The 57,671-nt window shown below is 57.0% G+C and carries 30 protein-coding genes and 1 pseudogene (2 of these 31 only partly in view); 9 read left to right on the top strand and 22 right to left on the bottom strand.

Translation table 11 applies throughout. The features are described 5' to 3' along the window. The 6 genes from ROSMUCSMR3_RS14370 to ROSMUCSMR3_RS14345 all read right to left on the bottom strand — a co-directional run. On the bottom strand, positions 1-4,466 hold the 5' portion of the coding sequence (locus ROSMUCSMR3_RS14370; protein ID WP_081507752.1) for a beta strand repeat-containing protein. The gene continues 484 nt to the left of window position 1, outside the view; 4,466 of the gene's 4,950 nt are visible here — the first part of the coding sequence; the start codon lies at positions 4,464-4,466; its stop codon lies beyond the left edge, outside the window. Positions 4,467-4,901: 435 nt separating this feature from the next. Then, positions 4,902-5,507, bottom strand: coding sequence for a peptidoglycan-binding domain-containing protein (locus ROSMUCSMR3_RS14365; RefSeq protein WP_081507751.1), 606 nt, complete (start codon positions 5,505-5,507; stop codon positions 4,902-4,904). 114 nt (positions 5,508-5,621) lie between these two features. Further along, positions 5,622-10,415 carry a beta strand repeat-containing protein gene (locus tag ROSMUCSMR3_RS14360; RefSeq protein WP_157667316.1) on the bottom strand — a complete coding sequence of 1,598 codons (4,794 nt, stop codon included), beginning with the start codon at positions 10,413-10,415 and terminating at the stop codon, positions 5,622-5,624. Positions 10,416-10,772: 357 nt separating this feature from the next. Continuing rightward, positions 10,773-15,869, bottom strand: coding sequence for a beta strand repeat-containing protein (locus ROSMUCSMR3_RS14355; RefSeq protein WP_081507749.1), 5,097 nt, complete (start codon positions 15,867-15,869; stop codon positions 10,773-10,775). 181 nt (positions 15,870-16,050) lie between these two features. Beyond that, a complete protein-coding gene (locus ROSMUCSMR3_RS14350) occupies positions 16,051-16,971 on the bottom strand; it encodes a CsgG/HfaB family protein (protein WP_157667315.1) in 921 nt (306 codons plus the stop codon). Positions 16,972-17,067: 96 nt separating this feature from the next. Continuing rightward, positions 17,068-17,496, bottom strand: a complete 429-nt coding sequence (locus tag ROSMUCSMR3_RS14345; protein ID WP_217521277.1) for a hypothetical protein — start codon at positions 17,494-17,496, stop codon at positions 17,068-17,070. Positions 17,497-18,213: 717 nt separating this feature from the next. On the opposite strand from ROSMUCSMR3_RS14345, the gene ROSMUCSMR3_RS21910 reads away from it, so the two are divergent. After that, positions 18,214-18,477: a hypothetical protein gene (locus ROSMUCSMR3_RS21910; protein ID WP_157667313.1), complete on the top strand. Its 264-nt coding sequence runs from the start codon at positions 18,214-18,216 to the stop codon at positions 18,475-18,477. A gap of 369 nt (positions 18,478-18,846) precedes the next feature. On the opposite strand, the gene ROSMUCSMR3_RS14335 is transcribed toward ROSMUCSMR3_RS21910, so the two are convergent. From ROSMUCSMR3_RS14335 to istA, 5 genes and pseudogenes are all read right to left on the bottom strand, one after another. Then, positions 18,847-19,062 (bottom strand): hypothetical protein, encoded by a 216-nt coding sequence (locus ROSMUCSMR3_RS14335; protein WP_081507746.1) that lies wholly within the window; start codon positions 19,060-19,062, stop codon positions 18,847-18,849. A gap of 111 nt (positions 19,063-19,173) precedes the next feature. After that, a pseudogene (locus ROSMUCSMR3_RS14330) lies at positions 19,174-19,916 on the bottom strand (IS5 family transposase). 459 nt (positions 19,917-20,375) lie between these two features. After that, positions 20,376-20,996: a hypothetical protein gene (locus ROSMUCSMR3_RS14325; protein ID WP_157667312.1), complete on the bottom strand. Its 621-nt coding sequence runs from the start codon at positions 20,994-20,996 to the stop codon at positions 20,376-20,378. Positions 20,997-21,837: 841 nt separating this feature from the next. Further along, entirely contained in the window at positions 21,838-22,629 is a 792-nt protein-coding gene (istB, locus tag ROSMUCSMR3_RS14320) for an IS21-like element helper ATPase IstB (protein WP_081507008.1), read from the bottom strand. Next, complete coding sequence (gene istA / locus ROSMUCSMR3_RS14315; protein ID WP_081508579.1) at positions 22,619-24,157, bottom strand: IS21 family transposase; 1,539 nt, start codon at positions 24,155-24,157, stop codon at positions 22,619-22,621. The genes istB and istA overlap by 11 nt, the downstream gene beginning before the upstream one ends. A 383-nt stretch (positions 24,158-24,540) precedes the next feature. Here istA and ROSMUCSMR3_RS14310 point away from each other — a divergent pair, with 383 nt between their 5' ends. Both ROSMUCSMR3_RS14310 and ROSMUCSMR3_RS14305 read left to right on the top strand, forming a co-directional pair. After that, positions 24,541-25,167, top strand: a complete 627-nt coding sequence (locus tag ROSMUCSMR3_RS14310) for a response regulator transcription factor (protein WP_198385535.1) — start codon at positions 24,541-24,543, stop codon at positions 25,165-25,167. Positions 25,168-25,249: 82 nt separating this feature from the next. Then, a protein-coding gene (locus ROSMUCSMR3_RS14305; protein WP_198385534.1) for an IS5 family transposase occupies positions 25,250-26,001 on the top strand; the annotation gives its coding sequence in 2 pieces (ribosomal slippage) (positions 25,250-25,580 and positions 25,580-26,001; 753 coding nt in all). Between the two features lie 1,075 nt (positions 26,002-27,076). On the opposite strand, the gene ROSMUCSMR3_RS21180 is transcribed toward ROSMUCSMR3_RS14305, so the two are convergent. The 6 genes from ROSMUCSMR3_RS21180 to ROSMUCSMR3_RS14280 form a co-directional block, all read right to left on the bottom strand. Beyond that, positions 27,077-28,501 carry a DUF6538 domain-containing protein gene (locus ROSMUCSMR3_RS21180; RefSeq protein ID WP_157667311.1) on the bottom strand — a complete coding sequence of 475 codons (1,425 nt, stop codon included), beginning with the start codon at positions 28,499-28,501 and terminating at the stop codon, positions 27,077-27,079. Between the two features lie 223 nt (positions 28,502-28,724). Further along, a complete protein-coding gene (locus ROSMUCSMR3_RS21905; protein WP_420541234.1) occupies positions 28,725-28,952 on the bottom strand; it encodes a tyrosine-type recombinase/integrase in 228 nt (75 codons plus the stop codon). Between the two features lie 179 nt (positions 28,953-29,131). Further along, positions 29,132-30,457 (bottom strand): HlyD family type I secretion periplasmic adaptor subunit, encoded by a 1,326-nt coding sequence (locus ROSMUCSMR3_RS14295; protein ID WP_081507742.1) that lies wholly within the window; start codon positions 30,455-30,457, stop codon positions 29,132-29,134. Between the two features lie 25 nt (positions 30,458-30,482). Then, on the bottom strand, positions 30,483-34,019 hold the full coding sequence (locus ROSMUCSMR3_RS14290) for a calcium-binding protein (RefSeq protein ID WP_157667310.1): 3,537 nt from the start codon (positions 34,017-34,019) through the stop codon (positions 30,483-30,485). Positions 34,020-34,387: 368 nt separating this feature from the next. After that, on the bottom strand, positions 34,388-36,184 hold the full coding sequence (locus ROSMUCSMR3_RS14285) for a type I secretion system permease/ATPase (protein ID WP_081507740.1): 1,797 nt from the start codon (positions 36,182-36,184) through the stop codon (positions 34,388-34,390). Positions 36,185-36,273: 89 nt separating this feature from the next. Continuing rightward, positions 36,274-45,378, bottom strand: a complete 9,105-nt coding sequence (locus ROSMUCSMR3_RS14280; RefSeq protein WP_198385531.1) for a peroxidase family protein — start codon at positions 45,376-45,378, stop codon at positions 36,274-36,276. Positions 45,379-45,802: 424 nt separating this feature from the next. On the opposite strand from ROSMUCSMR3_RS14280, the gene ROSMUCSMR3_RS14275 reads away from it, so the two are divergent. The 3 genes from ROSMUCSMR3_RS14275 to ROSMUCSMR3_RS14265 all read left to right on the top strand — a co-directional run bounded on the left by ROSMUCSMR3_RS14275 (position 45,803) and on the right by ROSMUCSMR3_RS14265 (position 48,547). Next, complete coding sequence (locus ROSMUCSMR3_RS14275; protein ID WP_081507739.1) at positions 45,803-46,213, top strand: hypothetical protein; 411 nt, start codon at positions 45,803-45,805, stop codon at positions 46,211-46,213. A 37-nt stretch (positions 46,214-46,250) separates the two neighbouring features. Further along, a complete protein-coding gene (locus ROSMUCSMR3_RS14270; RefSeq protein WP_008281741.1) occupies positions 46,251-47,429 on the top strand; it encodes an IS5-like element ISRssp10 family transposase in 1,179 nt (392 codons plus the stop codon). A gap of 146 nt (positions 47,430-47,575) precedes the next feature. After that, entirely contained in the window at positions 47,576-48,547 is a 972-nt protein-coding gene (locus ROSMUCSMR3_RS14265; RefSeq protein WP_081507738.1) for a sensor histidine kinase, read from the top strand. A gap of 107 nt (positions 48,548-48,654) precedes the next feature. On the opposite strand, the gene ROSMUCSMR3_RS14260 is transcribed toward ROSMUCSMR3_RS14265, so the two are convergent. The 5 genes from ROSMUCSMR3_RS14260 to ROSMUCSMR3_RS14240 all read right to left on the bottom strand — a co-directional run bounded on the left by ROSMUCSMR3_RS14260 (position 48,655) and on the right by ROSMUCSMR3_RS14240 (position 55,122). Beyond that, complete coding sequence (locus tag ROSMUCSMR3_RS14260) at positions 48,655-49,323, bottom strand: response regulator (RefSeq protein ID WP_081507737.1); 669 nt, start codon at positions 49,321-49,323, stop codon at positions 48,655-48,657. 439 nt (positions 49,324-49,762) lie between these two features. Then, a complete protein-coding gene (locus tag ROSMUCSMR3_RS14255) occupies positions 49,763-51,226 on the bottom strand; it encodes a calcium-binding protein (RefSeq protein WP_157667309.1) in 1,464 nt (487 codons plus the stop codon). Positions 51,227-51,594: 368 nt separating this feature from the next. After that, positions 51,595-52,242: a response regulator gene (locus tag ROSMUCSMR3_RS14250; protein ID WP_081507735.1), complete on the bottom strand. Its 648-nt coding sequence runs from the start codon at positions 52,240-52,242 to the stop codon at positions 51,595-51,597. Continuing rightward, positions 52,239-53,690 carry a sensor histidine kinase gene (locus ROSMUCSMR3_RS14245; RefSeq protein WP_157667308.1) on the bottom strand — a complete coding sequence of 484 codons (1,452 nt, stop codon included), beginning with the start codon at positions 53,688-53,690 and terminating at the stop codon, positions 52,239-52,241. The genes ROSMUCSMR3_RS14250 and ROSMUCSMR3_RS14245 overlap by 4 nt, the downstream gene beginning before the upstream one ends. A 214-nt stretch (positions 53,691-53,904) precedes the next feature. After that, a complete protein-coding gene (locus tag ROSMUCSMR3_RS14240) occupies positions 53,905-55,122 on the bottom strand; it encodes an FAD-binding domain-containing protein (protein WP_081507733.1) in 1,218 nt (405 codons plus the stop codon). Positions 55,123-55,289: 167 nt separating this feature from the next. Here ROSMUCSMR3_RS14240 and ROSMUCSMR3_RS14235 point away from each other — a divergent pair, with 167 nt between their 5' ends. The 3 genes in view from ROSMUCSMR3_RS14235 to ROSMUCSMR3_RS14225 are tightly spaced (at most 29 nt apart) and all read left to right on the top strand, a layout consistent with a single transcriptional unit that may run on beyond the window. Beyond that, positions 55,290-56,129: an alpha/beta fold hydrolase gene (locus ROSMUCSMR3_RS14235; protein ID WP_081507732.1), complete on the top strand. Its 840-nt coding sequence runs from the start codon at positions 55,290-55,292 to the stop codon at positions 56,127-56,129. Between the two features lie 29 nt (positions 56,130-56,158). Beyond that, positions 56,159-57,211, top strand: a complete 1,053-nt coding sequence (locus ROSMUCSMR3_RS14230) for a hypothetical protein (protein ID WP_081507731.1) — start codon at positions 56,159-56,161, stop codon at positions 57,209-57,211. Beyond that, a protein-coding gene (locus tag ROSMUCSMR3_RS14225; RefSeq protein WP_081507730.1) for an ABC transporter transmembrane domain-containing protein crosses the window boundary here: on the top strand, positions 57,211-57,671 show its 5' end (the start). Its footprint extends 1,087 nt past the window's final position; 461 of the gene's 1,548 nt are visible here — the first part of the coding sequence; the start codon lies at positions 57,211-57,213; its stop codon lies off the right edge, out of view. The genes ROSMUCSMR3_RS14230 and ROSMUCSMR3_RS14225 overlap by 1 nt, the downstream gene beginning before the upstream one ends.

The following is a 57,671-nucleotide window of genomic DNA, read 5'->3' as shown; positions in this document are numbered from 1 at the left end:
TTCAGCGCATTCACAGCGTCATTGCCGACAGCACGGGCGATGCCCGTGTTGTCGCGCAGGGCAACCGATGATTCGGTCAGATCACCGAGAGACCCACCTCCAACCGTGGTACGCAGCGCCACATCGCTGACAACCGGGCTGTCACTGAACTGCTGGTTGGCAATTGCGCCACCTGCCGTCAGAGCAGTATCTGCGTTCAGGACAAGCGCAGTGGACGCCCGGTTCGACGTTGCCGTCGAGTCCAGAATGTTGTCAGCCGCAGTAATCGTGCTATTGTTGGTTGCTCCTGTCGCTGCGTTCAGCAAATTGATCGTCAGGTCAGCAGAGCTGGTGACACCGTTCGATCCACCGTCAACGTCAGACCGCGACTGGAAGTTGCCCACCAGATTGTCTGCTGTGCCACTGACAACACCAGTTGCATTGATGCCAACCGTTGCCAGAGCGTCGTCTTGCCCCACAACACTTGTGCCGCTCACATCCACACGGTTGGTAACATCATTGCCGAAGGCCGACGAGAAGCCGACGTTGCCATCAACATTAAGCGCGGAGTTGATCGGCGCGAACGCTCCGGTCTGGCCAATTCCGAAAGTCAGATCGGCTGTCGAAGTGATCGCGTTGGTCTCACCGGTATCAGCCCGGCCCGATTGCTCGGAAGTCAGGACCGACACACCGGTGACAGACGTATCTGCTGCCAGTTCCAGCAGGTTATTCCCGCGGCTGCCCGTGACATTCGACTGCGCGATGTTGTCGCTGGCCGAAACGCTGCTGTCTGTGATGACACCTTGAGTAATTACGGAACCCGTCACTGTTGCGGCACCCGTTACATCCCCGTTCACCAGACCTTGGAAGGCCGTGAGAACGTTGTCACCGTCAAGCGTACGGCTTGTGGCGGCAATATCGCCAAGCCCGGCGAATGTGGCACCATCATTAGCAACGCTGACACCTGCAATCGAACTGCCCTCGATTGACAATGCATTGGTCTGATCGTTACCCATGCTGCGCGAGAACGCGATATTGTCGTTAATCGCAGCTGTGCTGTCCGTCAGAGAAGCCACCGTGACCGGAGCCGACACAGACGCCGACGAAGCCACATCACCAGCCTGAACCTGCGTTGCAGTCAATGCCGCGGTTCCCGAGAAGCTGGTATCCGCCATCAGGCCAACCGTGTTGGCACCTGTGTTTCCCATGCCGAATGACCGAGCGAAGTTGTCGCTGACCGACACGCTGCTCCCCGATAGAGCGCCCCCACCCGTAGAGACTGAACCGGCAACCGTCGAGGCACTTGTCACCGCTGCAAAGCTGGTCTGGACACTGGACAGACTGTTGTCAGCCAATGCTGTCGTCGACACCTGTGGTACTAGGGTCACACCGACGTCGGCGAGCGAAGCTGCCTGCCCGGTGATCGAGTTACCCGCAAGAGAGACAGTGTTCGTCGCCCGGTTCGACGTGGCCGAGTCGAAGGACTGGTTGCCGTCGATCGAGATGGTCGAATTGGTCACTGGTTGGTCTTGTACACCAAACCCAAAGGTGGCAGCCGAGCCCGAAGCAATGGTGATAGGGGTAGCGCCAGTGCCCGAAGTCTGTATAGAGCCCAAGCCAGCCGTCGTTGCAGTGATGGCAGAAGCCCCGGTCAGGTCAACACTGTTGGTTGCAAAGTTCGAGGTCGCATCCGACTGCAATTGGTTTCCGTTCTGCGTGGCGCTGCTGTCGTCTACGGTACCGCCAGAGATATTGATCAAACCGGATACAGTTGCGTTCGATGCGATACCGCCCGTTTGATTCTGTACGTTCAGCGATGCAAAATCAGCATCAACACTCGGCACCGCAGCTGACAGCACATTCGAACCAGTGGCTGTTGAGTCCGTACGGTCAATCGTGTTTGCCGTAACAGACAGGTTGCTTGTGCCTTGGTTGCCGAAGCCGGACGCAACGATAACGTTGTTGTCCACCTCCAGCGTAGAGGATGCAACCGGTCCTGTGACACGGATGCCTCGTAAGCCACCCGCAGTGAGGGTAGAATCAACGTCCACACCCGTGCTGCTGGTCTGAACATTGGCCAAGGCAGCGTTGGTCGTGGTTTCGGTCCCAGCATCGATATCAATGGTCGAGGTGCCGATGTTGCCAGAACCCGACGCAGTAGCGATGTTGTCCGAGATGGACGCCGATGACCCGGTCAGGCTTGCTGTCGTAGCATCAGTATTTCCGGCGACGATGTCTGCATTGGTTACCGTAGTGGCGATAACTGCGAAACCAGTGCTGTCCTGCACATTGGCGAGTGTGTTGGTCCCACCGACTGTTGTAATGGACGTTGCACTTGCGAGATCTGCAGAAGCGGCGTTTGCATCCGCCCCGATGATGGCGGTGTCCGCCGTCACGGCCAAAGTGCTTGTGGCACGGTTCGCCGTCGCCGTCGCACGGTTTTCATTGGCATCAACGTCAAGAGACGAGCCGGAGACGGCTGTGGTCCCACTGAAGTCTACTTGTGTAAGCAACAGCGTGGTAGTCGACGTGCCTGTGATGCTGGACGCATTGTCCTGCAGTGATGTCAGTGACGTCACAACAGAAATGCCGTCAGCAAACGTGGCGTTCGCTGCTCCGATTACATTGCCGTCCAGATCTATCCCGTTGGTCAGCGTGTTGCCGCCAGCGTTTGCCTGCTGAACGTTGGTGGACAAGGACACCGAACTGTCTGTGATAGCGCCGGTTGGCGTGGTTGTATCGCCAACTGTGGCATCCAAACTTGATGTCGCTCTCGCAGTGATCGGATTGTCTGAAACAGACTGGTTCGCCGCAACAGCGAAGTCGGCCTCTGTTGCCGTTGTAGCCAAGGCCGTATTGACAACACCCGAACCCGTATCCAGCGTGCTGCTGGAGAGCAGTGCTGTATCCGCATCTGCAGATAGCAGCGTCCGGCCAGTGTTGCCGTTCGCCTCCGCGACCGAAAGGTTCGCGTCTACCGCCAATGTCGAGTCTGAAAGATCACCGTTCACATCTGCACTCAGCGTGAATGCACCAGCGTTGCCCAAATTAGCGAGAATGTCCGTCTGGCTTACGTTCTGGTCAAGCGCGAGACCGGCAGACGCCGTGATGCTCGTTGCCGAAAGATCAATGGCTGTACCGCCTGTGTTGCCCGAGGCAACCGAGAAAGCGGTATTCTCCTGAATGGTCAAGGATGATCCATTCAGCGTACCGGAAGCGTCGACGGTCAAGCTGTTGCCGTTATTGTTCGCAGTGATGGCGCCGCCAGCCGCTCCGTCAATCGACTGCTGTGATGCGGCAACAGAACCAAAATTGGTAGCATTTGCAGGAGCCGTTGCATCGGCGAACCCGACCGTTCCGGCAGTATTCGCAATGTCGATCTGCCCGCCATTTGCGTCAGACGTAATTGAGTTTGCGGTGATCGACAGCGATGTCCCATCGGCAAGATTGCCTGCGACGCCGTTGCCATCAAGCGTTGCGACGTTACCACGGGCAGAAGCACCAAGTACGTTGTCGGACACCGTCAGGCTGGAGTTCGTAGAATCGACCAAAGTAACCGACAAACTGGAATCGGTGGTAGCTGCGGTCAGCGTGGCATCCGCTCCATCCCCGATCTGCTGCTGAGTAAAAACACCCGCAGACCCATCGAACGCAGTATCAACGGTCACATCAGTGCCCGTGGCGGCGATGTTTCCTGACAAGGTCGATCGCAATTGGTTTCCGTCAACGGCCACGGCGCTGTTAGTCGAGTCATTGGCCGCAAGCGAGACAGAGATTGTGCTGTCATCAATCGTTGCCGAGGACGTCAGAGCGCCACCTGCAAGGGCCTGTGTGCTGACCACAACGCTGGAGCCACCATCTATCGACAGAGTTTCCGTGGCGGCGAGATTGTCCCGTGTTAGTGCAATCGGTCCCGTGATAAAACCAGTACCAGACTGGGCGAGATCGCCAGCCAGATCAGCAGATATCGTGTCGGAGAAGACGGAAGTCGCGTTGTTCACGGTCGTGGTTGCAGAAAGCGTGTTGTCGCTGGCCGCGAGAGAGGTCGCTGTCGCATCACCTGTCCCATCGATGGTCAGGCTGGAGCCTGTGATCGCCGTGGAAACGGTACCGTCTGCAAACTGGCCGCTCAGTGTCGCGAGGGTACCGGCAGCACCACCGCCGTCCGAGCCGAGTTGATCGGCATCAAGGGTGAACACGTTGCCTGTTGCCGTTGCGGTCAGGGCGTTATCTTCAATGCCGACAGCACTTGAGCCGGAGCCCGCGATGTCGGAGTTCAGCACACCGCTGACAATGGAGGCGGTGACTGCGGCGCGCGAGTCCTGCGTGCTGTTTGCGACGGTTTCAAATCCGGTCACATTGGCAGCCGTAAAGGCACTCGCTGGCGCGACCTGCGCGCTGTCAATGGTAATGTTGACCGCCTGCGCCATTGCCGGACCGTAGGTTGCAAGCACCGCAAGACTGGCCCCACCCAAAAGGCGCGCCATAAGGCTCGCCCTTTGAAGGGGACTGTTTCTATAAGCTGTCATTAGGAATCTCCTGTTGGTTGGAATTTTTTGGGTATCTGCCCTCTGGCAGCCGTCCCCGCACGGCACATCGCGTGCGCCGAACCTCTTTTGGTTGTGTCCGGGATAAACATCACCGGGACACAACGAATTCAGGTTCGCTTCATGACCTCACGCGGTCAGTGGGCGGCTTGACACTGACTGTCGCTGCGACAATCAGGTCCACGCGGTCTTTTCTCGGGTGATGTAGCGCCCACCTGTTTTTCGTAAGAGCGCTCATGCCCGAGCACTGCCAATCGCACGTGAAGCAACTTCGGATGATTTTCGATTTTGCTTCTCCTCATAAGCATCTAAGCTAACTAGGTTCGTGATTTCCGATACACACGCGGCGATCAACTCAGCTAAGCTCTCAATGGCTCATGAGGCAGGCAGAAGAAGCGCGACGAGCGTATCCGCGTCAGGCAACCCGGTCACTTGCAGACCACGCGACGCCTGGAACTGTTCAATCGCCGTCCTCGTGCCAGGTCCAAAGGCACCATCGACGGTTGAGCTATACAAGCCCTCGCCGGTTAGTGCCGTCTGAACCTCAGCCAATGTTGCCTCACGGATGGAAATGGTCCGACCATTGTGCTCCAATGCAAGCAGGGGCGAGTCAAGCTTGACACGGGCAGGCGCAAAAAGCGTTAGGGCCGCGTCGATTGCGTTCTCGAACGTCGCATCCCCGTTCTGGACGCAGACGACGCGCATCAGACCGGCAACATCGGCACCCGAAATCAAGGGCAGTACGTCGAACGTGTCTTCAGCGGTGCGGCTCCGCGCTGTGATATACCCAGCCATCCAAGCGACAAAGACCTGCGCCTGAGCCGGATCATTCGCAATCGCCGTGACATAATCTGAACAAGGAATGCTCCCGGCCCCACGCAGGGCATAGTTGCCATTGGCATCCGCAGTTTGGCCCGTATTCGGTGAAAGCAAGGCCGCAAACGCAACTGCGGCGCAGGTGACTTTAGGTGTCCGGTTCATTCTTTCAGGTTCCTTTGTCTGTGATGCAAATTTTAGGGGATTCTCGCCAGCTAAGGCGGATCATCCTCGCGTCTTGCTCGGGACAGCAAGACCATGCTGCCCCGAACCTTATGATCAGTCTCTCGAGAGACCAATGCTGCCTGTGTTGCCAGAAGCCGAAGCGCTCAGCCGGTTCCCGCCGACCCGGATCGAGCTTCCAGAAACTGCCCCGGAGATGCTTGAGACACGGAAACTGTCGACACCGGATGTCACCGCACCTGAGGCCACTTGACGATTGGCAACGGCCACGGAGACATTCTCGGACGGCGAGCGGCCAGACACCGTCATTTGGTTGACTGATCGGTTTGACGAAGCATCTGCCACAAGTGTGTTGCCGCTCAAACTCAGTGAACTGTTCAACACGGTCCCGCCTGTTGCTGCCTCAAATGTTGTTGGCAGGCCGACTGTCGACGCCCGGGCCGTCACTGAACCCGTATTCGTCTGGCTGCTGACCATTGCGAAATCTGCCGTGCTGTTCAGCACCGTTTGCGCCCCGGTACTCACCGTGGCCGCCGCAGATGTCACAGCCGGACTTCCCGCGATTTCGGTCGCGGATGTTGCAGACATGCGATTCACGGCATCGTTGCCATTGGCTCGGGCGACGCCCACGTTGCCATTCAAAGCGACAGACGAATTGGTGACATCCCCAAGTGAGGTCGTTCCAACCCGGGTGGTCAGCTGCACGGCAGATGAAACACTATTCTCATTCGCCTGCGTGTTCACCAGACCAGCTGACGCCTCGAGCGTTGTATCCGAATTGAGCGCGACACTGTTCGCGCTGCGGTTCGCACTCGCCGTCGAGTCCGCGATGTTTCCGGAAATCGAAACGCTGCTGTCAGCAAGGGTGCTGGATGTGCGAACAGACGTTACCGTGCCATTCCCGTCATCCGAATCCAGGAGAGAATTCGCCACAATGTTTGCCGATGAAGTAATTGCAGCTCCACCCATCATGCTCTGATCGTTTGCCAGGATGTTATCACTTCTATTCGTGGCAAACCCGGTGATCGACCCGTCATTGACGGTAAGGTCGGTGGCGTTGCTACGCCCGCTAACGGTTGCCGCCGCAACACTGAGCGAATTGGTGGACACATTCCCCTGAGCAGAGGAAATCGCGAGATTGGCATCAGACAAAAGCGCGCTCTGCGCAATAGACTGGGGCCCACCGGCGGTCAGCTCGACATCCTGGCGAAAGACCACGTCTACTTCTGTCGACGCGGCGATATTTGCCGTACCGAGCTGTTGATTTGTCACTGCGGTCGTCCCACTGGCGGATGTGGACGCCTGCAGGTCAGCGCCGTTTATTGCCGAATTCGCGATGGCATTCGATTGGCCGATATTGCCTGACAAAGAGACACTGCTTAGTTCGATATCCCCACGGACGCGGGCCGAGACGCGAGAATCCGAGGTTGCATTAACGGCACCTTCTGACACTTGCTGAGACGCAACCGCATTGTCAGCAATGGCACGTGATATCGTGAGCGCCGGGACCGGAATAGCCACAGATGCCGATTGTCCGGCAATAGACAACCCATCAATCACAGAGCTGTCGAGTACCAGAAGGGACGAGGCCGTATTGCCGTTGGCAAGGGCCACCGAGAAATTGTCGTCAAGTGTCAGAGCACTTTCAAGCAGACCGGAGTTCCCATCTGCACGAAGGGTGGCAATAGCGATTGTGCTGTCAAGGATACTATCGACATCAATTGCGGCGAGGTTGTTTTGCAGATTGGCAACAGCACTCGTGAGAACCGATTGGCTTTCCGCAAGGACATTGACGATGTTTTCGGCTTCGTTGGCCTGACCGGAGGCGCGCACAAAGTTGTTGCTGATGGACCCACTCGAGCGTTCAAGATCAAAGTCGATGGTCGACATCCCGGCGTCTAGCTCAGCGAATGCTGTAATGGATCCCGTGGCGGCCGTCTCTTGCAAGTTTACAAGACTCGCGTCAGCGCGTGCAGAGACAACATCATTGGCTAAATCAAGCCGTGCGCCTAAGTCAGCGAAATCCGCAGCCAGGGTGGCGCCGGTCAGGGACAGGCCTTCCAGAGACACCCGATTGGTCGCCACGTTTGCGCCGGCATCCGCCACGAATACGTTCCCGTCAATCGAGGCAGTCGAGTCAACGAGGCCACGTCGCACACTGAGTGACAACTCGTCTGTTGTGCCATCGGTCACCGCGGTTGCAGTGATCACACCGTCCGACAGCTGACGTGATGCAAGCGCGGCACTTATGTCTGTCGCCTCGGCGGCGGCTGCGAAACTTACAGTGTTGTCGGCCTCGTTCGCCAGCGCGTTCGCTCGGGCAAGCGTGTTGTTGATCGAGGCCGTGCTGTCGGTCAAGAACCCGCCGATACCCGCCGTCGGCCTGATACGCAATTCCGCATCAACATTGGCTGTCGCCGAGAGTGCGCCGGTTTGTGACTGGTCACTCAAGATTGCGAAATCTGCCCGCGCCTGCCCTAGCTCAGTTGCACCCGCATCGAAAAATGCGTTGTACGCTATACTATCGGCAGGACCATCAAATGACGTCACATCGACCAGGACACTGCTTTGTGCGCTGTTGCCGTCGGTGGATGCAAAAAGCTGGTTGTTGTCGATTGCAAAGCTCGTATCCGTCGCGGTGCCGCGTGCCTCTGTCGTCAGTTGCGCAATGGCATCAGCCGTTGTGTTTGCGACATCTGTCGTCTGGAGATTGCGCAGCGCAGCGGTCGCGCCGGATTCTGTCCCCGCAGATTGCACGATCACGGAGTTTGCAGTGTTGCCGTTGGATGCTGCTGCCGTGAGGTTGTCGCTGATCGAGATGCTACTTCCCTCGATACCAGCGGCGCCAGAACCCACGTTTCCGTCGAAGGTTGCATTGGTTACAGCATCGGCATCCAGGCTTGACGCAGTGACAGATTGCTCGTTGGCAAGAACACTGGTTGCACGGATCGAAACGGGTTCAGCCAAATTCGCACGGGATTCGAGGATCAGGTTGCCGACGATTTCGCTGGCCGAGCTGGTGGCCAACCTATTTTCCGCCTCATTGGCGCTTACCGTCGATCTGTTCTGATTGCCGTCCACCGCCAGGGAAGACCCGGAAATGCTCAACGCTCCGACGCCAGTGGTATAATTTTCCTGCAGGATCTCGCTATCCAGCACGGAGGACGCTGTTGCATTATCCATGACAACGTCCTGACGGCTCGACAGGATGCTCGATACCGCTTCTGTGCCAGTTCCCAGCGACAGGGCGGTCAGATCGAGACCGTTCTGGACCTGATTGACCCTTGCAACGGATGATTGCTGGTTGTCGCTGATCGAGACGGAACTCGAACTGATGTCACCGACCGCTGTCAGCGTCCCGATTGTCGCGATCAGGTCAGTGTTCACAGCACTTGTCACGGTATTCGCGACGCCCGCAAATGTTTGCTCATTGCCCAGAACGAACCCACCCCGTGCATCAGCATCTGTGGTGAACAATGCCGCGCGGTTGTTTGGGCTTGTCTGCGCAATCGTGGTGTCCGAGGTGACCGACAATTGATTGCGCGCGCTGTTTCCCTCGGCTTGGCCCAACAAGACGTTGGCATCAATCGCCACGCTCGCAGCCGTCAGTGTACCTTCGATCGTCGCGGAGAGCACCGACGGATCTGCACCATTGCCAAGTGTGGCCCCGATCGAGGTATCAACGCCTTGCTGGTTGCCCAACGCAGCGCTGGCGTCAACACGCGTGCCGTTCAGCGAAATTGCAGATGCCGCATCGTTACCTGTGGTCGTTGCGAAAAGCGTGTTTCGTGCGAGGTCCACAGCCGAGCCCGCAACATCGGCTGTCGTGACCGCCAAGGTTGAATCGGTGTTGGTCGCCGTCAGCGCGCCGGGTGATCCCAGTATCTGCTGTTGGGTGCCCGCAACGAACGCCCCATCAAGGGTGAGCGTGTCGGCGGTTGCAAAAGACACCCTAGCCTCTTCACCGTTGGTCGATATTTGGTTGGCCTCGACACTCAGGAAGGTGCCCGATCCTCCGCCATCACGGGCGATGTTTCCGCTTGCGGAAGCGCCAACCACGTTCTGAGAGACAGAGACCGAGCTGCCGGTTTCATCACTCAGATCGATGGACAACGCGTTGCTATCGGCGATTGCACTCAGCGCGATCGTATCGGCCCCGTCTCCGATCTGCTGCTGGCTCAGAACGACACCTGTTCCGCTGAAATCTGTATCAACCGAAAGGTTTGTTCCTGCCACAGCCGCATTGCCCGTCAGCGTCGCACGGATCTGGTTGGCGTCAATCGCCAAGGCGCTGTCTGTCACATTCGACGTCGACGCGCTGTCGCGAAGGTCGAGGGACAATGCATTGTCATTGGCCGTCGCGGTTGAGGTGGGCGCTGTACCTGTGATGACCTGAGAGCTGGCCACGACACTGCTGGCACCATCCACATTGACCAACCGCGCGTCGAAGTCTCCGCGGGTGAGGGTTGCAGTCGCAACAGGCGTGGTGTCCGACGCCAGCAACGCGCCAAGATTGGCCGCGATATCGTCGGCGAAAATGGTGCGCGCTTCATTGATGGTCGAACGCGCATCAAGCTGGTTGCCGGAGGCTACGAAAGACGCGCTCGTCGCATTGTCTCCGGTGCTCAGGACAGCGGAAATTGCCGAGCTGTTTACATTTGCCGTCACGGAATTCGCCGCCACCTGTCCGGTCAGCAGGCCAATACGCGCATCAGCCGCATCGCCCAACAACTGGCCGGATGTATCCGCAAGGTTGCCCCTGGCAGTGGCCAACAGGGCATTGGCACTGATGTCGACAGAGCTTGAACCCACGGCACCAGATGAACTTTGCGCCAAAGCACCAGTCTCGATAGAGGAGAGCACGTTGTCCCTCAACTCTTGCGTGGTCACGATAGAGGTCCCGCGATCCGTCACTGACGCCGAGGCGATAAAGCCCGCATCAAGGGTAAAGTCTACGGTTTGCGAGGCGGCCCCAGTCCCGAAAACCATAAGTGCAGCAGACGCACTGGTAAGCATAAGGCGAAGTCGTGTGTTTCGCACTTGGTTAGTGAACAAATTCATATTTCCCTCCGGTTGGACTGCGCGTATAGGCGAGAGCATTTTTTTGGCTTGACGCCATTTTTTGGTCATTTTCACCGGAGACCGGGAAAATTTGGCAGGTGGCTTGGCGACCGATCACAGGTCTGGGCCACCACCAGCAAGCTGAGGCGGAGGGGGCGACACACAGGTCGCCCCTTCCTGGCAGTATCAGTCGCGCAGGAGGCGGCTTGTGGCGATGTTGCCGCTGGCCGATGCGCTGAACGTGTTGCCGCCGAGGCGTGCCGAGCTTGCGTCGAGCGCACCATTGGCGCTGGAGACGTTACCGCCAACGACACTCGACGTGACCGCCCCGGACGCAACCTGACGAGACGTCAGCGCTGTGCTCACGTCAGTCGAAGGCGAGCGACCCGAGATCGAGATGGTGTTGGCCACCCGGTTCGAGACCGCATCCGCGACCAGACGGTTGCCCGACAGATCAACCGAAGAGCTGTTGAGCGCCGCAGTTTGAACACCGAGGCTGCTGACGGGGTTGGCTGGAGTAGCACCAAAGCTCGCCCGCGCCGTCACAGCACCCGAATTCACCTGGTTCGATGCCGAAGCAAAGGTCCCGGTTGCGTTCAAGGCACCCGGAGTCCCGGTCCCGACTGTTGCGCCAGCTGTTCCTGCGAACAGTGCATTCATCGCCGTTCCCGCGCTGGCATTCAGCACGTTGGTGGCGTCGTTGCCTGCAGCCCGGGCAATCCCCGTGTTGTCACGCAGCGCAATCGAAGAACCGGTCGCATCCGTGAAGGTCGCAGAACCAAGGGACCCTCGCAGTGAAACATCACTGGTCACGGCACTGTCAGAGTTCTGCTGGTTGGCAATCGCCCCGCCAGCCGTCAGCACAGTCGCGGCATTCAACGCGAGCGTATTGTTGGCCCGGTTGGATGTCGCCGTAGAGTCCAGGGTATTGCCGGACAACGTTGCGCTGCTGCCCGTCATGGCGTCCCCGGGTGCGGATCCGGTTGTTGCTAGCAGATCAACTTGCAAAGTGGCCGCAGACGTGACGACCTGACCACCTGTACGCGTCTGGAAATTTCCCAGCAGGTTGTCAGATGTACCGCTCACAGTTCCGGTTGCGATGGTTCCTACACCATCGTCGCCAGCAATGCTGACGCTCGACAGGGCCGTGTTGTCTTGGCCGGTGACCGTTGTGCCAGTGGCCGTCAGACGGTTGGTCACATCGTTGCCAAACGCGGTCGAGAAGCCGAGGTTGCCATCAACGTTCAACGCGCTGTTGACCACATCATTCACGGCGCCCGCGGCTGCGAGGTCGAGCGTAAAATTCAGACCCGCAGTGGAGGTCACATCAGATGTTGCGCCACCGCTTTGCTCCGAGGTCAGAACCGACAGACCCGTTACATCCGTATCCGCCGCGAGAGACAGCAGGTTGTTGCCCACATTCCCCGTGACATTCGACTGCGCGATGTTCTGGCTTGCAGAGACACTGCTGCCATCAATCGTATCCGCAACCAGGGTGTCAGTGGTCACGGTCGCCACGCCTGCGACATCGCCGACAAGACCCTGGAAGGCCGTGAGGATGTTGTCACCGGCAAAGACGCGGTTGGTTCCAACCACATCACCGAGCGCTGCGAAGGATGCGTTTTCGCCAGCGACGCTGACGCCATCGACTTCAGTGGCGGCAATGCTCAGAGTATTGGTCTGATTGTTGCCCATTGCCCGTGCAAAGCCGATATTGCCATCCGTCGCCAGAGTGCTGTCAACAGCGGAACCGACAGGACCATCCTGCAGATCCAGCGTTGCTGTCACACCCGCGGTTGCGGAAACGTTGCCGATCTGAACCTGCGTTCCGGAAAGTGCAGAAGCACCCGCCGCACTGGTATCGGCCAGAATGCTCAGCACGTTGGCCGCATCGTTGCCCATGCCAAAGGAGCGGGCGAAGTTGTCACTGATGCTCAGACTGCTGTCCGTGGTCGTCAGTCCACCGGTGTCTGCGGTTCCGGTGATCTGCGACGCGCTGGTCACAGCGGCGACACTTGTCTGAACACTGGACAACGTATTGTCAGCCAAGACCTGTGCGCCAACCTGAGGCTGGAGCGTCACACCGACAGCGGCCAAATTCGCCGCCTCACCCGAGATCGCGTTGCCAGCCAACGAGACCGTGTTGGTTGCCCGGTTGGATGTGGCCGTGTCAAACGACTGGTTGCCATCGATAGAGACCGTCGAATTGATCACATCGCCATTACCGTCTGTTTGCACAAAGTTGAACGTCGCGGTTGAAGACGAGCCAATGGTGATCGGCGTGGCGGGTGCCGTGCCCGATGTCTGGACGGATGCAAGACCAGTGGTCGTTTCGGTGATCGCCGCGGTGCCCGCCAAGGCGACACGGTTGGTTGCAAGGTTCGACATCGCATCCGACTGCAGAACGTTGCCGTCCAGCGTGGCACTGCTGTTGATCAGATCGGCATTACTGCCTGTTGCAACGTTAATGCCAATCAAACCATCCACCACGCCGGTAGAAGAAATATTGCCCGTCTGTGACTGTACGTTCAGCGCGGCAAATTCGGCTCTGACATCGGCAGAGTCTGCCGCTGCAAAAAAAAGATTGTTGTTGCCAGCCAAAGTTGAACTCGCACGATCGATGGTGGTGGCCGTGACCGACACGGTATTTGCGTTCTGGTTGCCCATCGCCGACGAAACGGTCACGTTGTTGTCCACGCCAACGGTCGAGTCAGAGACTGCGCCTGTCAGATTGATCCCTGTGGCGGGAGCAGTGCCCACATCAAAGGTCGAGGCTGCCGTCACGTCTGCACTGCTGTCCTGGACGCTGGTCAGCGCTGCATTCGAGGTGGTTTCGGTTCCGGCATTCAACGTGATGGACGACGCGCCGATGTTGGAGGCCCCAGAGGCGGTTGTGATGTTGTCCGAGATTGACGCGGACGAGTCTGCCAGGCTGGCAACGGTTGCACCGGCCCCACCTGCCCTGATGCCCGCGTTTGCAGTGGTCGTCGCGTCGACGGTCGCCCCGGAGTTCACTTGGAAATTCGTCAGGCCGCTTGTGCCTGCTGCAAATCCAATCGCACCCGTGGCGGTGGTTTCCACGTTTGCGCGACCGCTGAGGCTATCAGCCCCGATGATCGCGGTATCCGCGGTCACGTCCAACATGTTGGTGACACGGTTGGCCGTGGTGGTTGACCGGTTCTGGTTTGCACCGATTGCCAGCGAAGATGCATTGATCGAGGTTGTGTCCGCGGTGGCAAAATCATCCTGGCGCAGAAACAGGGTCGTAGTCGACGCGGCGGATGTCGCCGAATCGATGCTTTGCAACGACACGAGAGACGAAACAGCCGAGCTGTTGTCAGCGAATACTGGCCCAACAGTATCCAAGGCACCGATCACGTTGGCGTCCAGATCAATCCTGTTGGTCAACGTGTTGCCGCTGGTGGTGGCCTGCTGCACGTTGCTCGACAAGGAAATTGTGCTGGCGTCGATGGCACCCGCGTCGTTGGAAGCGATCCCCGTTTCACCGATTGTGACACCAAAGGACGAGACGGCCGTTGAGGCAACGTCAGAACCGACGATGGCCTGGTTGGCGGACACGCCGAAGTCGGCGTCGACAGTTGTGGCCGTGGCAGCCGAGTCGGTGGTTTCGGTGTCAACTGTCCCCGTGCCGCGATCCGTTGAGGTGTTGGACAGCAGAGCGGTGTCGGCATCTGCGCGCAAAAGCGTTTGGCCGGTGTTGCCGCTGGCCTCTGCCACAGACAGGTTGCCATCGACTAGGATCGACGAGGATGTCACATCACCTTCAGCCGTCACAGACAGCGCGAATGCGCCCGTATCACCCAAAAGCGCGTCTACATCCGTGCCACGCAGCGTTTGATCGCTGGCCAGACCGGCGGTCGCCGTGATGCTGGTTGCGCTCAGGTCAATTGCAGTGCCCCCGGTGTTGGCGGATGCCAAGGCAAAAGCGGTGTTGTCCGTGACCGAGATGTTCGACCCGGACAATGCACCCCCAAGGGCAGCTGAATCAGCTGCCGTTACAGACAGGCTGTTGCCATCGCTGGAAGCTTGGATCGTGCCTGCATTTGCCGCGGTGCTTTCGATCGCCTGCTGCGAGCCGGCAACAAAGCCGAAACCAGGGTTCGCTGCAGCGCCGTCGTCAAACGTGACAACGGAGTTCAGATCGTTGTTGATCTCGCCTCCGGCCGTATTCGACGAAATGGTGTTGGCGTCCACGCGCAGGAACGTGCCATCGGCAACAGTGGCACCTGCCCCGGCGCCGCTGAGCGTTGCGACGTTACCATTGGCCTGTGCCCCGATAGTGTTCGACGACACGGTCAGGCTGGAACCGGTGGCATTGTCCAACGCAACAGACAAGGTCGAGGTATCGGCTGTCGAAACCAGACCAACATCTGTTGTCCCATCGCCCAACTGCTGCTGTGTCAGCACGGCAGCCGTGTTGTCGAACGTGGTATCCACGGTCAGGTCCGTACCGATGCTGGCGCGGTTGCCGGTCAGGGACGCGCGGATATCGTTGCCATCGACAGACAGCGCAGAGCCGGTCGCGTCAAGATCCCCAAGCGAGACCGAGATGCCGGACCCCGTGATCGTGGCGGTCGACGCCAGACCAGCGCCTTCAACGGCTTGCGTGCTGGCAACAACGCTGCCGCCACCTTCGACCGACAGCAATTGCTGAGCCGTCAGATCCCCACCGGTCAACGTGATCGGCGAAGTAATGAACGCTGCTTGAGCCTGGGCGAGATCGCCAGCCAGATCAGCAGATATCGTGTCGGAGAAGACGGAAGTCGCGTTGTTCACGGTCGTGGTTGCAGAAAGCGTGTTGTCGCTGGCCGCGAGAGAGGTCGCTGTCGCATCACCTGTCCCATCGATGGTCAGGCTGGAGCCTGTGATCGCCGTGGAAACGGTACCGTCTGCAAACTGGCCGCTCAGTGTCGCGAGGGTACCGGCAGCACCACCGCCGTCCGAGCCGAGTTGATCGGCATCAAGGGTGAACACGTTGCCTGTTGCCGTTGCGGTCAGGGCGTTATCTTCAATGCCGACAGCACTTGAGCCGGAGCCCGCGATGTCGGAGTTCAGCACACCGCTGACAATGGAGGCGGTGACTGCGGCGCGCGAGTCCTGCGTGCTGTTTGCGACGGTTTCAAATCCGGTCACATTGGCAGCCGTAAAGGCACTCGCTGGCGCGACCTGCGCGCTGTCAATGGTAATGTTGACCGCCTGCGCCATTGCCGGACCGTAGGTTGCAAGCACCGCAAGACTGGCCCCACCCAAAAGGCGCGCCATAAGGCTCGCCCTTTGAAGGGGACTGTTTCTATAAGCTGTCATTAGGAATCTCCTGTTGGTTGGAATTTTTTGGGTATCTGCCCTCTGGCAGCCGTCCCCGCACGGCACATCGCGTGCGCCGAACCTCTTTTGGTTGTGTCCGGGATAAACATCACCGGGACACAACGAATTCCTGTTCGCTTCATGACCTCACGCGGTCAGTGGGCGGTTTGACACCGGCTGGCGCTGCGACAACCGGGTCCGCGCGCTCCGGGGTTGCGATCGCAGACAAAGCATCTTCGGCACTCTGAATGCACGAAGACGGATCTGCTTTTGTGAGTGTCGCGATGAGTTCAATCACGGCCAACTCCAGCGTCGTGCGCACGGCGAGTTGGATGGGCTCCTGTGTGCGGCGTCCTGTATTGAGATCAAACAGATAGTCACCAAAGAAACGGAAAACGTCGGCCCCGATTTCTTCGCCGATGATTTGCTTCTGCAGGCTTGTTGTGCTGATGACCTCCATCGACTTCGCATCAACGATCCGCAAGTCGACGGCCACGTTCATCGTAAGCGCACTTGCCTTGACGCCGAAACCGGCAAACCCAACCTCGCCACCCTTTGACGAAATGTTGAAGTTGAGCTCGGTAATTGCACCAGCAATGTAGTAGTCGGTCTGGAGCACAGTCCCACCAAAATACGGTAACCATGGCACTTCAGCCGCCTCGCCGGGAACAATATGCTCTCCTCCATCGCCGAGCTGGCGGCGATCCATGTACTGGAGCTCCTTGTCGGCGATGAGCGTATCCACCCGCTCCAGAAGGATGATCGCATCTCCGAGTTTTCCCAAGGCAGACATCACCATATGAGCACCGCCCTTGGTGACAATACTGCCGCCTTCATTCTCCAAGTACTTCCCTGTTAAATCAAGGACTTCACCCGATGTGATCCGAAGTTTGCGCTTGTCCTTTGCCTTGATTTTGCTTGCGAGACACGTGAAGGCAGGTGTCACAGGCGTCGTATTCTTTGTGACGTTCGGCCCAGTGATGACGCGAGAGTCCTTCGGGAAAACATGCAGTTCAGTAGCCCCTGTACCTTCACAAGCAGCCAATGCAAAAAATGCCAAGACCGCTACAGACTTTAGGGGACAATTCGCGAATACGCGGCGTCCAGCTTTCCGCATAATGATGTAACTCATTCCTTCTGACCTACCGATACCGAGTCAGGTCGTGGCGTAAAGAAATTGCAACCGACCCCCCCCCTCGGCCGACGAGGTCACTGTGCCCTCATTTTGCTGAACAAGGCTCGTGGTCTGCTCTGACTTACCACCGCCGGCGTTCAGTACCCCTGTATTGTTCTTCAGGTTGAGGGAGGTATCCGATGAAATTGCACCGGAGGCGTCCTGCGTATTAGTGCTCTTCGCTTTGGACGTCACCAGGGCATCCGAAGCATTGCCTAATGCGGAAGTCGATACATCCAAGTCTGCTCCTGTGGAGGGAGAAGACGTCTGGGAGGATTGGGAGTTTACCGAGTCATTTGCCCGGGCTTCTGAATTGCTGCCCACGCAATCATACGTAACAAATGTATTCCCATCATAGAGAATATTGGTCTCAAAGCTGTCGTAGAAACCACCCTTTTTGCGCAGTTCCAAGTCGACTCGGGACATCTTGGTTGCGCGATCGCTGGCCGTCTGAAAACCCCAGCTAGAATTGTATGTAAGGGTCTGCGACCCTGCCGAAACTGGGCTGCATACAGCCCCAATTAAGCAGGCCACGTTGACTAACTTGCGCGAGAGAGCGTCGCATAAAGACATCACGTTTGCTTACCTTTTTGTTGCAGTGGCCCCTTGGTACCTGCGGTCAACCACGTTGTACTGCCCTGCTTACTTGATGGATTTCCGCCCTAGTTTACATTCCGCAAAAGCCTCTAAATCGTATCTATTGGGTTCCTTGCGTCAGTCTTTGCAAACGCGACGACCTATAAGTATCCATTTGAAGTCTTTAGTTTCCTTTGGTGCAGAAGCTGCAAGTTTGCGCAAAAATTGCTGCGCATTCGTTGTCCGTCTCTCGTCAGAGTGATTTGCTTCCCGAAAACGGTGCGCAGCCGAGCTGGAGTTTTCCGCCATGTTTTCCAGCGCGGAGTGACGCCGCGTGACCCGTGATCTTAGCAGCGACGACCGCCAGCAGAAAACGTCCCAATCTGTCAGAACCAATGCGATACCTGCCGCGCACCATGGTCATCGACCGGCCCAACCAGGTCTGGTGTGCCAATATCACTTACATACCGATGCGGCGGGGCTTTGTGTATTTGTTCGTGATTATGGACTGGTATAGTCCGCAAGGTGCCGGCCTGGCGGCTGTCAAACAGGATGGACGCTGATTTTCTTGTGAAAGCTTTGAAAGAAGCGCTCGCCAAACACAGTAAGCCTGAAATCCTCAACAGCGATCAGGTCAGCGACTTCACCAGCGCCGCCAAGATGGACGCGAAGGTCAAGTTCAGCATTGACGGTAAAGGCCTATTGCGTGACAACCGAATGATCGAAAGACGTTGGCGATCGTTAACGTTCGAATGCGTCTATCTGAACGCCTTCGAGACCAATTCAGTAATGCGACCGGGATCGGCAAGCGGCTGAGCTACTATAACTCCGAACGCCCTCACTCAACGCACGGCATATTGACGCCCAATGAGGTCTACGCCAACAAAACAGAAGCAATGAAATTATCAGCCTGAATCAAGCCCCTGATCCATCTAAACAAGGCTACTAACTGGTTGGAAATCTAGCGCCGCCTCTGCGTGCATTCCTGAACCAGGCGCACGCACACGGCAAAGGCGCCACCAAAGCCCGGAGCACGCCGGTGGGGCTGGATCACATCGCGCGGGTGCCAGCCATGTCAAAGCAAGCAATCGCCCACAACCTCCGAAAGACCATTAGATATCGAACTAACCGCAGGAAAACGCTGCCGTCAGCCAGCCAGGTGTTGCGAGTGGGATCAACTCTAGCTTATCTGACATGCCGTATTGCGTTAAAGTCCTGAAGGAGGATCTTCGCCTCTTCTCTGAGGTGAATAATCAAGCCATCCATTTCGTTAAGAGCAGTTTCGTCTATCGAACGCGGAAGAACAATTTCGTCTATTTTTATAATGGTTTTCAACAGGTTTTCTAAGCCGAGAGAAAACTTCTGATACTCATCGAAACTTAAATTAATGGTGTCACTCATTGATGTATCTCCGATCAAAACCGACCTCTACTAACGACGAAGGCAAACCAAACACATGCCCAAACGGTACAAAAGGTCGCAGTCTCCATTTTGATTAGGGCTTGTTGACGGTCAGCGTAGACGGATGACTGTCGCGGCGATGGCGATGAAGGCGGAGAAACTGCTGTCTGTCTTGCAGCAGCGCGTGGCGATACCCCTGAATTCTTTGAGCTTTCCGAAGAAATTCTCGATCAAGTGCCGCCATTTGTAGGTGTCGCGGTCGAAGTCTGCCGGAAAGCGGCGGTTGGATTTGGGGGGAATGATCGGTTCGATCCCGGCTCCCACCAGCTCTTCGCGGACCCAGTTGGCGTCGAACGCGCGATCGGCGAGGAACTGGCCGCAAGACAGCCCTTCGAGCAGCGCCGCCGTGCAGCGCAAATCGTGGGCCTGCCCCGGCAGCAGGCGGAAGTCGACCAGGTTGCCGAGCGCATCGGTCAGGGCCATGATCTTGGTCGTTATACCGCCGCGAGAACGCCCGATGGCCTGGCCCTGAGTCCCCCTTTTGCGCCCTGTCCGTGGCGGTGGACCTTGACGATAGAACCGTCGATCATCGCGTATTCGAAGTCCGCGTCCTCGGCCAAGGCACTGAACATACGATAGAATGCGTCGGCCTTTACCCAGCGACGAAACCGCTTGAACACAGAGTTCCACTTGCCGAACTCGCTCGGCAAGTCACGCCACGGACAGCCCGTGCGGACAATCCACAACACCGCTTCGACGAACAGCCGAGGATCGGGGCCGGTGCGCCCGGGATCACATTCCCGGCCAAGACAGTGCGGGGCGATGATCGCCCATTGCGTGTCGGTCAATGTCATTCGGATCAAGGTCACCTCCCATTTGGTAACCTTGAATCATTCAATCCCTGATTTGGGAATCCTTAAACGTCAACAGACCCTAGATCACATTGTAACACGATCTCGAATGCTCATTCGTATAGGTTTGGTGAAAATCCTTTAGGCTTTGAAGGGCTGATAGGCAGCAGCCATGAGGCCCGAGTGCAAGCGTGCGGGGATGCAAGTTCGCACACATTCGGCTTTCACATAATCGCCCATACTCTGGCAGTTTCGGCAGTCAATAACAGTCACCAAGAAGGACCTATAATTTGACCACCCAGCACTATTAATGAGAAAGTTGCAGCGTCAGATTTGCGGCTTGGGGCTATCATGCAATCTGACGCTGCAATAACGAGCATTGGCTACTGGAACCCCAACACCCGTGTCCACGTATTGATGCCCCGTCCAGATCTCTAGGAAACAAGGGGCAAAAGCAAAACGCTACCTACCATTGATGGCAATGTCAGATGCGACTTCAATCGCCAAGCTCAGCGAGTGCTGAGAGACCGGGCTCTGCAGGGAAACATCCCAGTTATCACTCCACGACAGATTGAAGTCGTTGACCCGAAAATCCCTGGACAGGACAATCATCGGCACCTCTTCACACATCTCGCGCGCAATCTTTGCGAAACGTTGAAAAGAAGACTGTTCGCCCCCAAAACTGTCTTTATCAATGACAATCAGACCAGCCTCAGCCGCGTAACGAAACAGCCACTCGTGATAGAATGTGGTGTTTCTCGGGACCATCACACGCAAATCAAACATGCCTTCTAACCAGTGTTCAACGTTCTGCGTGTTGAAACAGGGCTGTGCGAAAAACAGAACTTGGCGGGTAACAAAAGCGCCGTCAGGTGCCATTTCCTTCGCTTCCTTTGGTAATGTGCCGTGCTCTGAGTGACCTTCACGAAGCGCGCATTCATGAAAGAGCCGCTGCTCAAGTTTCTGATCTAAAGCATCTCGGAAACTGAGTATTTGCGCGCTGTCAGAGTCAGAACCAACCTCGACCCGATGCCGTGTGCGCCCGAAATCACGAGAAAAGGGGAAGGCCGTTTGGTTATTCATCGCAATCATCCTCAAGCACGGAATGGGTCAGACCTACCTAGATGATGGCGCAGGCCGCTGCCTTCAGGTAGATAACTTTAGGATCAAAAGCCGTGCAATTCGGTAACATTGGCGCAAAAGCGCGGGACATTGCCATGCTTACGCGCCTTTTTCCGCAGCGATGCATCGTGGCGCATCCAGAGAGCAAGGTTCCACCTTAGCAGCCTAGCGGCAAAAGCCGCGTGCTCATGAGTTAAGGTAATCTAAGAAAACACACCGCCTAGACAGACGCTCTCATTACCCGAGCCTATCCTTTGTTACTTCTGGTTACATTAGGCGCTCTAAATCTTAACGGTTTGATATCAGGCTATACAAAAAGTCAGGACCGCGACCGGAGGATGATTTGCGGCGTGGCGCGACAGTCAGACATGCTGAGGTTGCGTGTGAGATGAATTGTCGTACCTGCAACAATTCAAGCAAGATTGCTCATGAGCCTCGCCACATGCAACTTGGCCACGCCGGAAACGGCGTGGTCTTTTTTGTTGGGATGAGATGGCAAGGCGGCGGCTCTAAAAGCGTCCCCATGGTCGCCGTTAACAACCTCAGGACAGGGTTAAGTCGGGCCGCAATCCAGACGGTGCGGCCCAAATGACACATAGGCAAGATCAAAGGCTCCCCCACCCCCAACTATGGCAACGGCAACCGGATATAGACGAGAATCTCCCCAGATTCTCAATCTTTAGGATATTTTTCCTTGTTCAAGGCGTCTGTTGCGGATTAGGGTGATGGTGTTGATTGCCACTGAGAATTGACCCGGCATTGTCACCGAGAACTGACCCGCCCAGTGGTTATGTTCTGCGTATCATGATGGCGTCAATGCTGGTGTTTCCTTCCGTTTCTTTTTCGCTGTTTCTGAGCTGGCCTTGAAGCGGTAGCTGTCATTGCCGGTCTCCAGAATGTGGCAGCGGTGGGTGAGGCGATCGAGCAGCGCGGTGGTCATTTTGGCGTCACCAAAGACCGTAGCCCACTCGGCGAAGCTCAGGTTGGTGGTTATGATGACGCTGGTGCGCTCGTAGAGTTTGCTCAGAAGATGGAAGAGCAAGGCCCCGCCGGAGGCACTGAACGGCAAATATCCCAACTCATCGAGGATCACGAGGTCGGTTTTGACCAGCGCCTCGGCAATCTTTCCGGCCTTGCCCTGAGCCTTTTCCTGCTCCAGGGCATTAACCAACTCGACCGTTGAGAAGAAGCGCACGCGCTTGCGGTGATGTTCGATGGCTTGGATGCCGAGGGCCGTAGCCACATGCGATTTCCCCGTGCCGGGACCGCCGATCAGGACCACATTTTCAGCGGCATCCATGAACTCGCATCGATGGAGCTGGCGGACCAGAGCTTCCCGCATTTCACTGGCCGCGAAGTCGAAGGCGGACAAGTCCTTGTATGCCGGGAAGCGGGCAGCCTTCATGTGATAGGCGATCGAGCGCACCTCCCGCTCGGCCATTTCGGCCTTGAGCAGTTGCGACAGGATCGGCATGGCGGACACGAACGCGGGCGACCCTTGCTCGATGAGATCGCCCACGGCCTGCGCCATCCCGGGCATTTTGAGGCTACGCAGCATGATGACGATGGCTGCTCCGGCGGGATCATGACGCATGGCGCGTGCCTCCCTTATTCTGAGCCTGTCGCAGTCCGTCATAGCGTGCAACATTGGCCTCAGGTTCCTTGCTCAGAGAGAGGGCCGACGGCGGCGTTATATCGGGCTGGTCGGTCGGTTTTCCGTCTACCAACCTGTGGAGCAGGTTCAGCACATGGGTCTTTGTGGGCACGCCGGCCTCCAGAGCCATTTCCACTGCGCGAAGCACAGACTGCTCGTCATGGTGCAGAACAAGCGACAAAATATCGACCATCTCACGGTCCCCACCAGGCCTGCGCAGCATCTGTCCCTGCAACTTGCGGAAGGCCTCTGGCATCTCGGCAAAGGGTGCCCCATTGCGCAGCGCCCCGGGTTTGCGCTGGACCACGGCCAGATAATGGCGCCAGTCATAGATGACGCGCCCAGGCTGGCGGTGCGACCGGTCGATGATGCGCTCATGCGTGCAAATCACATGCCCCTCGGCGACAACTATCAACCGCTCAGGGTAAATGCGCAGACTGACAGGGCGGTTCGCAAAACTGGCGGGCACAGAATAACGGGTGCGATCAAAGGTGATCAGGCAGGTCGGCGAGACGCGCTTTCTTTCCTCGACAAAACCATCGAACATTGTGGGGAGCGGCATAAGCGCAGGCTTCTCAGCCTCCCACACATCGGCGATGCTTCCAGGCAACCTGCCATGGGCCGTCTCAGCCCACAGCAGCTTGCAGCGCTCTTCCAGCCAGTCATTCAGCGCGCCCAGATCCGGAAAGGTCGGCATCAGCTGCCACATGCGATGGCGCGCGTCGCGCACATTCTTCTCGACCTGCCCTTTCTCCCATCCTGCGGCCGGGTTACAGAACTCGGGATCGAAGACATAATGACTGGTCATCGCCGTGAACCGCGCATTCACATCGCGCTTCTTACCAAGTCCAACTTTGTCGACGGCGGTCTTCATATTGTCATAGATGCCGCGGCCCGGGACGCCTTCGAAGACGCGGAACGCATGCCAATGCGCGTCAAACAGCATCTCATGTGTTTGCAGCAAATACGCCCGAACCAGAAAGGCGCGGCTGTGGGATAGCTTGATATGCGCGACCTGTAGTTTGATGCGCTCAGCCCCGACATAGGCCCAGTCCTCGCTCCAGTCGAATTGGAACGCCTCGCCAGGTGCAAACACCAGCGGCACGAAAGTTCCCCGATCCGTCGTGTGATGCGCGCGCTGCCGTTCGCCTTTCCATTGGCGAACGAAGGCTGCAACGCGCTCGTAGGAGCCGTCATATCCAAGCTTTACCAGATCGGCGTGCATCAGCTTCGCCGTCCGGCGTTCTTTGCGTGATTTGCGCTGGTCGGTCGTGAGCCATGCTGTCAGTTGCTTGGCATAGGGATCCAGCTTGCTCGGACGATCCGGCGTCTGAAACGCAGGCTCAACAATCCCCTCCCGCAAATACTTCTTGATTGTGTTACGCGATATGCCCGTGCGCCGAGCAATCTCGCGAATGGGCATCTTGTCTCGCAGCGCCCATGTCCTGATAACCTTCAAAAATCCCATGTCGATCACTCCAAATGCCCCCAGCTGGTTCAAGCCGGGGCAAGGTTGCACATGGGTCAATTCTCAGTGACAATTTTAGCCTTTGCCGGGTCAATTCTCAGTGGCAATCAACAGTGATGGGTCAGATACAAGTCGTATTGTGACCGCAGAGCCTACGCGCGCGAACTTTTGTGCTTCCGTGGTGTAGTTACTGCACTTACCGCCCCACGGAACCCGCCTCCTTACCAAAAGATATTTATGGAGGCACTGAGGTTAGTTTGATCTCCAGGTTTTGCTGTGTGTTAAACCGTTCCTAGATGAGCCTAAAGATGATGAGGCACACCCAAATGCTTTAGCTGATTATGATGTCAGCTCGAGGTTTAGAAAACCGAAAAGAGAACACGATGAACAATCAGGAAGAGCCGACGCTGTCCATTCTAGTGGTCGATGACCACAAGCTAGTGTCAGAAGCAGTCGCAAACTTCTTATCTAGTTCAAGCGATTTCAACGTAGCCGTCTGCAACTCTTTCCAAGGGGCAGAAAGTTTTATCAAAGAAAATGGGCCGATGGACGTCGTATTGCTTGATCTCGTCATGCCTGACATGAAGGGCATGGATAGCATTGCGTCGCTTATAAAGCTTAATGAGCCGGGAGCCGTCGTTCTTTTCTCCGGAACCGCTAATCCCCATGATCTTAACGCGGCGTTAGAGCTTGGGTGTATGGGCTTGATCCCTAAAAGCCTACCGCTCAAATCTCTGGAAAGCGCCATACGCTTGGTGTCCTCTGGCGAGGTTTTTGTTCGCGCGTCTCAGAATGAGCCTAGTGCCAAAGGAAGCACGGAGTCATTCACGGAACGTGATTTGCTGGTGCTAAGTAAAATCGCAGAGGGCAAAACGAACAAGGAAATAGCCTGGATGATCCAAGTGTCAGAGGTTAGCGTTAAATCCTATGTTCGGAAAATCTGCATGATATTAGGTGCAACCAATCGGGCAAGCGCCGCCGTCAGAGCAAAGCAACTTGGTATAATCTGAGGTCATTCTAGGGGCTGTTGACGTTCAGGGTTCCTATTTGTTGTGAGGTCTGATTCAAGGTTGCAAACAGAGGAGAGCAGCCTTGACCCGTCATGTCTTGACCGACGCCCAATGGGCGGTCATAGAACCTTTCTGCCTTGGCAAGACCACAGATCCCGGCCAAACCGGACGCGATCCACGTCTGTTCTTGGAGGCTGTGTTGTGGATTGTGCGAACCGGTGCGCAATGGCGGGAACTGCCCGTCGAATTCGGGAAGTGGAATTCTGTATTCAAGCGGTTCCGGCGGTGGGTGAAAGCTGATGCTTTCTACAACATGTTCAGAACCTTGGCTGCGGACGCCGACTTCGAATACGCGATGATCGACGGCTCCATCGTCAAGGTCCACCGCTCCGGCCAGGGCGCAAAAGGGGGACTCAGAGCCAGGCCATAGGGGCCTCGCGCGGCGGCATGACGACTAGGATCGTTGCCCAGATCGACGCGCTTGGCAACCTTGTCGACTTCCGCCTGTTGCCGGGGCAAGCGCATGACCTGCGCGGCGTGCCGGAGCTGATCGACACGCTCGCCGCAGATCACCTGCTAGCGGATCGCGCCTTCGATGCCGATTGGCTCCGAACCGCGCTGTCCGAACGGAGCATTACACCAGTCATCCCGCCGAAATCCAACCGCCGCTTTCCTGCCGAGTTCGACAAGGAAACCTACAAATGGCGGCATTTGATCGAAAACCATTTCGGAAAGCTCAAGGAAAACAGAGGTATCGCCATGCGCTCGTGCAAGACCGACCAGAGATTCAAGGCCTTCATTTCACTGGCCGCATCAATCATTCAACTCAGATGAACGTCAACAGCCCCTAGTATGGGTTTAGGTTTTCATGGGTTCATGGGTTTTGGGAGCACTAGTGCAAAAGTGGGCCACGCGGGCAAGCGGTCAGAGTTTCCGTTAGCATTTAGAAAGCCACACAAGCCAGCCTGAGTGGGATAGCGGTCACCTGATCTGTAAAAGAAGTGAGAGTTAACGTTGGATCACCAGTGACCGTCTGAGACGCCTCAGGAGCTAAGGATGTGTTTGCGATCAGTGCTGTGCGCAATTTCGGTGGAGAGATCGTTGTATCAGAGTGAGGATCGGGAATTATTCATATAACGGGCACTCAATGACTCTTTACAAGAATGAAAATTATTCTCCCTCGCACGGAACGCCCTACGTGCTAAATGGCTTACAGCAATAAGGGATACCAGTATTCTGATCTTTTATGTTCTCCGTTGGTGGCTTTGCCATCATACGTCATTCAAAAATAGTCCACCCGAAATCTTCTATCAAAGAGTACCCTGTCTGGTGCTTTCGGTCTTCATACTCTCGGCTTTGCCATCATACGTCATTCAATTTTGAGCCATCGATAATAAATGGTCTGATGAGACATGGTGATCTGTCGAGCGGCGTTAGCGACCGCCTAGCCTTGTCCTTGCACTACTTCAACCTGACGCGATTTCAGCACGATCGCTTCCGGTTTACATTAATTTCCGACAATCTTGATCCTCCCGCATATTGCGGTAATTTCAACTCAATGGTGGCCCATTTTAGTAGGGGCACGACAGCGATACTTCCGAAAACTATCACTTGAAAAAACACTCGGCAGGACACCGAATATCTGACTGATTAAAGGAACCAAAATGAACATATTTTTAAACTGACTTTAACCATCCATTAGTAAATAGTCACCCAGAGATGGGTGCAGTCAAGTGGAATACAACGAAAAAAACATAACGAAGGCGCTAAAATACCTCGCAACTGCAATTAAAAATCGCAAAGATGGGGAAATTTACCTACCACTATTTGAGCGACTAGAGCGTGAGCTTGAAAGCTTACAGGCCAAGACCGAAGTTATAAATAGAATAAATAAGTGGGCGAATACAAATTAAAGAACGGAGGCTCGAGCTCTATGCCCTTCTTTCTCGAGAATTTCATCAATCAAGGCATGAATTTCATTTGGCATTCTGGGCTTCCAAGTTTTAGTTGGAAAAACAACCAACTCAGCAAGTAGAGCTTGAATCTCTAGTTTAGTTTTCGTGCCATAAACCTCACGTCCCCGAAGCTTTCTTATCGAGTGCCCCATCATGAAAGCGCGTTCTTCATTATCAATTTTTGCTACACGCATTCTTGTTTCATAACTGTGTCTGAGACCTGAAAGCTGGTGACTTTCAGAAGGAAGCAAGCCGTTTTTCTTGAAGTGTTTAGAGACGGTATTACTAAAGCTCCCTTTGCCTTGATAAGCTGGGAAACCACAAGGATTTCTCCTCATAGCTTCTAAAGCTGCACCCAGCAGGGGAACTTTTCTATTCGATGACTTTGTTTTAATTTCCCTTTTGTTGTCGCCTTCAGTCTCAAGTTTTATTTCGATGTGCGGAATTTTTTCAGCTAACTTAATTGATGTCGCTGGAAGATCATAAATTTCAGTCTGACGACATCCGGTTTCAGCACAAATTATCAAAATATCGCGAGCTTGTTCGTTTAAACCTTTCAGTTTGTCGCCAGTCAAAATTGTTTCCTGAATCCACTTCGGAGTAAACTCAGGTTTCCGACTCTCGGCAGAAAGTCGCTCCCATCGAGGTTTTTCTATTGGATTTAAATCATTAAACGGGTTAAAATATTCATCAACCTGCAGGTAAGAGTAAAATGCATCAACTATCATCCGAAGATAGCCAATGTGCTTATGCGCGTATGCTGTAGTAATTTCCTCAGTATCGACCCTATTAGCCCAGTAGCGGCGAAAGGCGTACGCATCATCCTTTGTAATTTTTATGACTGGTTTATCTTGAATAGCCACTTCAAATGTTTTGCTCGCACGCTTGTACTTGTTCCCCCAAGTTCGTTTTTGGCGTGCGTTCTTATTTTGAACGTGTGAAGATAGATATTCTGACATCTTTGAAGCGACTTCTGAGATCATTGTCTCAGGCAATTCAAATCCTCCAAGCGTGGCTGCAAAGAGAGCACTTTGCCCGGTTGGATCTACTGTTTGCAGTTTTGATAATCTGGAAAGGAGCACATCAAGGCTGCCTTCGGCTAGCTCGGTCGCCGTTGCCGGGCGTAAGCCCTCCCGGTTTGCGAGCTGAAGCATTGCCCGAAATGTCTCCGTTGAACCGGGAGATTGTGTTCCGGTTTCACGAGCCTCAAGCTCCAGAAGCCATTTTTGCTTCACCTGGGGCACTAACGCCTCTGCAGCAACCTTGCTATCGGTGCCAAGTGACTCGCTTATATGGCTTTGAGGAAAGACATTCCGATACTTCTTGGGGCACCTCATACGGAACCAAAACACGTTTCCGCGCTTGATGAGATTTGTCATGGCTAGTTCCGAAATTGTATCACAAATTGTGTCACATTTCTCGCATACCTCACCCCACACCGCTTGTCTATATTTCAATAAAATTGTTTAAAAACAATAATTTAAAACTAAATTGGCGCGCGCGGCTTAGTTTGAGATGTCCCGCCCCCGGGCACCACTAAAATCAAAGACTTATGCAGTATTTGTCTTGGCGCACCCAAGTGCAGGGGTAATTCGTGTGTCATCACGCTGAACTTTTAGTTTTTAGTCTGCGGATCTTGTTTTCCTGGGTGCCGCTGACCCGCCCTTCCAGCTGATCCCTTGCAGCTTCAATGTGTGACCCGCGTTGATGCGCGTAACGCGCAACCATAGACAAGGTGTTGTGGCCAGAAATGCGCTGTACTGTGGGCAAGTCGACGCCTGCCTGAACCAGATGCGTCACTGCCGTGCGGCGAAGCGTGTGAGGCGTGATCTGGTCGCTTGAAATGAAGCTATAGGTGTCCGGCGAAACCGGGGCGATTCATGCTGGAACCACGTCAACTGCCGGATATGCCACAGGTTAAAGGCGAGACGCTTTAATGTGTTCTTTTTTCGTGTCCATTGACCTAGACCGACCTCTCGGTCCAAATCACTGGGTACGGTTCAGGGCACTCATTCTTCGCGGAAGGCCTTCTCAAATTGATCCATGAGAGGCCGTGCGAAATAGGCCGCCGCAGTTTGCTCTTGGGTGGAGAGATAGACTTCAGTTGGCATTCCCGGCATCAAGGCTAGACCGTTCAGCCTTGCAAACTCTTCTGGCGATATATCGACATAGCCGATGTAGAATGGCTCCCCGGTGGATGCGGAAATGGTCGTTGCAGGTGAAATGTGCGAAATCGTGCCGAGAATTTCAGGTGTTGTACGGTGGTTGAAGGATGAGAACCGGACACGGGCCGTCTGATCAAGATAGACTTGATCTATTGCTGTGGTCGGCAATTGAACCTCTATCCGCAACTCGGCAGAGGCCGGAACAATCGTTGCCAATATCTCGGCTGGCGTGATGACCCCGCCTTCGGTGAACACCGACAGTTCGTTGATCCGCCCGGAAATCGGTGCGCGTATTTCCGTCCGTGAAAGTTTGTCCTGCACCGCTGTTAACCGGTCGGACAGTTCCTGAATGCGTGCCTCGACCACCGTAAGCTCCCGTTGCGCTTCATTTCTTGCAACTTCGTCCACGGAAAGAATCCGCATCTCGATCTCGCTGATCCGCGACCGGGACCGCGCAATATTGGCGTCAAGCTCGCCAAGTTTGCCACGCATCTGAACCAGTTCACGCTTTGCTTCATCCACCCGAGGCATTTGGATCAAGCCTTTCTCGAACAGGTTTACAACACGCGAGTGGCTTTCTTCCACAAGGGCCAATTCATCTGTCAACGCCGAGCGCTGCGAAACGAGCGCCACAATCTCATCGTTCACCTGAGCGATACCGAGTTCAAGCTGCTCGCGCTGATTGTCGCGGTTCACGATATTCCCAGCATGGAGGCGCAGTTCACCTGACATCAACTCGCTTTGTTGTGGATCAGACATCGAGAGACGCTTGGGAAATCTGACCTCAGCGGCACCTTCACGGTCTGCAACGAGACGCGCGCGCCGAACCTCAGCCTCGTCCAATTGAGCAGAGAGGATTGATAGCTCTGCCCGTGATTGCGCGTCATCGAGACGAAACATGACTTGACCCGCATCAACCTCATCGCCCTCGCGCACGGAAATTTTCTCAACGATCCCACCGTCGCGGTGCTGAACCTGCTTTAGGTTCTGGTCAACCTTGACCGTCCCCAATGCTATGACAGCTCCGGTCAAGTTTGCATTGAACGCCCATGCGCCCACACCACCCAACAGTCCAAACATCATGAGAACGCCAAGAATAATGCGCCCGCGGAGCCGGTCGAATGCCGCTGGGGATTGTGGTGCGTTTTTGACAGAACCAGATTTAGTCATTCCAATAATCCTTCTGTTCAGCGCGTCAGGCGTGTTCAATCAAGAGGATGTGGTCACCCTCGATCCGCAACTCTAGATCAATGATCCTGTCGCGGTTAAAATCGACCTCTACGACGGTTCGGCGATAATCGTCGGTCCAATCGTGGTAATAGGTCAGCCGGGGTTCATCCACATCGAGCGCGTCGGCATAATCATCCAAGTCATCCTCAATACGTTCCTCAAGGGATTTCTGCGCTTTGCGGATTTCCCGATGACTCGAGCCTGAGCCAATCCAGATCCGGTCATCGCTATTGAAATCATTGATCTGATAAACTGACCGGATGATATCAACGGTATCGCCCTGTACAAAGTTATATAGGTCTGACCCGCCGTTGCCTGTCAGGGATGCCTGACCAGACCCTGCGAGGAAATGGTCGTCGCCTGTGGAGCCGACATAGTCCTCGAACCCCGAGAAACTGTCGTCACCGATGCTCTGGCCAGAGGCCATACCCGTGATCAGATCAAGTTCGACACCGTCTGTCGCGCCGGAATAGTTCAGTTGATCGTGGCCCGCGTCACCGGAATAGGTATCGGAGGCGCTATCGTCATCGGCTACAACAATGTCATCACCCGCCCCACCCAAGACAGTATCTTCGTCTGCCCCTCCCGAGAGGATGTCATTGCCGTCACCCCCATAGAGGCTATCCTGACCCGCATCGCCAGATACAATGTCGTCGTCATCTCCACCATCCAGAAGGTCGTCTCCGTCTCCTCCGAACAGCACATCATTGCCAGCTCCGCCGTGGGATATGTCGTCGCCTTCGTCTGAGAAAATCACATCGTCGCCACTGTCGCCTGCAAGCTGATCAGCGCCGGTGCCCCCTGACAAGGCGTCATCGCCGGTGCCACCAAAAATCTGGTCGTCGCCCGCCCCGCCGTCGAGGGCGTCATCGCCTGCGTTGCCATGGATCAGGTCGTCGCCATCCTCGCCCCACGCTTCATCATCACCGGCCCCCGCCATGACGGTATCATCGCCAGTGCCGCCAAGGATCTCGTCGTCGCCCACTCCGCCGTCGAGGACATCATCGCCAGCGTTGCCAAGGATCTCGTCGTCGCCCGCCCCGCCGCCGAGGGCGTCATCGCCCGCGTTGCCATGGATGAGGTCGTCACCATCCTCTCCCTGCACGTCGTCATCGCCATCACCCGCAACGACGGTATCGTCGCCGGTGCCACCAAAAATCTGATCGTCGCCCAATCCGCCGTCGAGGGCGTCATCGCCTGCGTTGCCATGGATCAAGTCGTCGCCATCCTCGCCCCATGCTTCATCATCACCGGCTCCCGCAACGACGGTATCATCGCCGGTGCCACCAAAGATTTGATCGTCGCCCAATCCGCCGTCGAGGGCGTCATCGCCTGCATCCCCATGGATCAAGTCGTCGCCGTCCTCGCCCCACGCTTGGTCATCACCGGCCCCCGCAACGACGGTATCATCACCGGTGCCGCCAAGGATCTGGTCGTCGCCCAATCCGGCATCGAGGACATCATCGCCCGCGTCGCCATGGATCAAGTCGTCGCCATCCTCGCCCCATGCTTCATCATCACCGGCCCCCGCAACGACGGTATCGTCGCCGGTGCCGCCAAGGATTTGGTCGTCGCCTAATCCGCCGTCGAGGGCGTCATCGCCTGCATCCCCATGGATCAAGTCGTCGCCATCCTCGCCCCATGCTTCATCATCACCGGCTCCCGCAACGACGGTATCATCGCCGGTGCCACCAAAGATTTGGTCGTCGCCCACTCCGCCGTCGAGGACATCATCGCCTGCATCCCCATGGATCAAGTCGTCGCCATCCTCGCCCCACGCGTCATCATCACCGGCCCCCGCCACGACGGTATCGTCGCCGGTGCCACCAAAAATCTGATCGTCGCCCACACCGCCGTCGAGGACATCATCGCCTGCATCCCCATGGATCAGGTCGTCACCATCCTCTCCCTGCACGTCGTCATCACCGGCCCCCGCAACGACGGTATCATCGCCGATGCCGCCAAGGATCTCGTCGTCGCCTGCCCCGCCATCGAGGGCGTCATCGCCTGCGTTGCCATGGATCAAGTCGTCGCCATCCTCGCCCCATGCTTCATCATCACCGGCTCCCGCAACGACGGTATCATCGCCGGTGCCACCAAAGATTTGATCGTCGCCCAATCCGCCGTCGAGGGCGTCATCGCCTGCATCCCCATGGATCAAGTCGTCGCCGTCCTCGCCCCACGCTTGGTCATCACCGGCCCCCGCAACGACGGTATCATCACCGGTGCCGCCAAGGATCTGGTCGTCGCCCAATCCGGCATCGAGGACATCATCGCCCGCGTCGCCATGGATCAAGTCGTCGCCATCCTCGCCCCATGCTTCATCATCACCGGCCCCCGCAACGACGGTATCGTCGCCGGTGCCGCCAAGGATTTGGTCGTCGCCTAATCCGCCGTCGAGGGCGTCATCGCCTGCATCCCCATGGATCAAGTCGTCGCCATCCTCGCCCCATGCTTCATCATCACCGGCCCCCGCAACGACGGTATCATCGCCAGTGCCGCCAAGGATCTGGTCCTTTCCTCTTCCGCCATCGAGATGGTCATTGCCAGCGTCTCCGTGGAGGATGTCGTCGTCTGCTCCCCCGCGCACCTCATCATCGCCATCACCCGCCTTGACGGTATCGTCGCCGGTGCCGCCGAAAATCTTGTCCTCGCCGTCGCCACCGTAAATTTCGTCATGGCCAGCGTCTCCGTAGATCACGTCGTTGCCGCCCTCGCCAAAGAGACGATCGTCGCCCGCACCGCCTGAGATCCAATCGTCGCCATCTCCTCCGGCAATGAGGTCATCACCATCGTTGCCAAATAGGCTATCGTCGCCGTCGCCGCCGGAAATATTGTCATCACCTGCGCCACCGTAAATTCTGTCACGCCCGCCAAACCCGGCTAGATTATCGTCATCGTTCAATCCAAAAATTGCATCGCGCCCTCGCGTGCCAACGATCAGGTCTTCGCCATCAGTCCCCGTAAAGACGTTTTCGATTACGTTCAAAATTGCAGTCTGATCAATGCTGAGCGCGCCGTCAGTGATCGAGTATTTGATTTGGACCTCGCCCAAAGCATCAGTATCTGCGAAATAGAGCCAGCCATCGCCTTTGGGGTCCATATGACCGACAGTGCTGCCGTTGATTGAAACCCCCAGAAGATCGCCATCGTGATCCTTTGTCTCAGACAGAAGATGAGCCAGGGAAATAGCGAGGACGGCACCGCTGCCGAGATCCCCAAGGTAAACGGCACTTGAGTTGCGCGGGCCACGGTTGCGATCCTGTTCTGGATCGGTCTCATATTGATCAGGGTTTTCTTCCTCTGCCACTGTCGGAGGATCGTCCGGTTCCGTCTCGTCGCTCGGATCGGGGATGAAGGGTGGAGACCCCGGTTCCACACCGTTGTCTTGGGGAAACTTGTTTATGCCTGGGAACAAGTTGAACGGCGGAAGAATGGTGTTCGCCGTGACGCGTGTAATCTCGGTGCCAAAAACCAAATCTGGCAGCGGTTCGATGAACATGCTCTCAAAGCGGCCTAAAACCACCGGATATCGGAATGAAACGATCGTTGGTCCTTCTTCAACCCAAGAGTCCCCGGGTCCTCCAACGCTGTCATCAGGGGCATTTTCATGTAGTGCCAGCCCCGAAGTGTTACGGCTTTCAGTGATATCTTTGCTGTCTTCTTCCGGCGGTTCGTCTTCTGCCACGGCAGCAACATGTTGGTCTGACCATAGAAAAGAGCGAAGATAGAGGCCCAAGCCTAGGAGGCCGGCGAACCAGCCGCTGAGGAACTTGGTTTGACTGCGTTCGGGGTGTTCCAATCCCAAGGGGTCGGCGGGGTCCGATTGCGCGGTCGTTGCGGAGCGGAAACTTTTGACATCAATCACGATCAGCCTCCCTTCTTCGCCTTGCGTCCCTCATCCAACATGTGGCTTTCGACAGGTGTCTCTGTCGAATGCCGTTCTGAGGCCACAGAAGGCTTGGTTGCGCTGGCAACCGAAACAGGTTTCGGGTTCAGAATTTGCTCTCTTGGACCGAATGCGGTCAGCTTTCCAGCCTGGATCACGCCAATCAGGTCACATGCCTGAAGCGCTGATGGTCGGTGAGCGATCAGCACAACGATGCCGCCGCGCTTTTTGACCCCCTCAATGGCCGCGGTAAGTGCGGCCTCTCCTTCGGGGTCAAGATGCGCATTAGGCTCGTCCAGCACGACCAAGAACGGTGATTTGTAGAGCGCACGCGCCAATCCCAGACGCTGCCGCTGTCCGCCCGAAATCGACGTGCCCATCGGTCCTAGATATGTCCGGTATCCGTCTGGAAGCCGCACAAGCATCTCATGCACATTTGCGGCGCGTGCAGCAGCAACGATCGCCTCTGGGTCAGGCGTTTCAGCAAGACGCGCGATGTTCTCTTCTACCGTCGCATCGAGCAGGGCGACATCCTGAGGCATGTATCCGATATGCGCCCCGCGGTCGTCGTCACTCCATTGCGTTAACTCGGCACTGTCCAGTCGCACTGATCCCCGCAACGGGGGCCAGATACCGGTCAATGCGCGGGCCAGCGTGGTCTTTCCGCCACCACTCGGCCCAATGAATCCGACAGCTTGTCCTGCCGCAGCCTCAAAGGTGATGTCGCTGAGCAAAACTCTTCCGGTTGCTGGCGCAGCGACAGTCATGCCCTCCACTTTCAGGTTATACTTCGGTCCCGGGAGCCACATCGGCTTGGGTTGATTTTCGAGCACTTCGACAGTGTTCCGCAGGCGACGCCATGACGTGCGCGCAGATTCCATATTCTTTGCATTTCCAATCGCTAGATCTATCGGAGCCATGGCACGGGCCGACGCAATGGTTGCCGCGATGATAGCCCCGGCCGACAATTCACCGCGAATGGTGAGATAAGCCGCAAGCCCGAGGATCGACGACTGCAACAACATCCGAAGCACCCGCGAAATGGCACTATAGGTGCCTGATATGTCACTGGTGCGAGTTTGCAGTTCCAAATGCCGATCATTGGCGGCTGAGAAACGCGCAACGGCGCGCGACGCAAAGCCCATCGCCTTCAAAACCTCGGCGTTGCGTGCGTTCGAATCCGCGATTGCATTGCGCTCAATCGTCGCTGACACGGTGGAACTGCTCCAACTCCGTGTCCGCAATTCTGCCGCGATCGCGAGTGTAGCCAGAGTAAATGCGCCACCAATCGTCAGGGCACCCAACATTGGGTGCAGGAAGTAGACGAATGCGAGAAAAATTGGCATCCACGGCAGGTCAAACAATGCAATCGGTCCCTGAGACCCGAAGAAACCACGCAGTGTATCGACATCTCGACCGCGTTCGAGCGCCTCGGAGGTGGAATATCCCAGGCGGGGCATGTCGACGACCAATTGATGCGCGACGGGTGCCAATCGACGGTCCAGCCGCGCGCCGACACGAATGAGAATTTGGGTGCGAATGACGTCGAAGACGCCTTGAAAGAGATAAAGCCCAATTGCCAGAAAAGAAATTGCGACAAGCGTCGGGATGCTCCCGCTGACCAGCGCTCGGTCATAGATCTGGAGCATGTAGAAAGCGCCGGTCAATGCCAGAATATTGATGACCCCTGAAAGCAGGAGCAGAAAAACAATCAATCCCTTGATACTACCGAGCGCTTTGGCTGCCGCATTCCCGGACGTGTTCTTTTGATTTGCCATGATGTGCTCTCGCGTCTGAAAAATGAAATATGACCGAGCCAATCACTCCGGGCAGGACAAGACCCGCCCGGAGCTATTGTCAGCCTGACTCAGAGCTGAAAATCGTCCTGAGTCAGATCGTGGCGTCCCCGTATCGAAATGCTGAAATCAGGCCCGTTATCTCCTTCGATGTTGCCCTGAATTACGGTCACATCACCATTCGCACCGGTCTCGTGGGTCACGAGAATCTGACCGCCGCCCGAAAAGGCCTCAGAGACGAGTGTGAAGGTGCCCTTGCCAGGCCCAGAACCGTTCGCGTCGATCTGAGAAAGGTCGATCTTGTCGCCGGGTTCAAAGGAGCTGATCGTATCACCATCGGCATCCGAGGCTGACAGAAAGCGATAGACATCATTGCCCACGCCGCCGTCCATCTCGTTTTGCGCACTGCCTGCGGTGATGGTATCGTTCCCTGCCCCCCCGATGAAGCTCTCGATACTCCACAACACGTCGTTCCCAGATTGGGCACTTGACGCATACCCTCTTCCACCGGAGCCGCTTCCAAGATCGACACTGGTATCTGCTGTGATCTGCGACATGTCGAGCGTATCGGAACCTGATCCGCCCGTGACGTCATCGCCGTAATAAACGTCGTCACCGTCATTCATTGTCGCCACGAACAGATCAGAACCGGCCCCCCCTACGACGAAGTCATTGCCAGCCCCGCCCTCGATGAAATCGTCACCGCCTTCACCGAAGAGCCTGTCATTGCCGCCATCGCCAAAGATCATGTCCCGTCCGCTGCCCGCCAGAACATTGTCGTCACCGTCGCCAGCAAAGATCATGTCACGTCCAGCCAAGGCCAGGATATTGTCCCCTTCGGCACCGCCAAAGAGCGCGTCGGCAGCCGCCGTTCCAATCACATTGCCTGACGCTGCGAGCGGCGGGGTCACGTTGCTGTCATTGTCTTCAGGCTCGTCGTCATCCTCGTCGCCTTCGGTGTCGTTGTCACCGGCAGTATCGTCCTGGTCGTCGTCACCGGCGGTATCCTCATCGCCACCGGCAGTGTCATCGTCACCGTCTGTGGCGTTGTCCTCATCGCCACCGGCAGTGTCGTCGTCACCGTCTGTGGCGTTGTCCTCATCGCCACCGGCAGTGTCGTCGTCATCGTCTGTGGCGTTGTCATCATCGTCGTCGATACCGTTGGCATCGAAGAGGTTGTTGTCGATATCCGTAAGGCTGGTGTTTCGAGCGACAATGCTGGCAAAGGTCGTGTCCTCTCCGAACTCCTGATAGAAATCGAAGTTGTCAAACCGGTCGATGTAGTAGAACCGGTCGCCCTCTTGCAGGCGGTCGAGCTGTTCGTGGAGCACGACCCAGAAAGTCTGACCAACCATACCTCCATTGACGTGCTTTTCAGCAAGTCCGCCGGTCCAAAGATCGACCCGGTCGATACCCTTGACGATCTTGGCGCCGTTCGCACCGTCTTCGAGCACGACGTCCGGGTTCACCGCGACAAAAGCAGCAATCTGAGCCGGCGTTTCCAGAACCAGATCTGGATAGGCCTCCATCAGCCGTGCCATATCTTCGTCACTCACATCATTGCGCGCCTGGAAATCCGCCCAGCTGCTGTAAGGTGACAGATCGCCCGCCATGTCCACAGCTTGGGAAACATAGGGGTCAGTCGAAGCCGCAAGCTGAGTGCGAACTTGGTTCATCGTCCCAAGTCCAACATCCCAGCCACGGGCGACGTTGAAAGAGAAGAGATCGGCATTGATCCGAACGAGATCCGACCGGATCGCCTCCACGATCCTGAGATCGACCTCTTCCGCCGCTTGCACCGCCGTGCCGCCGATAATGGCTGCAACGCCGTATTGTGCGTAGCCAGGAGCCGGAACGTAACCTTGTGGTAGTGGGCCATTGAAAACTGACGGATCATTGCTCGGGTTGAGGAAGGCGTCGTACAGGGGCACCTGAATAAGTTCTCCATTTGGCCCCTGAACCTGTAGGTTCTCTCCAACCAGCGAGTGACCAAAGCGATAGGCTGCGGCCGCGAACTCGTGACTGATCCGAGCGTCCACATCGGGATTGTAGCCATCCCAGCCGTGATCTTCTCTGTCGCCGTCTGCATTGCGCAAACCGCCAAGAAGCTTGTCCGCGAACTCTTGGAACACAACGCGCTGATAATCGCTCTCGTTGAGCATCTTGGCAGCCTGGAAAATCTCCTCGTCGCTTCCCTCAAATCCCTGCGCGAGCAGATTCTCGACGTGGAAGTTATGATTCCGCGCCCAGACTGTGTGCACCGATGTCAGCGCGAAATTCTCGTTCGCGCGGCCATCGCCCGCCATCCGGTGGTCAAGCAGGTCGATGAACGGATTGGCGTCGAGCAGTAGAGGTTGCCCGGAGCCAAGGAAATCCGAAGCGAGCGCCTGCACCATGTCCGGGTCAATCTCCCCGGTGATCTCATCGACCAGATCCGGGAAAACGTCCTGAAGTCTTGCCGCGCCACCAGGCAACCCTGGATCCTCAAAGTATGTTTCCGCCTCCCAATGGTGCAGGATCAGATCGCGCAACGTTGGCAAGAGCGTGAATGCCGGATCCGAAGGATCGGCCTCGCCCCCCAAAAGCCGCATGCCAAACCCATGTGCCCCATCACTTTCGCGCAGGAACTGGCCAACAAGCTCATGGCTGCCATAGGCTTGGTTTTGGTCGACGAAGGGCGACGTCATGTTGGTGTGTTGCGGCACGCCCTCTTCGTCATAACCCGCGACTTCTGCGCGCGTCAGGTCAGCCGGATTGTCAGATGTCGGGCTGCGTTCCGCACCTGGCCCCCCGATTTCAATCGTGCCGAAGGCAGGGTTCTTGGCGATGAAGTCAAGCCCGTGGTCGAAGTACTGACCGAAGGCCATGAAAAGCGCACTCGCATTCATTGCATTTGGGGCCGTCGTATCATCATGCGGGCCGAGAATGTTAGAGATTGCACGCGGATCGAGACCATCAAAGATTGGGTTGATCTGCCGGTTCCCATTTTCATCCGCATCACCGTAACGTGCCTCGGTCAACCGGATGAAAGGTTCACCCGCCGCCCCATACGCTGGATTGGCCTCATTGTTGCCCTCACCACTCAGCGTTCTGACGCCGGTGGCTTCTTCGGTGTCATCGTCGCCGTCAAAGGCCAACTCGCCGTTGACGAGGTTCTTCAAACCTTCCAGATCGCGGGCGCTCAGCGAGAATGACCCATCGGCGACGTCATCGTCTGACGTTGTACCACCCCCAATACCGGGCACTCCGCTCGATCCGTCAAAGGTGACACTCGATCCACCCCGGCTTACCGTGACCATGCCGTCTTCGTTGACAGTCACGACCGGATCGCCGATTCCGGGCAGCTCGATCACGTCTTGTGGACGCAGCGTGCCAATGATCGTGTCGTTGCCACCCTCGCCTCGGAACACGATGCGGTGTGCCGATGTCAGAGCAGATATATCGATAGTGTCGTCGGCGGCCGTGCCATTGACGGTGATCGTGCTGAAGTTAAGGCTCGTTGGAACAAAGTTTCCAACAATCGCGACCGTGTCTCCGCCGACAACGCCGCCGTTTGGTACGCCGTTGCCGTCATTTGCAGACACGGCGAGGGTGTCGACAGCGATCTCTTCAATGTTGTCCAACTCGGCGACCACCGTGGTCGTCGTGCCGACAGTGCGGGTGATCACGATCTCGGTCGATGCGAGGAAAGATGTCCCGAGGCTGGCAGCAAGGCCAGCGTTCTGGCCACCTGACATGGCGTAGACAGTGAAGGTTTCAGCCTCGGCGTTGCCTTGAACGCGGAAGGTGTCGTTGCCAGTTCCGCCATCCACCACATCGCGCCCATCGGTCGATGCCTGAATGATGGTGTCAGTGCCACCGCCAGCAATGATGATGTCGTCATCCGCGCCGCCGTTGAGAACATCAGCGCCGCCGCCGCCGTCCAACTGGTCAAAGCCTGCTCCACCGTTCAAGACGTCATTACCAGCCTGTCCGTTCAGGATATCGTCGCCACCGTTGCCGTTGAGTGTGTCGTTTCCGCCGACTCCGAAGAACGGGCTGACACCGGTCAGCAAATCATTGCCAGCGCTACCGTTGAGGGAGTTGTTTGAAAATGTTGTTCCATTCAGCGTGACCCCGGTATTCTCGGCCACCGCAAGGGTCGGCTCGGAATACACTGTCTCAAGCGTGCCGACTCCGTCAGTAAAGCTTACCTCGACTCGAAGTTGACGACCGATCTCGCTGATGTCGCCCAAAAGCTGCTGAATGAAGTTTGGATCATTCGGCGTGAATGTCGCATTGGTCGCGCCGGGAATGTCGGTCCAGACCGCACCATCAAGAAACTGCCACTGAAAGCTGAAGGCCCCAAGACCATTCACGTCGGCGATGCCGCTTGTATCGACCGTTAGCAGCTGACCCTCGACTGGCGAGACTTGGCCATTGGTCGGGGTCGGATCGTTGATGACAGGCATGCCTGTCGCCGGCCGGGGAAGCGCAAAGTCTCCATCCGCAAAGCGCAACAGCTCTATGTTGTGCAGCGTGTCGATTCCGTCGTCGATCAGGATGGCAGGATTGGTGCCAAACCCGGTATGTTCCACCTGAAAGACATCGTTGCCAAGGTCGGTGATCGTGTACTGGTCCCGGTTATCGCTGAACACGGCGATGTCGATGTCATCCTCTTGTCCACCGTCGAGAATTTCGCGCACGATGTTCATCTGGGCCGGCACGATGGTGCGCGAAACCAGCAGTTCGAACAGGCTTTGTCCCACCCAAGCGGGATCCACCCCATCCTCTTCGGTAAAGATATGCCGAAGCGTATCAACCGTCGCAATTTCGTTCGCTGCGGTATTCTCGTCGGTCGGATCGCCAGTGATACGAATGCGCACATTTAGCCAGCGGTCGCCGTCGATGATATCGTCGCCACCATTGCCGGTGATCAGATCAGAGCCACCACCGCCCATGATGATGTTACCATTTTCCCAGAACTCCTCGCCGTTCAAGAGCGAGACGAGATCCGAAAGGCCATCAATCCGGTCAATGCCCGCCTGATCAAGCCCATCGTTGAAGAGTTCCGCTTCTGCTCCCTCTCCGGTTCCGGGGGCAACGCGATCATCACCGATCAGCGTGTCGTTCATCTGCCACCCTGACAACCCTTCGACCTTGTCAAAGCGATTGCGCAGGATGTCCTCCTCGTCGGTGGTGAAAATCTTGATACGCATATCGGCATATGCGTCGATTGCCACGCCCTTGTACGAGACCCAGTCAAACCCGAACATGCCCTCGTTGCGCATCACGCTCTCGCCTTGGACCATGATGTCGTCACCGGATTCGGCGTCGAAATCATGTTCGTCAGATCCCGCGAACATCACGTCATGGCCGATAATCTTACTATTGAAGAACAGTTCGGAGTTATCACCGGCTGTCGTGTCAAAGCCGCCATCGGCTTCCATCCAGTCGTCACCTTCGTTGCCCAACAGGAAGTCAGCGCCGGCTCCACCCATGATGAAATCGTCGCCTGATCCCCCGAACACCTCTGACGAGTCGACCCCGAGGAAGATGACATCCTTGCCTGTGCCGCCCATGAGAACGTCAAGCCCGTTCGCAGAGGCCATAACGTCGTCGCCACCTTCCCCCTTGAGGAAGTCACCTTCATCCCCAGAGTCGAGGATGATGTCATTGCCCCCACCGCCGTTCACAAGGTCAACGCCAAACCCTGACTCGATGAAATCGTCGCCGTCATCCCCCCAGATGCCGTCGTCACCGTCAGAGGTGATGATCGTGTCATTCCCGTTGGTGCCGCCCACCGCGAGATGCTCTCCGCCGGTGACGCGAATGTAGTTGGTTTCGACTTCGCTCGTTGTGGGATCATCCCGCACGACCTTGCCCATGCCAAGACCTTCGAGCACCGGATCGTTCCCTACTGGATCGTCAATCAACTGGTTGGCCTGATTGACTTCTAGAACAAAGTCATAGCGCGCAAAGGAATCCACACCAATATGGTGGCGCACAACGTCGTCTTCGGTTCCGCGGATCCCGTCTGCGCCCGGATCAGCCAAGCTGGTGTTGGCCAGAAGCATCTTCGAGAACGAGTTCTCTTCGAGTTCGTTGAGGAAGTTCTGCCCTTGGGTCCGCGTAAGATAATAGAACCTGTCTCCGTCCTGAAGCGCCTCCATCTGCGCCTCGAAAATAGCGGTGAACGTCGATCCAAGCATGCCGCCGAACGGCATGATCCTTTCGGCCAGACCACCGACCCAGAGATCAATCGTATTCAGGCCATTGGTGTCAGACGTCCAACCGTTGCGCCCAAGCAGAAAGTCAAAGCGATCGGCATCTGACACGCCCCCCCCGCCAAACACGAGATCAAACGCGGCATCACGTTTCTCTTCAAGCGTGTTTGCCGCGAGGATTGTCGAATGGGTTCCATAGGCTGCCAGCAGGTTCACAATCGTCATTGGAGTCTTCAGGTTTGCCGCCAACTCGACCCAGTTTTCATAGGGTTTCAGCCAAACAGAATTGGTCTGCTGAAAAAGCTCTGCCCGCGCATCGTTGAATGAGGGAATACCGGTGTCGCGGCCTCGCGCGATGTTGATCGCGGCTAGGTCAAGCGGCAGACCGAGCAGATTGCTGCGCAGTGCGGGGACAATGAATTCGTCAATCTGACTGCCCTGTTCCGTTGTCATGCCAAGGATCACGGCGGCTGCCGCCGCATCCGCGCTCATCGCGCCATCGTTGTCATAGGCAACCGGATTGAGGAAGGCCGCGATCAGGCCCATGTTGTCAGTAGTGACCTCGCCGGTCAGCTCGTTCACCAAGACACGCGGCATGTTCTCGGTCAGCATTGAATGTCCGAACCGATACACAACGTTGGCAAATTCGGCAAAGATGGACGGATTGATGTCTGTGACCGCGTTGAAGACGAAGGGATCAATATTCGGGTGGATCTTGCGCCCGAACTCTTCGAAGACAAGGTGCTGATACTGCATTTCGGTCGCGAAGCGCCCTGCTTGGAACAGGCGTTCGCCATCCCAAGTCAACGCAGTGGGATCGGTTGGAATTGGGTCGCCTGCCGCGAGATCGACAAGAAGCCATTCGTTGATAAAATCAATATCGCCCGACTCCAGAATGGTTTTCTTTTGGGCCACAACCTGACGGTTGTGCTCGGAGTGGAAGACGTGGTGGACCGCGGTCAGGCCGATATTCTCGTTACCTCGGCCATCACCAGTGACGAAATGGCGGTCAAGCAGTTCATTGTCATAGGTTCCGGCTGTGCTGACACTATCGGAGAGACCTACCGCAGTGTCGTCATCTGCAGTTTTGAGCATACCGCTTTGCGAGTCGAACGGATTTGCGGCATGTGCGATATCATCCAAGAACGCATGCCCGATGCGGATCGCGCCTGCCGTGAATGTGTTTACGGGGGCTGCCAAGTTGCCTTCGACCACATCATCGTCAGCAGTATTCGGAATGCCATCCGCGCCAATACCCACCACGATCTGAGGCAGGCCGTTGGGACCGCGAATGAATTCGCCATAGTCATCAGTCCGCAAAAGCGGGATGTTCAGGACATCGCCATCGGTCAGCTCAATCCCGAGAAAATCGCGCGCCTGCGCCTTAACTTCCGCCCAAGTCGGAATTCCGCCATTTGCGCCATCCAAAAGCTTGCCAGTTGAGACCGGGTTGCCATTGGTATCAAATGCATACTCGCGCAGGAATACCTGATGCGAGGCGTGCGACGTGTAGGTCTGGTTTTGATCAACAAAGGGCGTGGTGGTGTTCTGCCCCTCATGCTGCGTGTCATCTGCTGTACCCAGCACCCCATCCGCACCGGGCCCGTCAACGGGCGTCGACCGGGTGAGCGCCATAAAGCGCAGATGGTTTGGAAGATCGTCAGCAGTTCCAGCAATGCCGTCCGCCCCGAGAACGAGCGGATCGTCCGCTTGTAGCGGAATAAAGACCGTTCCATTGTCGCCCTTGGTGATAAGATCAAGGCCATGGTCAAAAAACTGGCCGAAGAAAGTCATCCAGGCATTGAACGGGGCCGAGATGCCGTCATCAGGCGCAATATTGGGAATCGTTGCAAGGTCGATGTTATCGATCTCGATCTCGTTGCCGTTCGAGGTCGACAGCGCAATATTGTCCACGAGCACTTGCGAGCCGCCGGTTTGCTGAATCTCGACACGCAGCGTCTGGCCCGCAAGACCCGCAGAGATCGGACCTGAATTAAGCGTCAGATCGGCCCACTGCCCATCTGCGGGTTCTGGCAGGGTAACAGAGGAAATGACCGTGGTCACGCCGCCAGCGCCTACGGCAACAAGGCGGGCGGTGCCGCCGGACCAAACCTGATCGGTGCGATCTCCGACACTCAGGCTCAGTTGATAGCTCGCACCCTCGGTCAGAGTGCCGCTGTCCTGAGACAGTGTGGCACCACCGGTCAGCCACGCAACGTTTGGACCCGGATGACCAGCGGTTGAACTTACGCTGTCCACTGGTGCAAATAGACCGCCTGATCCTCCTGTAATCGTCCAATCACTGGGCGCAGTCGTGGTAAAATTGCCCAGCGGGTTTGACGTAACTCCGGGCGCGCCATCAAGGAGCGGTTGATCCTCGAAACTTGTGTTCAAGAGTTCCAAGGCCTCGGGGCCTTCGCCGGGACGAATTGGAATTGCATCTTCGCCATAGCGTTCGTGGAACGCCGCCAGTGCGGCGTCATTCGCAAACCATGCCTCGACCACGGCCGGGTTCGCCGTACTCTGATCTACAACGAGGTTAGAGATGATCCGCGGATCGGCATCGGCGACGTTGCCGGTATGTCCTCCATTGGTGCCCGACGGTGTGCCGATCACGCCATAGTCCGTGTTGGTGACAAGCGGCCCGCCAGGCGCACCAAGCGGCATCTCGTCGCCATCCTGATCGTTGAGGAAGGTTTGGCTGAGAAGCCGCGGCATAGGAGTATCCGCTGCGCCCCATGTTTCGCGCCCTTCAATCAGATTGTTGTATCTGCCGTCGACTGTGCGCAGACCGTTGGGCACAAGGGCCTCTGGAATAGCAAGAACAGCGCCCGGTGTCCCTTCTGGTACGACATTACCGTCAGCGTCGACATAGATTTCGGTAAGCGGCGTTCCGCTCGCATGCGCTTCGCTGATCTTGACCTGCCGAAGAAAGAACTCGAGGTCCGCGATATTCAGTTTGACAGCCATGACACATCTCCCCATGTGGCCCGCCGCAGTGTTTGCGCGAGCAGATTTTGTTTTATCTCAATGCCTTGGAGCCAGGTTCTGAACCTGGAAAACAAAAATACGAAAATGACATAAATAGCCCCAAGTATCCTGATTAGGGTCTCATCGTTGTCGAATTATCACCACGGGCAGAGGTCTCTCGCTTCGCCAGCACGAAAGCCCGCAGGATGACTGGGACCAAGGCTCAAGAAATTTTCAGACCAAAGACCCTATTAAACTGGGCTCAAAGTCCATTGAATGGTCAGCGGCGTGTAGCGTAGGAATTGGTTAACTATAGATTAATCATTGGTAATCGCCTGAAGCGCGCATAGGCGTACTTGAATGAATTTTTTACTATTCGGCGCTGCGTGCCACCAAGTGGCCCCGAACATCCCCAGAAGTCATTATGCCCAAAAACAAGAAACAAACGCCGAATCATTCCAGAGAATCATCGAACGCCATCCTGGGCTGGTTCCATGTGGCACCCAGCCCTCTGGCAGCGATTTTCACCGTGATCGTTATCGGTGTCATGTGTGCGCTCGGGGCCTTCATCATATTCGAATACCGCTCGCTACAGGTTCAATCGCATGGTCGGGTTGGAAGCGCCTATATTGACAACTTGCTCGCGCCGCTGGCGTTGAGCCATTTTGAGAGCCTCGGCAATTCAGACCGTGGTTCCGATCAGGCGTTCAGCTACGTTGCTGAGAAGAATCCAAATCTGGTAATGCGAGTCTGGGCACTTGACGGCGCACTTCTGTACTCGACACTTAACAGGCTGCTGAAAAAGTCGGCCCTCGACGCGGTTATGAGAACATGATTCACTTCCGGCATGGCAGCGGCAGCAGGAGGTGGCGATGCGTGGGACGGACGAGGCAAGCGGGTCGCTGTTCAGCTATGTTGATCTTGAGCAGCGGGTTCCGGATCGTCATCCGCTGCGGTTGATCCGTCGGGTCGTCAATGACGCGCTGGCCAGCCTGGATGCCGAGTTCGCCGCGCTCTACACCGATTTTGGCCGCCCCTCCATCGCGCCGGAGCGACTGATCCGTGCGAGCCTTCTTCAGCTCCTGTTCTCGATCCGCTCGGAACGGCAGCTGATGGAACAGATGAACTATAACCTGCTGTTTCGGTGGTTCGTCGGCCTTGGCATCGACGATCCGGTCTGGGTTCCTACGGTGTTTACCAAGAACCGCGATCGGCTGCTGACGACCGACATGTCGCGCAAGCTGATGGCGGCGATCCTGGCGCACCCGGAGGTCCGTCCGCTCCTCTCGGATGAACACTTCTCGGTAGACGGCACTTTGGTCAAGGCGTGGGCGTCCATGAAGAGCTTTCAGCCCAGGAACAGCGCGCCGCCACCGCATGACGATGATCCTGGCGGACCGCCACCACCGGCCGACGCGACCTTCGCAAACACCGAACCGCAGCCCCAGCAGACAGAAACGCAGCCGATGCCCGACACGCCCCGCCATATCCGCAACGCCGCAGTGAACTTCCGGGGCCAGAAGCGCTCGAACGCAACCCACATCTCTGTGACGGACCCCGATGCCCGTCTCTACAAGAAAGCACCGGGTGCCGCGGCGACATTGTGCTTCATGGGACATACGCTGATGGAGAACCGCAACGGGCTGATCGTGCAGGCCGATTTGACCCATGCCGATGGTTACGGCGAGCGCAAGGCGGCCCTCGAGATGATCAACCGACACTCCCCTGGCTCGACCCGGCGCCTGACGCTTGGAGCAGACAAGGGATATGACAGCGCCAACTTTGTTGCCGCACTCAGGCGCATGGTTGTGACGCCACATGTCGCGCAGAAGGCCCGGAGTTCCGCAATCGACGGGCGAACCACCCAGCATCCCGGTTATGCCTTGTCACAGCGGCGCCGGAAGAAGATCGAGGAACCCTTCGGCTGGGCCAAGACCGTGGGCGGCATGGCCCAGACTGTTCATCGCGGCCTCGACAGGGTCCGCGCCCAATTCACAATGACCATGGCAGCCTGCAATCTGGCCAGACTACCGAAACTCCTTGCCCCCTGACGAAGGGGTCAAACCCGACCCGGCGTCCGCAGTCGCAAAGAGCCACCTTCAAACCGTGGGGGAAGAATAACGTCCTTCAAGGCTGACTTCTTCAGCAGCCTGTTAAAGACGATACCGCTGATCATCACGAGGCGGAGACTCTTCAGGTGGCGATTCAGGGCCAATTCATCGTGAAACTGGAGATGTCCGGCGAAGTTGATCCTGAGTTTCCACTCGCCTACCCGTATTTCGAAGTGTACGCACCGATCCACGATCCAGTAAACGGCTCGTTGATCGCGGTCGGCGAAGTCTATCTAGACGCGTCCGAGCTCTTGCGTGACCGGACATTCGTAGAACGGACGACTTGGGCTGCCGTGATCCTCGCGGCCCTGAGCATGCTGGCAATGCTGGCTCTAACCTTCAGCCAAAGCTCGCGGTTGGAAGCGCTGTTGGACGCCGAGCGCAGAATGGTCAAACATAATGATCGGTTGCGTCGCGCCGCCAACCGCGCGCGATTTGACGCCGCAAAGGCCAACGAACAGGTTCTCAATGTCGTCGGTGCCGAGTTGCATGACGGTCCTATCCAGTTGCTCAGTCTGGTTTCCCTGATGCAGGGCAGGACTACTCAGGCCGACCTGCCCGATGGCACGTCGATAAGCGGGCTGATCAATCAGGTGATGACGGAATTGCGGTCTATTTCAGCTGGGTTAATCCTACCCGAGCTCGAGAATCTGGATGCCAAGGGTGTGGTTACGCTGGCCGTCGAGCGCCACATAGCCCTGATGTTTGGCGACGTAGAGACAGAGATCGTGGAGCCTCTGGCCAAACTGGATCTTCCCCGCAAGATTTGTCTCTACCGCGTGCTGTGCGAGGGGCTCAGTAATGCCGTCCGGCATGGCGAAGGCCGAATTCCTCTGGTCAAGGTTTGTCAGCGTGGCTCGATCCTGGACATCACGATCTATGGTGGCAAATCGCAGGGCGCAAAATCTACCGCTTCAGTCACGCCTTGGCATTTGGGCTTGCAAGGCATGCGACGTCGGCTCGACGCATTCGAAGGTAGTATTGACCTCGATATCGCAAAGGATTCATCCACGCTGCATGTCACATTGCCAATACAATCGCCGGACGACACATCTTAAAGCGTTTCAGTCGCTTCAGATGCACCACCACGCTCAAGCGCTATGACCTACAGCAGATTTGATCCAGAAGTGCCAATAATCCCGTCTGAAATCAACCTCAGAGACTGTCAGTTCATTTTGGATGTGCCCGTAAGGGCCCCACTGCTTGCAAGCTCTTGCGCGGCAAGGACGACTTCAACCCGGTTGCGGACATCAAGCTTTTGAATCAGCACGGACATATAATGTTTAACCGTCTTCTCTTGCAGCGACAGCCCATCGGCGATCTCGCGGTTTGTCGACCCCCTGAGCAGTAAGCGAAGGACATCTTCCTCTCGCTTGCTGAACCGGACCCGCTCCATGGTGCGATAGCGGGCCTGTTGTCTCAGCCCGGCAACGACATTCGCGGAGACGCTTGGCGATAGGTAGGTATCCCCCATATGAACCTGTCGGACGGCATCGGCCAACTCTTCGAGCGTGCTGCCCTTCAAAACATATCCAAGAACGCCCGCCTCCAACGCGGAGATTGCTGTGTCCTTGTTGCTTGATGCTGTGAAGGCCACCATTTTTGTGTGAGAATGTTCCGTCGCAACCTTTGCAATCGCTTCGATTATTACACCGGGCATGTTCAAGTCGATTACGATGATGTCAGGCTTGACTGATCTCGCAATCTTGACAATGTCCTGCGCTGTCTTGCCAGAGGCAACAACAGTAAAGCCCTCAAGGGCCGAAAAAAGTTGACACACTCCGGTCAAGAAAACCGGATGATCATCCGCAAATGCCACAGAAATATCTGGCATGATTATACCCCAGCTCCCCCGAACTTTCCCCAGAAATACGCAACTTCGAAATTAAACATAAATTTACAAATAATGTTGTGATTGTATCACGCAATCGTGATTATGGCAATCCAGCCCTTAGAACGTGTAGATCGGGTCCTATTCAGTCTCTCAGTCTGGCGCGTTCAGTGACGCAAACCGGACCTCTGCGCTGGCCCCTAAGACCAAGCCATGAACTGGGATAAGCTGGGGTGCCCTACGTCTACTTGGTAGAAGCAAGGAAAGAATGTGAAGCAGGAAACGTCGTTTTCCGCGTCACATGGAACGCGCTCGATATCTCCCTCGTCACAGGCAGACCAAACGTAAAACATCTCGCCGGGCGATTTGACCCGGCGAGTGAATGAGCATGAGAACGGTAAGCGGTGGGGATCACGCGACGCGTGCTTGGACCGCCACACGATTACAGAATGAAATCAGACGCATCGAGATCAACAAGCCTGACATCATCGATCCGCAAGATGTCCCCTCCACCAAAATTCAGGAGAGTGTCGCCGTTGCGCTGGCTCGCAAGATCAAGAACCGCATCAAATCCGGCAAGCCCATATGCGCTGAGGTCGATAATGTCCGTGCCCGCGGCGAAATCGGCAATCTTGTCGAGACTGCCGTCACGGGAGAACACAAAAACATCACTGCCGAGGCCACCGTCATAGGTATCACGCCCCTCGCCACCCTCTAAAGTATCGTTCCCACGACCGCCGAACAGCCGATCGTTGCCGTTGCCGCCTTCGAGCGTGTCATCTCCACCGCCCCCCTTAAGGCGGTCCTTGCCATCGCCACCACGCAAAAGGTCATTTCCGGCATCGCCCCGCAGGATGTCATCGCCAATGCCCCCGTAGACCGTATCATTGCCGCCATCGCCGCGCGCATTATCGTCGCCATCGCCCCCCTGCACGAGATCGTCCCCGAGATCCCCGCGCAAAGTGTCATCGCCACTCCCACCAAAGACCGTGTCATCCCCACGATCCCCGCGAATGCGGTCATCGCCCGAGCCACCGTCGACCAAGTCATTGCCTGCGCGCGCCCGGATATCGTCATCGCCGCCAAAGCCGCTGATATGCTCTGCCTTTGAGCGACCGTGCATGCGCTCTGCGGCATTCGTGCCATTGAGAGCGATATCGGGAGGGGTGCCAGTTCCAGTGCTCACATCACCCGAGCCTTGGTCTGGCGTGCCATCGTCATTGCCCGGCGTGGTCACGCCCGCATCACCCGAGCCTTGATCCGGTGTGCCATCGTCATTGCCCGGCGTGGTCACGCCCGCATCACCCGAGCCTTGATCCGGTGTGCCGTCGTCACTGCCCGGCGTGGTCACGCCCGCATCACCCGAGCCTTGATCCGGTGTGCCGTCGTCACTGCCCGGCGTGGTCACGCCCGCATCACCCGAGCCTTGATCCGGTGTGCCGTCGTCACTGCCCGGCGTGGTCACGCCCGCATCACCCGAGCCTTGATCCGGTGTGCCGTCGTCACTGCCCGATGCAGGTGTTCCGCCATTGGCAAGGTTGTTCAAACGTTGAGTGTCCGACGATGTCGCAACGCGCTCGATTATGGTTTTGTTCGCGGCGTTCTTGCGCTCGTAGATCCCACTGGAAATTTCTTCCTTCGTACCGTCATCATAGGTAACTTCAATTGACGTGCCGAGCACTTCAACGCGGGTCACGACAGCGGAAGTGGCAGAGTTGGCCGCTTCGAAATCTGTGGCCAACGTGGTCAATCGGGCGATATCGGCAGCCGTCGCGCGGCGCTGCTGAACTGTATCGCCAACCGAATTCTTGCGCTCGTAAATCCCCGCCTCAATTTCTTCACGTGAGCCGTCAGCATATTCGATCTTTGTAGTGCCTGGCCTCAGTTCGATCGCAAAGATGTCCACTTGGAATACTCCTGTTTTCCAACATGCAACCAACCTACTGAGCCGCAGCCTCTCTTGAACCGCCCAAGGGTCTGGCAATTCGTCAGACCTTCGTCTGAGGTGGCAAAAAAATACCCCCGGCATAAAAACCGGGGGCTACGGCGGCAGGGTCTGGGGAGCCAAGACCGCCGTTACCATGTACCTTGGGGACGCTCGGGGATCGTTAAATCTGTGTGATGCAGAATAGAGATCGCAGAGCAGGTGGCTGGCAGGAAAGGTCGTTTTTTTTCTCGGTATCCGAGTTTCGGATAACATTGGCGCGGGGTCCCGCGTCTAAATAGGGCCGAAAGTAGGGTGATCGGCAGAACTAAAGTCGGAAAATCCGGGACTCAGAGGCCTTTTTCTCGCGCCATCAAGGCCGCTTCGACCCGGTTGCGCACATGCAGCTTCTGTAGAATGTAGCTCATGTAGTGCTTGACCGTGGCCTCGCGCAAACCAAGCTCGTCGCCGATTTCCCGATTGGAGGCCCCGCGCGCCACAAGACGGAGGATCTGTTCTTCGCGATGCGTCAGATCAGAGATTGGATCAGCGCTGCGCGTGCCCCGGGTCTTTCCCGCCCCCATGGCCGAGAGCACCTTGCCCGCAAGTCCGGGCGAGATGAAACTTCCACCTGCGTATACGCTGCGCAACGCTTCGATCAAAGTTTCAACCGCGACCCCCTTGAGAACATAGCCAGAGGCCCCCGCTTTCAGCGCCCTCAGCAGATCGTCATCCTGCTCGGACACAGTCAGCATGACAATACGAACGGTCGGAAATTGCTCGGATATCCGTTCTGCCGCCGTCAGACCGTTACCCGGCATGGAAATATCAAGCAGTGCGAGGTCAGGCAGCACTTGCCCCGTCGCCGCGACCGCTTCATCAGCGCCTGTACACTCTGCCAAGACATCAAACCCGCCATCCTCTTGAAGAGAGCGGATTACACCGCCGCGAAACAACGGGTGATCGTCGGCAATGACGATCCGAATACGCTCTGTCATCGCGCGCTCTTTTCGATCTGTAGGCGCATCGTCAAGCGCGTGCCCCGGCCCGGCCCTGTATCGACATCAAAAATACCCCCAACACTCTGAACACGCTCGCGCAACCCGGCAAGACCGATGCGACCTTTGTCGAAATTGGCCTTTGGATCAAAACCCGGACCCCGGTCACTGACCGAAACGACAAGACAACCGCCCTGCATCGCAAACTCGACCTTTTGACCAACGCCACCCGCGTGGCGCCACGCATTCATCAGGCCCTCTTGTACGAAACGAAAGATGCAAATGAGCTGTGGCAGGCCGGGACGCAGGTTGTCGCCATCCTTGCCATTGCTGTCGAGGATGACTTCGGTTTGTGTGCGTTCTGCATGCGCATCGGCGGCTCTCCGGATCGTCTCCAGAATGGTTGCGCCTTCCAGCTTGGGCAGCACCAGCCCGCGCGCCAATCCACGGATATCCGCCAAAGCCTCTTCCAGCGCGTGCAAGATGAGGTCCGCCTCCTCGGGGCCCCCGGATTTGCGCCATGCGCTGATCCGCATATTGGCAAAGGCGAGCGCCTGCGCGGGCCCGTCATGCAGTTCCGCCCCGATCCGTCTGAGCAACTGTTCGTTAAGCGCCGAGAATTGCTCTGACGCGCTCTGGATGCGCAGGCGCAGCAAATCATTTTGCAGGCCGACCTTGGTGATCTGCCTCAAACGTTGCTGCAATTCCGACCGCTGGAACTCGATCGTGCGGCTGCCCGCACGCACGATGCCGAACAAGGTTACAAAGGTCAGACCGGCCACTGCCGCAACAACAGCCCAGGCTGTCCAGCGGGCAACGCGCAGGTCTTCATGGAGTTCGCTGGCATCTTGATAGAATTCGGCGACGGCAATGATCTCTCCGGTCCGGATCGAATGGATAGGATTGTACACTTCCAGTAGCGGTAGACCAAACGCCCGCTCCCCTCTGGATTCGTCGTGATCAAGGTCGTCAAATCCTGCAATGATATCCCCTTGCCATGCCTGCAACAGGTCGTCATGCGCCTTGAATGTCTGACCGATCATCGCGCCATCGCTGGCATAGGCCACATGCCCGCCTTCCTTCCATATCTTGACCGAGAGAATCCTTTCGCGCGTTGCCGGCCGCGCAAGAAGCTCCTCAAGCTTGGCGCGCCGCTCGTCGGACAGGGCGTTCCCATCGGCAAGTTCCTGCGAAAGCGGTGCAATCAGGCTTTCCATGTAAACAGCGGCAGAAATCGCAGAGTTGCGCACAACGGCGGTCTCGATGCGCGAGTTCACAAAAGCACCGATCAGCACCATTCCGATCAGGCTGACGATTCCCCCAACAATTGCAAATCGGCGGTGCAGGGGTAGGTCATGAAACGCAGTCAACAACGGCAACCGAGGCTTGCCAGACTTGTCCTCGGGCCCGGCACCATCAACAGCATAGTCGTTTTCCAAAACTGTCACGGGTTCTCCTGCCACCATGAACGCGGTTTCGTGCCTTGGATATCACGCCCTCATCAACAAACTCGCTTCTCTCAGGAACTCCGTCTGTTCCCGCAGGATGTGTCAAGCCTGTCGTTGGATTTACGTCATCCTTGCGCTTTGGTCTTCCGACTAAAGTCTGTTTGTTCGCAGCCCTGACCGCAGCATGTCGCATTCTGCCGAATTGCACGCAAAGTCAGGTAACACCCGTGTCTTGCAGGATGCGCGGAATGGCATGTTTCACTTTGAAAAACCCCGCCGTGGCATGGGGCCAGATTGCGCGATCCCAGGCCCGCTGCCATTCTGCCAAAGCAATACCCTGCGCTGAAAGATGGGGACGCGCCGTATCGAGCCAGTCAAAAAGCGGCCCCCGCGTGACATAGGGGGTAACGATCTGCGTTGCCCCTGCTGTGACGGCCCAATCCACCAAGGCCTTGGGATGATCGGCACGGGCCATATCAGCCACAACGCCCAGCCGTTCAGAAGCATCAGCAAGCGCGCCCACCTCGAACTGATGAACGGCCTCGGACACAGGCAAGGATGAGCGAAGATGACTGCTGCGCAGCGCCACCACCGCGCGGATATCAAGCGCGGAATGATCGAAATCCTCAACCCGGCAGTCTTCATCCGTGATCAAAAGCAAGGTGGGACGTGCGGCTTGTGGTGCCAAGACCGGGCGCAGGGGCTGCACGGGGGGCAGCCCCTCAGGCTCGGTCGCCTCTAGGCCCTCGGTCACTTCGGCAAAATCCGCAGCGCGGGGCGTGAAGCGACCATTGGTAAAGGTGGCGATATTGTCAGCGCGCGCAGGATAGGGCCTGCCTCGCGTATGCAGACCCGCGACCCAACGCCAACCCAACGTATTTGCGGCGGCATCCCCATCAATCAAATGCCGGTAAAAGAAATCAGCCCCCAGACGCCAAGGCAGCCCAAGCGTGAATATCCAGATCGAGGCGAACCACATCCGCGCATGATTGTGCAAATACCCGGTCTCAACCAGTTCCGCAGCCCAGGCATCGAAACAGGCAAGCCCGGTTTGCCCGTCGGTCGCCCGCGCCACTTCGCGGCGCAGACGACGGTCGTTGTCGAGCGCCGCCAGATCCCTTTCAAGCCCCTGCACATAACTGACCCAAACCTGCGGTCTGCGCTCTAACCAGCCTTTGAAATAGCCGCGCCAGATCACCTCCTGCACGAACTTTTCGGATTGCTCGGGACCATGCGCCGCAAGCGCAGTTGCCACAACATCAGACTCAAGCACCAGCCGCCGCCGGATATAGGGCGACAGCCCGGATACCGCGCTATGCGCCCCCGGCCCATGGTCGGTGTTTCGGCCATTGGCATAGCGCCGCCCCATACGTGGCGCAAACGCGACCAGCTTTGTCATGCCTTCGGCGTGGGTCGCCTTCAATTCAGTCATCGCGTCTCTAGCCTGTCGAAAAAATCTGCAGTCGGCTGCACAGATGACGCGGCGCGCCCAGAATTCAACACGGGCTCTGCACCCGGCGCTGCACGAAATTTTCGGGTCAGTGGAATAATCCCCTCAGTGCCCCGTTTGTCCAGAAGCACATCAGACAGGAGGCACACATGCATCGCCCCACATTCAAGACAATCGTCACCTCGCATCGCGTGGCCTCGTCGTCGGGCACCTTGCCCGCGCGGGTCATCAATCCGGCAGGGTTATCTGGCCTTCCTCCATTGGTGGTTCTGCACGGGATTTCGCGTAACGCCGATGAATTGGTCGATCTGTTCGCACCAGTGGCCGAAAAGCGCGGGCGCATCGTGGTCGTGCCGCATTTCTCGGAACCTGACTGGCCACATTTTCAGCGCCCTTGCCGCGCGGCGCGGCCCGATCAGGCGCTTTTGGCGATGCTGTCGCATCTGGCGATGATCGACAATGCCTTTGCCGGTCCGGTCGATCTGTTCGGGCATTCCGGTGGGGCACAACTCGCCCATCGTTTTGCAATGCTCTATCCGCACCGGGTGGGACAGCTCAATCTTGCGGCTGCGGGATGGTATTGCCTGCCTGACACCAGCATGGCCTATCCCTATGGCCTTGGGATCGACGCGGAACCCACAAGCCTGCCTTGGGCACGGCGACATCAGCAGGCCCTCAGCGCCTATCTCCGCCTGTCGGTTCGGGTGTTCATCGGCCTTGAGGATTCCTTGCGCGACGACGCCCTGCGCAAGACACCCCAACTGGACCGCGTACAGGGTCTGACACGGATTGCGCGGGCGCAGACCTATGTCGCGCATTTCCGCAAGGCTGCGCAGGCCCTTGGGATCACTCCCGACATCAGCCTGACGCATTTGCCCGGCGTTGGCCATGACGTGGCCCAAGCGATCCGCGACGCCGGACTTGCAACCAAAGTGGCTTGGGGCGTCAACACCTCCGGCACATGGCCATCCCTTGCTGTGGCAAGCTGATAACTCTCATTTCCTTGAGGATCACCCCCATGACACATGACATGCTTTCTTCGCTGACAGACGCCAAATGGACATTCTCGACCCGGCGGGTCAATCACACCGATATTGCCGGTCTGGATACCGCATTCGCCGCAGCCCGGCCCGGCGACCTGATCTTGGCTCAGGTCGAAAGCCTTGGACAACATCAGCGCGTCCAGCTTTCTACGGGGCGCCCGTCCTTGATCTATCCCGGCGATATGGTGGTGCTGGCCTGTGGTGCGCGCTATGCCCCCGATCAATTCGAAGGGCTGGCCGAGATTGACCCGAACGGGGCCGATCTTCTGGCGGGTGGCGGCTGCATCGGCCGGATGGTGTCTCGGAATGAGCGGATCAAGACCGCGACCCGCCTCCTGCCCTTTGGCCGACTGCTCGATGCCACGGGCAAACCTGTGAACCTCAGGCGCTACGCCCTGCCGCCAACGACTGCCGCCAGCGATATTCCCGTGATCTTCGTGCTCGGGACGGCGATGAACTCGGGCAAGACATTGGCCACGGCTCAGCTCTCGTTGGGGCTGCGACGCGCAGGGTACAAGGTGGCCGCACTCAAAGGCACAGGCACCGGCGCCTTTGGCGATTTGAACGAATATGCCGACACAGGCGCACATTGGGTGGCCGATTTCACAGATGCCGGGATGGTCACCACCTACCGCGAACCCCTGGGGCGGATAAAGGCGGGACTCGAGCTTCTGCTTGACCATGCGGCACAACGAGGCTGCCAAATCGCTGTCATGGAAATCGCCGATGGGCTTTTCCAACGGGAAACCGGCGCGCTCATCGCTGACCCTTGGCTGCGCGCGCGTCAGTCGAGCGTGATCTTTGCCTGCGGTGATGCTGTTGCGGCTGCGGGCGGGGTGGCCGAACTGGCCCGTCACGGGCTGCGCCCCGATGCATTGACCGGCATCGTCAGTTGTTCGCCCATGGCTGTGGCCGAGGCAGAGACCGCCACCGGCGTGCCGGTCCTGCGCAAAGGTGATCTGGCCGATCCGGCTGAGGCGAATGTCTTTGCCTTGCGCGCATTTGGTACGGATCGGCGGGCCGCGTAATGGCGTTGCCCCCGCTTCTGGATCGCGGGCGTGGGCGCGGCTTGGCCCTTGTTGCCATGCTCACGCTGATGCAGGGCGTGGCGGCCGGGGCCGCTGCCTTTGCCACCCGTGCACTCTTTGAAACCATGCATGGCGGCGACGCGCTACCGCTTGTCGGCCTGAGCGTCCTTGCAGGGGCTGGGGCGATTATCGCCATGACACGCATCGCCGCGCGATATCTGGGCGAAGGCATTGGCCAGGACTATGCCCGACAGATCAGGGCCGCTCTCTTCGAGCACGCGGCGCATATGCCCGCAAGCGCTGTGGCAGAGCGGCGCGCAGGCTATGTGTCGCTCCGTTTCGTCGGCGACATGACCGCCTTTCGGAACTGGTTGGGGTTGGGGCTGCCGCGCCTCGTCGCCGGGGCCGTGCTGATCCCGACGATGCTCGTCGTGCTCTGGCTGCTCGACCCGGTATTTGC

Source organism: Roseovarius mucosus (assembly GCF_002080415.1).
GTDB classification, from domain to species: Bacteria; Pseudomonadota; Alphaproteobacteria; order Rhodobacterales; family Rhodobacteraceae; genus Roseovarius; species Roseovarius mucosus_A.
This window is presented reverse-complemented; position numbering and strand designations above follow the sequence as displayed.

Excerpts from the sequence above, each read along its gene's own strand:
- ROSMUCSMR3_RS14365 (WP_081507751.1), bottom strand. The coding sequence starts at position 5,507 with ATGAACCGGACACCTAAAGTCACCTGCGCCGCAGTTGCGTTTGCGGCC.
- ROSMUCSMR3_RS14355 (WP_081507749.1), bottom strand. The coding sequence starts at position 15,869 with ATGGCGCGCCTTTTGGGTGGGGCCAGTCTTGCGGTGCTTGCAACCTAC.
- ROSMUCSMR3_RS21910 (WP_157667313.1), top strand. The coding sequence starts at position 18,214 with ATGGACGCTGATTTTCTTGTGAAAGCTTTGAAAGAAGCGCTCGCCAAA.
- ROSMUCSMR3_RS14335 (WP_081507746.1), bottom strand. The coding sequence starts at position 19,062 with ATGAGTGACACCATTAATTTAAGTTTCGATGAGTATCAGAAGTTTTCT.
- ROSMUCSMR3_RS14325 (WP_157667312.1), bottom strand. The coding sequence starts at position 20,996 with ATGAATAACCAAACGGCCTTCCCCTTTTCTCGTGATTTCGGGCGCACA.
- istB (WP_081507008.1), bottom strand. The coding sequence starts at position 22,629 with ATGCGTCATGATCCCGCCGGAGCAGCCATCGTCATCATGCTGCGTAGC.
- istA (WP_081508579.1), bottom strand. The coding sequence starts at position 24,157 with ATGGGATTTTTGAAGGTTATCAGGACATGGGCGCTGCGAGACAAGATG.
- ROSMUCSMR3_RS14310 (WP_198385535.1), top strand. The coding sequence starts at position 24,541 with ATGAACAATCAGGAAGAGCCGACGCTGTCCATTCTAGTGGTCGATGAC.
- ROSMUCSMR3_RS21180 (WP_157667311.1), bottom strand. The coding sequence starts at position 28,501 with ATGACAAATCTCATCAAGCGCGGAAACGTGTTTTGGTTCCGTATGAGG.
- ROSMUCSMR3_RS14295 (WP_081507742.1), bottom strand. The coding sequence starts at position 30,457 with ATGACTAAATCTGGTTCTGTCAAAAACGCACCACAATCCCCAGCGGCA.
- ROSMUCSMR3_RS14290 (WP_157667310.1), bottom strand. The coding sequence starts at position 34,019 with ATGTTCATCGAACCGCTGCCAGATTTGGTTTTTGGCACCGAGATTACA.
- ROSMUCSMR3_RS14285 (WP_081507740.1), bottom strand. The coding sequence starts at position 36,184 with ATGGCAAATCAAAAGAACACGTCCGGGAATGCGGCAGCCAAAGCGCTC.
- ROSMUCSMR3_RS14280 (WP_198385531.1), bottom strand. The coding sequence starts at position 45,378 with ATGGCTGTCAAACTGAATATCGCGGACCTCGAGTTCTTTCTTCGGCAG.
- ROSMUCSMR3_RS14275 (WP_081507739.1), top strand. The coding sequence starts at position 45,803 with ATGCCCAAAAACAAGAAACAAACGCCGAATCATTCCAGAGAATCATCG.
- ROSMUCSMR3_RS14270 (WP_008281741.1), top strand. The coding sequence starts at position 46,251 with ATGCGTGGGACGGACGAGGCAAGCGGGTCGCTGTTCAGCTATGTTGAT.
- ROSMUCSMR3_RS14260 (WP_081507737.1), bottom strand. The coding sequence starts at position 49,323 with ATGCCAGATATTTCTGTGGCATTTGCGGATGATCATCCGGTTTTCTTG.
- ROSMUCSMR3_RS14250 (WP_081507735.1), bottom strand. The coding sequence starts at position 52,242 with ATGACAGAGCGTATTCGGATCGTCATTGCCGACGATCACCCGTTGTTT.
- ROSMUCSMR3_RS14240 (WP_081507733.1), bottom strand. The coding sequence starts at position 55,122 with ATGACTGAATTGAAGGCGACCCACGCCGAAGGCATGACAAAGCTGGTC.
- ROSMUCSMR3_RS14235 (WP_081507732.1), top strand. The coding sequence starts at position 55,290 with ATGCATCGCCCCACATTCAAGACAATCGTCACCTCGCATCGCGTGGCC.
- ROSMUCSMR3_RS14230 (WP_081507731.1), top strand. The coding sequence starts at position 56,159 with ATGACACATGACATGCTTTCTTCGCTGACAGACGCCAAATGGACATTC.